Source organism: Neisseria sp. HMSC70E02 (assembly GCF_001838645.1).
Taxonomy (GTDB): Bacteria; Pseudomonadota; Gammaproteobacteria; order Burkholderiales; family Neisseriaceae; genus Neisseria; species Neisseria macacae.
The window spans coordinates 38,779-84,763 of the sequence record NZ_KV838072.1; the positions used below are offsets into that span (position 1 = coordinate 38,779).

Below are 45,985 nucleotides of genomic sequence, written 5' to 3' on the forward strand. Positions count from 1 at the left end.
CGGCTTCGTCGCCTTGTCCTGATTTAAAGTTAATTCACTATGAACAACTAACCCGGCCCTCAAAATACGAATCCCGGCTTCCCTATCAAAAAGGTCGTCTGAAACCGCACCAACGCAGTTTCAGACGACCTCTTAAGTTTCAAACGGACAAAAAATCAGTATTTCACCAACACCGCGCCCCACGCGAAGCCGCCACCTATGCCTTCGAGCAACAGGTTTTGTCCGCGCTTGATTTGACCGTTTTGAATACCGGCGTCCAGCGCGAGCGGGATGGAAGCGGCGGATGTGTTGCCGTGTTCCTGTACGGTCAGGATGACTTTTTCCATATCCAGACCCAAGTGTTTGGCGGTGGAGTCGATGATGCGTTTATTGGCTTGGTGCGGCACGAGCCAGTCGATTTGATCGGGGGTATAACCTGCTTCGCTGATGACTTCGTCGGCGATTTTTGCGAGCATTTTGACCGCGAATTTAAACACGCCCGGCCCGTCCATTTTGACGTAGGGCGAGCCGCAAACTTGCCCGTTGGCGATTTGACCGGGCACGTTGAGCAGGTCGAGATAGTTGCCGTCAGCTTTGAGTTTGCTGTGGATGATGCCCGCTTCGTCGGACGCGCCTAATACTACTGCGCCTGCGCCGTCGCCAAACAAAACGCAGGTCGTGCGGTCGTTCCAATCCACGATGCGGCTGAACGTTTCCGCGCCGATGACCAAAGCCTTTTTCGCCATGCCGCTTTTGATGTAGGCGTTGGCGGTGGACAGGGCGTACATAAAGCCCGCGCAGACCGCCTGCACGTCAAATGCGGGGCAACCGTTTTCTATGCCGAGCTTTTGTTGAACGATAGTCGCGGTGGACGGGAACTGCATATCGGGGGTAGCAGTCGCCACGATAATCAAATCGATTTCATCGGCAGCGACACCGGCAGCAACCAGCGCGCGGCGCGATGCTTCGGCGGCAAGGTCGCTGGTTTTTTCGCCTTCGTCTGCAATATGGCGAAACTTGATGCCGGTACGGGTGGTAATCCACTCGTCGGACGTATCGACTTTTTTCGCCAAATCGTCGTTGCTGACGCGGTTGGCGGGAAGATAGCTGCCGGTACCTAAAATTTTGGCGTATTGCATGTGAAGGCCTTTGAGCGTTGATTCGGATAATCGGCTATTGTAAGCGAAAACGGATGAATTGCCCAACGCCGCGAAGACGTAAAACAGGTAAAGCGGGCAATGGCTTGAAAAACAAATCTAAATCCATGATTTCAATAAAATTTACTTTTCAAACCATCTAGGGATTTACGCTTCCCATCCCGTTTTCAGACGACCTCGGTTACACAAAATCCCCCCAAAGCGTCTGCATCGCCGCAATCGCAGCCAGAGAAGCGGTTTCCGTCCGCAACACCCGCTTGCCCAGCGTTACCGACTGGAATCCCGCCTCAAACGCCAACCGCTCCTCCTCGTCCGTCCAGCCGCCTTCCGGCCCGACCATAAAAATCAGGTCGTCTGAAAACGGCTTGACGGTACGCAAACTCTGGGCGCGGTTCAAACTCATCAACAGCTTGGTCGTTTCAGACGACATCTGTTTCAAAGCCTCGCGGTAAGGCAGCAGCGGGCGCACCTCCGGCACGATATTCCTGCCGCTCTGTTCACAAGCGGACACCACAATTTCCTGCCAACGCGCCACCCGTTTATCCGCCCGCTCTCCGCTCAGGCGCACGACGCAGCGTTCGCTGATCACCGGCTGAATCGCGACTACACCCAGTTCCACGCTTTTCTGCAAAGTAAAATCCATACGTTCGCCACTCGATACCGACTGCACCAGCGTGATTTTCAGCGGCGACTCATTGTCCGTCTCCTCCTCGCGCAACACTTCCGCACAGGCGCGGCGTTTCTCCAAAACATCCAAGCGCGCAGGATACGCCCTGCCGTTGCCGTTAAACAAAACGACCTCCTCCCCGCAGCGCACGCGCAAAACATTTAAATGACGCACAACATTATCAGGCAGTTCAACGACTTGCCCCGCATATAAAGCATCAGGCAGATAAAATCTGGACATGGTTCTTCAAGTGAAAACGGATATAATAACGCGATTATACGATTTCGCACCCCAACCGCAAAAACAAGGACAAAAAGTGTTACACCGATTGCAAAAAGTCGTCCGGCACATCGCGCAAACCGAAGTCATGCCGCGCTTCCTGAATACCCCGTCGCACCGCAAAGAAGACGGCTCCATGCTCAGCGAAGCCGACCTTGCCGCCCAAACCGCCTTCGCCGCCGCCCTGCCCTTGTTGATCGACAGCCCCATGCTCGGCGAAGAAATGAGCGTACAAGAACAAACCACCCTTTGGAAACTGCACGCGTATACCGACGGGCTGTGGGTCGTCGACCCCATAGACGGCACCAACAACTTCGTCAACGGACTGCCCCATTTCGCCGTTTCCGTCGCCTTCGTCAAAAACGGCCGCGCCGAGCTCGGCATCATCTACAACCCCGTCAGCGGCGAATGCTTCTACGCCGAACGCGGCAAAGGCGCATACCTTAACGGCACACCACTGCCCCTGCGCACCGTCGATAAAAAACTCAGCGAAGCCATCGCAGGCGTCGAAATCAAATACCTGCGCTCCGGCAAACTCACCAGCCGCATGAGCACGCTCGCCCCATTCGGCACCATCCGCAGCATGGGCAGCAGCACACTCGACTGGTGCTACCTCGCCAGCGGACGCTACGACGTTTACGTCCACGGCGGGCAAAAACTGTGGGACTACGCCGCCGGTGCGCTGATTTTCGAAGAAGCAGGCGGCAACCTGTCCACTTTGGAAGGCGACGACTTCTGGAGCGGCGAACATGTTTTCAAACGCTCCGTCATCGCCGCCCTGCAACCCGCCCTGTTCGAGCGTTGGGAAAAATGGATACGGGAGAATCAATAAACCCGTTTTAACAAAGGCAGCACTAGATTGAACAAAACAACGATAGAAAATATGAAAAGGTTTTTCAGACGACCTTTTTGACATCAACCCACCCATTTTGAAGCAATCAACCTGATGAACAGACCTTCCGTTATTTTCATTGATGTGGACGACACCCTTGTCAGAAGCGTAGGCAGTACGCGCATTCCCATGCCCGAAGTCATCCGCCAAGTCCGCAGCCTGCATGAAAACGGACATATGCTTTACCTCTGGAGCAGCGGAGGAGCCGACTACGCCCGTCGCAGCGCAGAAGAATTGGGCATATCGGAATGTTTCCAAGCATTTTTACCCAAACCTAACGCCTATATCGATGATCAAGCGGTACACGAATGGCGGTTCTGCACCCACTTCCTTCCTACCAACAGCGGGCAAATCGACGGATAGCGGCAATAGTGGCATTTTGCCCGATGGGATTAAAATGCCATTGCTACGCATCTTGGTATGCCTCATATACAAAAAGGTCGTCTGAAAAATAGCTTTTCAGACGACCTTCTGAAATGGTTGTTGTAAAAATATGACATATGAAATTTAAAATACAACAAATTTAATACCGCTTATCTCAATAAATTAACGCCTATCGGAGTTTTCGCGCAATTTATTCAAAAGATTTCACTTCTTAACAGCATTTAATACTAATGCTGCTAGAATTCAAATCGCTGACACACACCGCTCTTTTATCCCTTTTGGGCGGTGCAGCAAGTAAGACGTTTTCCCGCAATGTATTGGCCATTCATACTTCTCCCTTGGTATGAATGGTTTTTTTTATCTACGGTTTTAATAACTCTGTCCTGACGCCTGATTAAGCAATATCCATATCCCAAACGCCATAAAAATCCCGTTGCAAGACAGGGTATATCTACCATCCCATTATCCGGCTTCAAAAACCGCCTTGAAAACTCGATAACAAAATAAGGCAGATATACGCCCAATCCACGCAACAGCACTTTATGCCAAAATTCAGTTAAAAACTGAAATATCAATCCACCCCGGAACCGACAATCCCATTAACACCGGCAGCCTGCGCCAACCGATATAAGATATGTTGCGGCATATCGTTGTGCCACAACCGCGTGATGTTCGCGATCACCGGCAGATGACAGGTTTGCCGCACCCTGACAATCGCATCCACATCCAAACGATAAGCATGTTCCGGCTCGAAACTCAAAGTCCCCGCCTCGCCCAAGATAATATGGTGATTGCCGCGCAAAGCGATGTGTTCGGCAGCCGCCAGCCAATCATCAACCCGATGATGCTTATCCTTACACAACACTACCGGCGTATTCAGACGACCCACTTCATCCAACAAGACCCGATTCCCCATCAGCTCTCCGCCCAGATACAAAACGTCTGCCTGCGCCTTCAAAGCCTCATCAATCTGACGCACATCGCGGATACGCACCAAAATCGGTTTTCCCTGTTCATGAAACCGCCGAATATCCTGCTGCATCAGTTGGATTCTCGCCTTTTCGCTCCCGTTGTCCATTTCCGCATAAGGCCGTGCCGACAGATAAAACGGATCGACAAATCCCGCATCCGCATCCTCAATCCGATTGATATCCGCCACAATATCCAAAACCTTCTCGCCGCCAAACAACACGCCCCGTATCGAAATCTTGCTGTCTTCAGGCTGCCCCTCCCGGCTGATGATTTTCCAATCGTTCAAAACCCGGAACACGCGTTCCACATCAGGCAGCCGCGCCAATTCATTGGAATGGAAGACCCGCTCGTCGCCCAGCGCGCCGATAATCGTCCTTTCTTCGCCACGCGAAATATGTTCCCGCAAGCCACGGCTGCGAATCGTATCCACCACCCGTTGAACAGATTCCTCACTCGACCATTTGCGCATTACGATAATCATCGATACCCTCCTCATACCAATAGAACTTGCATTATATAGCCACGTTTTATCCAAACGATACCTCAACACAAAGGGACAAGTGCAAACCACCCACATTCATATTTATAAGGCATAGCAAACCATCAGGTCGTCTGAAACCCGCAACCACCATTCATACCCATTTACAACCCTCTATCCTGCCGCACCAACCATCCCAAAGGCATGTGCTATACTCTTATACTTTAATTTTTATAAAAGCCCATGAACCTTCTGCCAAACTCCGGAAAATTCTGGCTGAAATTCCTCATCTTCAGCCTCATAGCGGTCATCGCCACCGCAGCCGGACTATACGCATCGGTTTACAACTTCTTCACACACAAACGCATCGAAACCCTTACCCAATCCGCCCTGCAATCAACCCAACGCACCATCCTCTTCAGTCCGGAAATCCGGCGCAGTTGGTTCCCCCGCCCTACCCTTACCCTCAAAAACGTCGTCATCTCCTACCCCAACAGCACGCAAGCCGCCATCCACATTAAAGAAACCAACATCGGAATCGGCTGGAGCAGTCTGTGGAACGACACACCCATTATCGAAAAATGGGTGCTTAAAGGCGCAGATGTCTCAATCGAACGCACCGAAAACGGCAAATGGAGCCTGCAAGACCTTTGGCAGCAGCCCCGCAACACAGCCACGCTCAACCGCCTCGTCGTAGAAAACAGCACCCTGCGTCTGAAACTCGACAACACACCGTACACCATCGAAGACTTCAGCCTCAACCTCCGTTCGGAAGATTCCGACGGCCGCCGTTTCAAAATCGGCGGCAATATCCGCAACCCGCAGTTCCCCCTCGAATGGAACGGCAACGGCCTGCTTCAAACCAACGCAGCAAACTGGAGCATTCCCGAGCTCCGCTTTGAAGCGCAGAGCCGCCGCGACCAAAACACGGTAAAAATCAATATCACCAGCGCCTTAGACTGGCAAACGCAAAACCACACCCTGCAAGTCAGCAACATCAACCTGCGCGCAGACAGCGTTCAACAAAACCTCCACTTGACCGCCCAAGCACCCCTGCTCATCTTCAAAGACAACCACCTCAGCCTCAATGCCGTCAGCGGAGCCTTTACCGCAGGCTCGCCCGACAGCCAATGGGACGGCTCATTCAAACTCGACAAAACCAATCTGCGTCCGAGCGTCATCACCCTGGACAGCTTCGATCTCAACGGCAGATACAAAAACCAACTGCGCCAAACCAGTTTTACCGTCAGTGGCCCCATGTTGTGGCAGAAAAAAACCGGATTGCAATCCGACAGCCTGCGCATTACCACCCTGCAGGACACCGTCAACCGACTGCCCCAACCGCGCTTTATCAGCATGCTCGACGGAAATTTCAGCCTGACCGATTCCGGCAACTGGCAAGGCAGCTTCAAAGGCACATTCGACCGCCAACCCGTTGCCTTGAGCTTAAAATACCAAACCCAAGCCGAGCAAAAACCCAGACTCGAAGCAGGCGTCGCCCTGCAAAAACTCAACCTCACCCCCTACTTGGAAGACTTTCAAGCCGGTTCAGACGACCCCTACCCGAAATTTCTCAATCACGCCAACACCCCCGATATCGAAGCCAGCATCAAGGTCAACAATATCCAAACGCCCGGCTTCCAATTGGACAACGTCGAAACCCGGCTGACCGCCAATAACGAACATATTACCCTGAGCAACTTCAAAGCCGGACTCTACGGAGGCCGTACCGAGGGCGGCATCAGCATAGCCAACACCACACCCCTCTCCTACCACCTCCAACAAAACGCAGAAAGCGTACAAATCCAACCCTTGCTGCAAGACCTGTTCGGTTTCCACAGCTTCAGCGGCAACGGCAATGCCGTCATCGACCTGACCACCAAAGGCAACAACCGCGAGCAAATGCTCAAAAACCTCAACGGGATGCTGACCCTCAACATCTCCGAAGGCGCATGGCACGGTATCGACATGGACAACATCCTCAAAAACGGCATCATCAGCAAAGACAACACCCAACAAACCCCGCCGCCCAAAACCCCTTTCCACCATTTCGTCCTCAACAGCGAAATCGACAAAGGCATCAGCCGCCATGTCAACACCGAACTCTTTTCCGACAGCCTGCACGTTGTCAGCAGCGGCTATACCGACCTCAGCACCCAAGAGCTATCGGAAGACCTGCTTATCCGCAATGCTCTGAACCCGCAAAACAAACCCATTCCGCTCAAAATCAGAGGCACAGTACAAAACCCGTCCATCACCATCGACTACAACCGCCTGACCGACGGTCTCAACAGCCCGCAGGAAAAACAAAAAGCCCTCGAAAACACCCTGCGCGAACAATGGCAATGGATCAACCCCAACCGCAAATAACCCAAAGGTCGTCTGAAAACCGTTTTCAGACGACCTTTAGCTTTATGAATCCACTGGATAGAGGATACACAAAAGATAATGATGCCAAACAGACGTTGACCGGTTTTCAGACGACCTGCCTAGTCACACGGCAATCCGCCTTTTCACGGTTCGTAAGAAAATGAAGCTATAGTGGATTAAATTTAAATCAGGACAAGGCGCCGAAGCCGCAGACAGTACAGATAGTACGGCACCGATTCACTTGGTGCTTCAGCACCTTAGAGAATCGTTTTCTTTGAGCTAAGGCGAGGTAACGCCGTACTGGTTTAAAGTTAATCCACTATAAAACTGACTGATACGCAGATACCCCCTCTTCCACCAAACAGAAGAAGGGGTATTTTATTGCCGGCCAGAATTTTGACTTATGGCAAGAGTATGTGAAAAAACGTGAGGTCGTCTGAAAAAACGGTTGCCATTTTTTACAGATAATTTATAGTTCTTTATAACTATTTTTCAGCTAGTTCCTTATATCTATCTTTGCAACCTTGGATAAGTAGTTGCCATTGGGTACTCCGCCCGGCGGCAACATTTTTTTATCCGCCGGGATTTGATAAAATCCGTCCGTTTTATCTGACGCAGGTCGTCTGAAAAACATAATACTTTGAATATTTATAGTTTTTATGGTTATAAATATCAAATAAAAATAAACATTTTACGACAACAGCTTTATCTGGAATCAATCAAATGAACAATACAAACAAAGAGAAACTTTTCAAACTCAGCACCTTGGCGTTCTGCCTTGCCGCTCTGCCGCAAGCCGTTCAAGCCGCTGAAGAAGTGCAGCAGGTGGAATTAAATCAGGTCAATGTGGTCGGCAAAAACCGCAGCCTGCGAACCGAAAATCAAAACAGCTACACCGTATCCGCGATGCGCTCGACTACGGGATTGGTACTTTCTCCGAGGGAAATTCCCCAATCCGTCAGCGTCATCACAAAAAAACAACTTGAAGACCAAGGCGTGACCAGCCTCGAAGGCGCGTTGCAAAACGCCACGGGCGTCAACGTCTTCAAAAGCGGTGGGCGCACGCATTTCATGTCGCGCGGCTATTTTATCGAGCAACTTGAGGAAGACGGCATTGCCACTCAAATCGGCTCACCCGGAGGATTCGGCTTAGGCGGTCCGTCCGGCGATCCGACCAGCGTAACCGATATAGCGATGTACGACCGCATCGAAGTGGTACGCGGCGCGGCCGGGCTGACGCAGGCAAACAACGAACCGGGCGGCACGATTAACGCCGTCCGTAAGAAACCAACCTCCAAACGCCAGCTTTCCGCCGATTTAACGGTCAACACATGGGGCAAAGTGGGCGGCACGTTTGACGCGTCAGGCGCTTTAAGTCCTGAACACGGCCTGCGCGGACGCTTTGTCGGCTCGGCTGGCAGCAACAAAACCTTCCAAGACCAATCCGGCGGCCGCGACATCCTGCTTTACGGCGTGATGGACAAAGACATCGGCGACAACAGCAAGCTCACTTGGGGCGCAAGCTATCTCAACCAAACCAAAACGCCCGACCCCGACGGCCTGCCCATGCGCACTGACGGCAAAGAATGGAAACGCAGCCGCTATCTCGGCGCAGATTGGAACGAAGCTCGTCTGAAAAAACACAACCTCTTTGCCGAGTTTGAACATTATTTCAACGACAACTGGAAACTGAGCAGCAAGCTGGACTGGCGCAAAAGCGACAGCTTAAAAGAATATTACACGCTGGGCGGCACGGGTAACGGCATCGGTACAGACGGTTTGGGCAAAACTTACAGCTTCGACCGCTACGACACGGACAGCCGCCAGTTTACTTTCCAAAACAACCTGACCGGCCGTATCTTCGCCTTCGGCCAAAGCCACGATCTCTTCTTCATGCACAGCTATTCCAAAGAGAAGGTGAACTCAAGCAACCGCTGGTTTGATGACAGCAGTACCTATAACGCAGATGCGTTCAACGGCAGCGAAAAAGCCAAACCCGATTGGAATGCCGATACCGCCAAGTCACGCGGCGGCAACGGCAGCTACCGCACTCACGCCTTCGGTTTGGGCGCGCGCATCAATCCTACCGACAAACTGCACGTCATCGTCGGCGGGCGCTACACAAGCTGGCACCGCGATTATTACTGGGACAGGAATCTGAAAGACGGCGTGGCAGGTTCGCACGACGCGCTCAAACGCAACCGCTTCATCCCCTATGCCGGCATCACTTACGACATCACGCCCAAACAAAGCGTTTACGCCGCCTATACGTCCATCTTCAAACAAACGATGAACCGCGACTATAACGACAACCTGCTGCCGCCGATTATGGGACGCAACTACGAACTCGGCTGGAAAGGCGAATGGAACGAAGGCCGTCTGAATACTTCTGTCGCCCTCTACCGCACCGACAAAGACAACAACAACCAACGCGTCAATGCCAAGCCACATCCTTATTGGGAACCGCTGGATCAAAGCAGCCGCGGTTTGGACGCCGAAATCTCCGGCAGCCTGACCGACCGTTGGCAGGTTTACGCAGGCTACACCTTCAACCGCAGCACCAACCGCAACAGCGTCGGCGATAATGTCGAATCGCGCCGAAAAGGCTACAACTTCAGCAGCCATACGCCGAAGCATATGTTCCGCCTCTACACCAGCTATATCCTGCCGGTGGATGACGGCAAATGGACGGTCGGACTGGGCTTAAAGAGCAGCAGTAAAACCGCCAACTCCTACGGCTCCATCAAGCAAGGCGGCTACACCATTTGGAATACCAACGTCCAATACCGCCCAAGCAAAAACCTGCAACTGGGGCTGGCGGTCAACAACCTGACCGACAAACGCTACTACGAAAACCAATACAGCCGTGCCGCCAACAGCGGCAGCTTCTACGGCGAACCGCGAAATGCCGTGTTCAGCCTGAAGTGGAAGATGTAGTCCGTCTGCGGTAGCAAAATTAAAAAAACAATAACCAAATCATATTCGGCAATCTATCCGACCTGCTTCTGACAGACAGGAAACGGTTGCCGTTGCTGTAAAAGAAAGGGGTCGTCTGAAAACCGCCGTTGGGTTTTCAGACGACCCCTTTCCCATAAAAACCTCTTCATCCCCACTTGAAGGAGCTGCGATGAACCATCCGATTCGTTATGCCTATCTGCTTGCCGCCGTCCCGCTGCAACTTTCCGCCCAAACCGCCGATCAGACGGAACATGTCGAACAGTCCGCCGTACCGTAACCGAGCAAAGCAGTATCGCTTCGCGCGACGGCTACACCGTACTTACCATGTCCACTGCTACCGGTCTGCCGCTTGCGCCCAAAGACACGCCGCAATCCGTCAGCGTTATCACACGCAAACAGATGGATGATTCGGGTGCGACCACGCTGGAAGACGCATTGAAAACCACCACAGGGCTGAATATTTACAAACAGGGTTTCCAAACCCGCTTTCAATCCAGGGGCTTCAGTATCGCTCAAATCAGCGAAGACGGCGTCAATTCGACCGTCTGCACCATGTGCGGCAACAATCCGCACGATACCAAACAGCTGACCGATACCGCACTTTACGACCGCATCGAAGTCGTGCGCGGTGCGACAGGTATGCATAAAGCACAAAGTTTTGGGCATTTTTACACTCAACGCACTTACGGCACAATTTTTAACTGATTAGCGGCGTTATTGATAACATAAATATCTTTACTCTGAGCGGCATGCGTGCAGGTATAGATTGAACCAGATGAACCAGTTGAACCAGTTGTGTACCATTTATCATCTTGAAAGTAATATTCATAAGTTTGCCAGCCTGTGTAAACTCCATATGTATTTTTAGCATTGACATTTACGCAAGCAAGATACACTGGAAAACCTACCCAGCCTCTACCCTTGTGTGAGCCTTTGAATACGGAATGAGGACCATCAAACGCTAACGCAGTTGTATAAAACACTGTATAAAACACTTTGACAGGTTTCATGTAAAATTCAATTTTTGCGCTGTCATAATCTAACAAATTTCTTTGCAAATGCTGCCTAACGCTAGATTGGTAATTGCTTGGATAAGCACCATAATTTGCGCTGTGAATTTGCTTCATAGATAAGGTATCTAACACAGGTTTGGTGGTGGCACAGCCTGATAATAATGCCAAAGTGGTCAATGAATAAATAATAAATTTTTTCACAAAAAAGCCTCTGATAAAATCAAAGGCTTATTCTAGCATTTTTTGCTAGCATTTTTTGCTAGCATTTTTTGTAAATTTATCAATATGTGGCGAGGCACACCCTTGAAAGATGGCAACTATCCTGTTTTTTCTTGGACGGGTGATGAAATCGCCAAACCCGATTGGAACAATTCACGCATGCTCGAAACGCGTCAAACCGTCCCGAATACTCACACGGCGACCATAGCCACCCGCCTGAACATTGCCGACAAATGGCACATCCTGCTCGGCACAAGTTACAGCCGCTGGCGGCAATCACAATATCTATCATGGATGAAAACCCCCGACAGCCACTATAAAAAAGGCCGTTTCATCCCCTACGCAGGCATTACCTACGACATCACCCCGCAACAAAACCTATATGCAAGTTACACCAGCATTTTCAAATAATCGGGCGATTATTACGACATCAATGACAAGCTCTTGCCGCCTGTAATGGGCAACAGCTACGAAATCGGCTGGAAAGGCGCGTGGAACAACAATAAATTGAACACCACCCTCGCCCTGTTTCAAACCGAAAAACACAACCAACCCACAGACACATGGTTGGGAAAAGACCTCGCAACGGGCAATATCCGTCCTTGGGTACGCGGCGACCGCGCCATCTACACGCCTGTACGCATGGAAAGCCGCGGTATTGATGCCGAAATTGCCGGCAACATCACCGACGACTGGCAGATTTTTGCGGGCTACACCTTCAACAAAAGACGTTATACCTCCACCGCTGCCGCCCAAACCGCAGAGCGCAACGGTCGCGGGGTCGATTTCAGCCAGCACACGCCCCGACATATCTTTCGCCTCAATACCCTGTACCGCCTGCCCGGCGCGGCGCACAAATGGACGGTGGGCGGCGGTGTCAATGTCCAAAGCAAATCCAGCCCGATTATGGTGGACGGAGAGAAACAATATTTGGGCGGTTACGCAGTCTGGCATGCAGCCGTACAATACGAACCCTCCAAACACGCCAAACTCAGCCTGAAAGTCGACAACCTGACCGACAAACGTTATTACGAAAGTTACGCCCACCGCGCTACCTACCAAGGACATTTCTACGGACAACCGCGCAATGTAACCTTGAACTTCAAGTGGAAGATGTAGCCATTTTATAAAGCGAGGTCGTCTGAAAATACAATCCGGCTTTCAGACGACCTCTTGCCCCTGCCGTCATGCCCGTTCATACCGACATGATGGCATCGGTATTTTCATTTGAACATCTGCAAACGGTCGTCTGAAACCCAGCAGGAAACAAAAGCGTCGGATAGCGTGTCTGATGCCGTTATCCCGCCGCTGCGGATTTTCAGACGACCTCCCGTTATTTGTACCAACACACCATCCATGAACATCCTCAAAAAATTCTTCCGACTCGCTCGCCCTTTCTGGACAGGGGCGCACGGGCGCATCCAATGGCTGATGCTCGCCGTCCTCATCGGCTTCACCCTTTGTTCCATCACCATCAGCGTTTGGATCGCCGCGTGGGACAAACGCTTCTACGACGCGCTCGCTGCGTTTGACGGCGCGTCCATGCCCGCGCTCATTGTCGAATACCTCGGCTACATGGCGATGATTATCGGCTGCATTGTCTGCGGCGACTGGCTGCAAAAACGCCTCATCTTCCGCTGGCGCACCCACCTGACCGAACAATTCCAGCAAAACTGGCTCGAAGGCCACAAACACTACCGCCTGCGCCTGACCGGTGAACCCGACAACCCCGACCAGCGCATCGCCGAAGACATCTATCTGCTCGCCGACAAAAGCATCGGGCTGTTCCGCTCCTTCATCAATAATATTGCCAAATTCAGCGCGTTCGTCGCCGTATTGTGGACGCTCTCCGGCGTGCAGACCTTCAACATCGGCGGGCGCGACATCACCATACACGGCTACCTCGTCTGGGTTGCCCTGATTTATTCCGTCATCAGCACCCTGATTGCCCACCTCGTCGGCCGCAAACTTAAAAACCTCAACATCGACCGCCAGCACCGCGAAGCCGACTACCGCGCCGCCCTCCTGCGTGTGCGCGACCACGCCGAACAAATCGCCTTCTACAACGGCGGCGAAGCCGAAACAGGCCGTCTGAAACAACGCTACCTCCGCATCCGCGACAACTGGCGGCGGCTCACCAACTGCGAATTCCGCCAAGAAACCTTCTGGGCGACCTACGTGCGCATCAGCATCTTCATTCCCATCCTCGCCACCCTGCCCATGTACCTCGCCAAAACCATGACCTTCGGCGACATGATGCAGACCCGCACATCGTTCGCCCGCGTCCAAGACAGCTTCGGCTGGTTTACCGACTCCTACCGCCGCCTCATCGAATGGGCGGCAGTCGTAGAACGCCTCTCCGGTTTTCAGACGGCCTTGGAACAAGTAGAACAAGAAGGCAGAAGCGCCGCCCGCCCAGCGTCCGCACCCGCCCTGACTTTAAACAAACACCGCCAAAGCGGTATCCTCGTCCTGCAAAACCTCACCGTCCACACCCAAACCGGCAGCCCCCTGCTCACCGACATCAACCTCGAAGCCCACGCCCCCGAATGGGTATTGCTCGAAGGCAGAAGCGGCATCGGCAAATCCACCCTGCTGCGCACCCTCGCAGGCTTGTGGCCGTATTATCAAGGCAGTTTCGCCCTCGACGGCAGCCTCCTCTTCCTGCCCCAACGCCCCTACCTCCCCGCCGACACCCTGCGCCACACCGTCAGCTATCCCCACACCGTCTGCCAAGACGACCAAATCATTCAGACGACCTTGGAACAAGTCGGGTTAGGCCGCCTGAAAAATAATTTAGACGAACCATACGAATGGCACGGCATCCTTTCCGGCGGCGAACAGCAACGCCTCAGCCTCGCCCGCGCGCTGCTGCACAAACCGCAAATCCTGTTCCTCGACGAAGCCACCAACCAGCTCGACGGCGAATCCGCATTGACGCTGATGCAAACCCTCAAACGTGCTTTACCCGACACCCTCGTCATCGGTATCAGCCACCAACCCGAAATCCAAACATTGTTCGGACGTAAAGTTAATTTAAAACCACTCGACGAACTTGCAAACCGTTCAGATTAGTAATATAGTTCTTTCTGACTAGTTTCATAGTTCTTTAGGGTTACTTTTAAAACTCCTTGGATAGCCTCCGCCAGCTCCCGGCAGGAGGCGTTTTTTTTGCCCGCAGTTTTTTGCCTGCGCTTAAGACATTGAATTTCAAAGCACCCGGCCAATATCAACCGCACTAAAAAAGGTCGTCTGAAAAACATTTCTGCTTTTCAGACGACCTCTTGCCATATCCAAATTCAAATAGAGAAATCTTCGACCACCGGCGTATAAAGAATACGGTCCACCACATCCCGCGTCAGCTTCGGCGAGAACATTTCGATAAAATCGTAGGTATAACCGCGAAGATAAGTATCCGAGCGTACTGCAATCCAAATGGGCGAAGGCTCAAACAGATGCGCCGCATCGACCAATTCCAAATCCGCATCCTTCTCCGGATCAAATGCCATCTTCGCCATCAACCCGACCCCAAGCCCCAGTCGGACATAAGTCTTCAAAACATCCGTATCCGCTGCCGACAACACCACATCCGGATTATCCAAATGCGCCTTATTAAAAGCACGCGCAATACTGCTGCCCTGATTAAATGCAAATTCGTAAGTAATCAGGGGAAACGAAGCCAAATCCTCAATACTTAAAGGATTCATACATTCCAACAAAGGATGCTCTTTCGGCACGATGACCGCATGGTTCCATTCATCACACGTCAACTTGCTCAGTTCGGGATGATCGTCAATCCGCTCCGTCACAATCGCAATATCCGCCTCACCATTGCTGACCATTTGCGCAATAGCAGCAGGACTCCCCTGCTTGATCGTCAGATTGACCCTCGGATAACGCTTCACAAAATCCGCCACAATCAAAGGCAGCGCATAGCGTGCCTGCGTATGCGTCGTCGCAATCGTCAGAGCACCGCTGTCGTGATCGGTAAACTCGCTGCCGATATTCTTAATATTTTGGACATCGCGCAAAATCCGTTCCGAAATTTCCAACACCGCCTTACCCGGCTGGGAAACAGACACCACACGCTTGCCGCTGCGTATAAAAATCTGCACCCCCAGTTCTTCTTCCAAAAGGCGGATTTGCTTGGAAATACCCGGTTGCGAAGTAAATAGCGCATCCGCAGCCTCAGATACATTCAAATTATGGCGGTACACCTCCAACGCATACCGCAATTGCTGTAATTTCATAGGTAGTCCGGTTGTATTGTGTTTGTATGTTTTATACGACAAGCGGCACATAATTTAACATATTTTGCCGGATTTGTCGGACATCCAAAAAACGCACAAGGAAGTTTTTGTTTTCAATAAAACTATACATATAAACTATGAAAACCGTCTTTACAGCACGCAAACTCTTGTTGCGTTTCCGCAACTGCAAATAGAAACAGACCCGAATTTCCTGATAAATAAATGACACAAGCTTGATTTTTAGGCATGATTCACTATTAGGAGGCAAGCAGTTTCATGTTTTTATCAAGGCATCGAGTATTGACAGTCTGTGCCATGCTTCTTTATAGTGCAAACTGATATATCCGATTTGCCGCTGTTTTATGCTGCGGCCTGTATATTGGTAATTTGCTGCGGCTGCTTCCTGTATCCGCCGCATAACAATTTTGATGAGGGAATAAAATGACCAAACAGCTGAAATTAAGCGCATTGTTCGTTGCATTGGTTGCTTCAGGCACTGCAATGGCAAGTGAAGCGCACACCAAACACGGCTACACCGTAAGCAGCCAATCTCAAGAAGTCGTCCGTAACAACTACGGCGAGTGCTGGAAAAACAGCTACTTCGACAAAGAAACCCAAGGTCGTGTCGAATGTGGTGACCGCGAAGCGGTAGCCGCAGTTCAACAAGCTCCCGAATACGTTGACGAAACTGTTTCCCTGTCTGCGAAAACCCTGTTCGGCTTCGACAAAGACATCCTGCGTCCTGAAGCTCAAGAAAACCTGAACAGCCTGGCTCAACGCCTGAGCAACGAAAACGTACAAACCGTACGTATCGAAGGTCATACCGACTTCATGGGTTCTGAAGAGTACAACCAAAACCTGTCTGAGCGTCGTGCCAACGTAGTGGCCAACTACTTGGTAGGTCGTGGCGTTCCTTCCAGCAAAGTTTCCGCTACAGGTCTTGGCGAGTCTCAAGCTCAAATGACTGCTACTTGTGAAGCAGAAGTAGCAAAACTGGGCAAAAAAGTATCCAAAGCCAAAAAACGCGCTGCTTTGATCGCATGTATCGAGCCTGACCGTCGCGTTGATGTGAAAATCCACAGCACTGTTACCAAACAAGTTGCCCCGGGTCAAACAATTGAAGGTCAAGGCGAACGTCCTGCAGTGGATGAAGGCTGGATTCCTTCTCCATACAACGGCGTACACGGCTACGCTAAGCCTTAATCGAAACATCCCAGAAACCCCGCTTCCCTGCGGGGTTTTTATTTTGTCGGATTAACGTTGATACAAAGGTCGTCTGAAAAATCGAGATTTGGCTTCTTTTCACTTTGCCACAACTCCCCCTTCAGACGACCTAGATTTTCCTCATGAATCCTTTTCTACCTCTTCTCTTCTCGATCAATCTATCTGATAGAAGCTGAGAATTTCGGTATCAACCTGCCATATATCGCCGTCACCATTTGACACAGATAATAGCCAAATACAAAAAATTAAAAAGCGTACAAAAGCAAAAGGTCGTCTGAAACCAGAAAACCTGTTTTCAGACGACCTTTATTTGCAATACCGTTTACCGGAAGATTATTTCTTCGAGCCGACGAATGCGCCTACCGTATTGCCGCTAGAGAATCCGCCTGCAACTTCCGCTGCATTTTTGCCAAAGAAACCGCCTTTGACTTGGGTCGCACCGGATTGTTCAAACTTGTTGCCGCTAATTTGGGCATTAACAGCAATGTTGTCGCCAAATTTAGCATCACGAGAGATAGTGCCTGTTAATTTTTTACTGTCAAAATTGGCAGTCAACTCTGTGCGGGTAATATCGTAATTTGCGCCGCTATGCATAGAGGCAACGCTGGTGCTGTAATGAACTTGTCCTTTAGGCAGCTCGGCTGCGGGCGTAAAGTGTCCGCTGAAGAAAGCTTGTTTTTTGCCGTTAACTTCCAACACGCCGGCAGTAGCGTTTGCTGAAGCGGTATTGACCAAGAATTTCTGTACGGATTTCGGCTCGCCGGATGCAATTCCTGAAATAAAACCAGGGACTTTGCCTTTCCAATTATTCAAAGAAACACCGCCGCTTTGGGTCAAGTCGAAATCCACACCGTCAACGCGGATGTGTTTGATATTGCTATTATCGATGGCAATGCTGTTACCGCCAACTGTTTGCTGTGCAGCGGTAGGAACCGCCGGAGTAGCAGGAGTTTTAGGAGCAGTAGGCGTTTTACCCGTCTCAGGTTTTGCAGGAGTTGTCGTTGATGGGGGAGTTGCAGGCTTCTGCGACGTTGATGGGTTGCTTGGACCTGCGTTAGGCGTAGATTGTGAAGAAGGAGTGGAATTTCCACCACCGCCCCCGCCTCCGCAGGCAGCCAAAGTTGCTGTACAAATCAATGCAAGTACTTTTTTCATGTCGTATCATCCTTTTTTAAATTGAATCTCGAAGTTTCTGTATTCGGGAACAAGTCTTGATTGTGCTTGCGATGCACCTGAATCAATGACTTAGACATTTTATACTAAAAAGATAAGCCGACCTATATGTAATAGTTAATTCAAGTAAATTTACAAACAAAATATAACTAAATTATGACTAAGTTAACAATTTATTGGCAGGAACCGCATCAAATCAACTCACTTTTTCAGACGACCTGCATTTTCCTCATGAATCCTTTATAATCTCTTCCTTTATAAATCAATATCTTTCGAAAGAAGCAAAATGTCCGATTTCCGTCAAGATTTCCTCAAGTTTGCGCTGGCGCAGAATGTATTGAAATTCGGTGAATTCACGACCAAGGCAGGCCGTCAGTCGCCTTATTTTTTCAACGCCGGACTGTTTAACGACGGCGCATCGACGCTGCAACTGGCGAAGTTTTATGCGCAGGCGATTATCGAGAGCGGCGTAAAATTCGACATGCTGTTCGGCCCGGCTTACAAAGGCATTATTTTGGCGGCGGCAACTGCGATGATGCTGGCGGAAAAGGGCGTGAACGTGCCGTTTGCCTACAACCGCAAGGAAGCCAAAGACCACGGCGAAGGCGGCGTATTGGTCGGTGCGCCGCTCAAAGGCCGCGTATTGATTATCGACGACGTGATTTCTGCGGGAACATCTGTGCGCGAATCGGTCAAACTGATTGAGGCGGAAGGCGCAACGCCCGCCGCCGTCGCCATCGCGCTCGACCGCATGGAAAAAGGCACGGGCGAATTGTCCGCCGTTCAGGAAGTGGAAAAACAATACGGCTTGCCCGTCGTCGCCATTGCCAATCTGAACGACCTGTTCACGCTCCTGCAAAACAATGCGGAATTCGGCGGCTTCCTCGAGCCGGTCAGAGCCTACCGCGAACGCTACGGCGTTGCCTAAAATACGATATACAAAAGGTCGTCTGAAGACGGACAATCCCTTTTCAGACGACCCACCCAAATCAAACACACATTAAAACAACACATCCCACACTTTACACGGAAAACCCCTATGCCCGCCTGTATCTGCCCACACTGCAAAACCTCACTTTGGGTCAAAGACACCCAGCTCAACGTTGCACAAGGCTTTGTCGTTTGCAATAAATGCGAAGGCCTGTTCAAAGCCAAAGACAGCCTGGCGCCGTCTTCCGCCCCCGCCAATCCCGACACGCTGCCCAATGCCGTTACCGATGTCCGCCTCGTACACGACATGGGCGGCAACATCCGCAACCGCAAACAACTCTCCCGCCACGAAATCGCCAGCCTGCTCGACAGCGCCGAACGCGCCAAAAAAGCCAAAGAAGAGGCGGCACGGCGTACCGAAGAGGAAAAGCGTCGGGCAGAAGAAGAAAAACGGCGGACTGAAGAGTTCCAAGCCCTGATGGCGGCAGCCGCTGCCAAACCCGCCAAATCCGAAGAAGGCTTCAACTGGACGCTGGCGGTACTGGTTGCGCTGACCGTCCTCATTATGCAGCTTTTCTATCTGGTCTTGCTATGAACACATCTCCGGGTTTTGTCGCCGATTTTCGCGAAGCCGCGCCCTATATCCACTACCTGCGCGGCAAAACACTGGTTATCGGCATCACCGACAGCCTGCTCGAAGGCGACACCCTGAACCGGCTCGCCGCCGATTTCCATCTGCTCGCCGGCTTGGGCGTGCGGCTCGTGTTGGTACACGGCACGCGCCATTTCCTCAACCGCCTCGCCGCCGACAGACAATTCGTTCCGCAATACCACCGCAACCGCCGCATTACTGACGACGCCACCCTGCGCGACGCCAAGCAGGCGGTCGGCATGATACGCAGCGACATCGAAGCCGCCCTGTGCAGCAGCGCATCCGCCCCCTTGCGCAACAAACCGATTCCCACCGCTTCGGGCAATTTCCTCACCGCCCGCCCGCTCGGCGTCATTGACGGCATAGACATGGGCTACACCGGCATCGTCCGCAAAACCGACACCGACTCCATCAACCGCCGCCTCGACGACGGCGCCATCGTCCTCATCAGCCCGCTCGGACACTCCTACGGCGGCAAAACCTTCAACCTCAGCATGAGTGAAGCCGCCGAAGCCGTCGCCGTCGCCCTTCAAGCCGAAAAACTCGTGTACCTGACCGAAGAAGCCGGCATTTGCAACGCCGACGGCGTCCTCATGTCCACCCTGTCCTCAGGCGAAGTCTGCCACCTGATAGAAACCGCAAACAACGTTCCCGTGCGCCTGCTCCAAGCCGCCGTCAACGCCGTCGAAAACGGCGTCAGCCGCGTTCAAATCCTCAGCGGACGCGAAGACGGCGGACTGTTGCGCGAACTCTTCACCCGAGAAGGCTGCGGCACCGCCATCGCCCGCGATTCCTTCGTCTCCATCCGCCAAGCCCACAGCCGCGACATCCCCCGCATCATCGCCCTGATACGCCCGCTGGAAGAACAAGGCATCCTGCTGCACCGCAGCCGCGAATATCTCGAAAACCACATCTCCGGCTTCTCCGTTCTCGAACACGACCGCAACATCTACGGTTGCGTCGCCCTCAAAACTTTCGACGCCCCCGAAATCGGCGAACTCGCCTGCCTCGTCGTCTCCCCCGAAGCCCGCGACGGCGGCTACGGCGAAATGCTGCTCGACCACCTCTTCCAAAAAGCCCGCGCCATGGGCATCCGCCGCCTGTTCGCCCTCTCCACCCACACAGGCGAATGGTTTGCCGAACGCGGTTTTCAGACGACCTCTCCCGACGCATTACCCGAAGAACGCCGCCGCGACTACCTCGCCAACGGCCGCAATTCGCAAGTATTCGTCCGAGAGTTGGCTTAAGCGGGATTCAAACCCAAGGTCGTCTGAAACTGCCGACGACCTTGTTTAACGCACCCAAACATCAAACATGACTGAAAAAATAAGCCTGACGGTTTGCCGCCCTCTTTCATGAAGAGAAGACGACAAACCGTCAGGCTTACGTTTTGAAAAACTAAAAAGAAAACGCTGTTGCAGCAGGTTTTCAGGCGGCTTGATGTTCACAAAAAATCGATATTCCTAAACGGCCATTCCTCACTCAAAGACGCGACAATTTCAAACGTCTGACCTTGATAGTCGAATTTGATTTTCCACGCATGAAGGAACATCCTCGATGCAGGCTTCCCGCCGTAGAGCGTATCGCCCAAAATCGGACTGCCTAAGCTTTTCATGGCGACACGGAGTTGATGGGTTTTACCCGTATGCGGATGCAGGACGAACAGGCGCAGGCCGGGTTCTAAACTGTGGCTGCAAAATTCGGTCACGGCGGGATTTTCCATGCTGCGCGTCAGTTTCCATGCGCCGCGCCGCGATTTTTCCATATCGCCTTTGATCCAACCTTGCTTCTTAGACGGCTTGTCCGTTGCCAGCGCCAAATAAGTTTTACGCATGGTTTTGGCAGCAAATTGCTGCGCCAACTCCGACGCGCTTTGCGGGTTCAGGGCAAACAGCAGCACGCCGCTGGTCAGCTTGTCCAAGCGGTGCAGCAGCCAAACCTGCTCAAGACCGAGCTGCGCCGCCAGCGTCTGCGTCAGGCTGACTGCGCCCTCTTCCTGATGCACGGATACGCCGCAAGGTTTGTTGACGGCAACAAAATCCGGATGTCTGAATAAGATTTCCCACATTTCAGACGACCTATTTCAACATAATGCCGCCGCCCGCCAAAGTGATGACGCCTAATACGCAAAACAGTACGCAGGCGGAAATCCGCACGGCTTTGGCGGGGATTTTTTTCATCAGCATATCGCCCAGATAAACCACTGGGACAGTTGCCAACATCAATCCGGCAACGCTGCCGAGTACGACCATGGATAAGGATTGGTATTTTGCCGCCAGCAAGACCGTGGCAATTTGGGTTTTGTCGCCGATTTCCGCCATGAAAAACAGGAAAACCGTCGCTCCAAACGCACCGTATTTGAGCCAACGGCTGTCGGGGTTTTCATCTTTATCAGGCAGGAGCAGCCACAAGCCGACCGCGATGAAGCTGATGCCGACCGCCCATTTGACGGTATCGGGGGAAACGGTTTCCGCCAGCCATACGCCGACAAATGCGGAGACCAAATGATTCAGTAAAGTGGCAATGAAGATGCCGGAGACTACCGCGTTTTTCTGGGCGAAACGTGCGGCAAGGAAAAGAGCGAGCAGTTGCGTTTTATCGCCGATTTCGGCAATGGCAACGCCCAGTATTGAAGAGAAAAATGCTTCCATAAGATACTCAACCGAAGCGGGCAAAAACAAAAAGCGTTGCACATACCGCCCGCAAGGGTATGGACAACGCTTACGTCTTGCCTGTCTTCCTGTTGTCAGGAAGATGCCGCCACCATGACCGATCTTTGTCGAACTCGGTCAATTATGTTGATAACGGCTCTGATTGTCAGTGAAAATCAGATGGCTACTCCCGTAAGAGTGTGCGCATTATAAAGAGGTTGGCACGTAAAGACAATCATAAAGGTCGTCTGAAACGGCTTTCATTTTCCAGAAGCTATTTTTACCTGCTTCGCAAAAATGCGTTTCAGACGACCTTTGGTGTCAGACTCAGCCAGCATCAATACAATAATTTGCTGGGTTTGTGTTCGGCTTCGGACAGCTCGACCGCGTTGAGCAGGCTTAAATCCAAAGATGTTTCGGAGATACAGGTTTCGCCGAACACATTGCAATACGTCATGACGAGCTTCATGATGCCGCCGAATTTTTTCTCCGGCAGACTTGCCGACAGCTCGCGGATATCGCCAAAGACGCTGCCGTACACTTCTCCCGAAGCCAGCATATCCAAGCCGTCGCCAACGATGACCAATTTGCTGACTGCTTCAACAATAGCGCGTTCCGCCGCTTTATCAGACACGGACGACACTTGCAGGCGGATGTTTTTCGCCATGCCTTTGCCGTGGTTGCGGATAGTCAATGCCAGCATCTCCGGCTGTTCTTCCACGCTTTGCAGGGAAGCATGCAAGACGGGATGGACTTTTTCCTGCTGTATCAATTTTTCCCTGCGCAGCCATTCGTTCTTTTTCCGCGCAATGACCGAGACCGCCGTCCATGCCAACCACACCAGCGCAACGGCGCAAACCGCGGCAACAACGGGCGCCAAATCAGCAAGATAGTCTTTGGGGTTAAACCAAAGGCAGGCGGTCAGAAAGCCCGCAAAAAATATTACGACGTATAAAATCGGCGCGAAACGGCTTTGAATCGTAGCATGCATAGATTTTCCTGTTTGTGGCACAAAGGTCGTCTGAAACCGGACTGCCGCGTTTATCGCCATACAGCCGGAATTTCGGATGGCATTCTAACGTAAACCGTATTTTTCGGCGCAATTGAATAACAAGCGGTAACAGTTGGGAAATATACGGCACTTTGCACCCGGTTCCGAGACAGGCCCAACCCGTTTTCAGACGACCTCTTTCAGGTATTTGTCGTTTCGCACAGGAAAGCGAATCCGGCCTCACCCGCACCTAATCAAGGATTTTAATCATTGAATATCAACCAATTAGATACATTATTTCACACCGATATAAAACTTTTTCAATTTGTTGACAGTCTGTTACAATGCACTACTTCCGAACGGCGGCAAACCGTCCGTCATTCAAACTCAGAAAGGTTTTTATGGATAACAACTTTACCGAATCGCTGCACCAATTGGTTCAGAAAATCAATGATCCGATGTGGACAGGGCTGGTGTATGTCCTGTTGGGTGCAGGGCTGTTTTTCACAGTTGCCACCGGTTTCGTACAATTCCGCCTGCTCGGACGCAGTATCAAAGAGATGCTCGGCGGCCGCCAACAAGGCGATAATCCGCATGGTATTACGCCGTTTCAGGCTTTCGTTACCGGACTTGCCAGCCGCGTGGGCGTGGGCAACATCGCGGGCGTAGCGATTGCCATCAGCAGCGGCGGTCCGGGCGCGGTATTTTGGATGTGGATCACCGCATTGATCGGTATGAGTTCGGCTTTTGTCGAATCTTCACTGGCGCAGTTGTTCAAAATCCGCGATTACGACAACCATCATTTTCGCGGCGGTCCAGCTTACTATATTACCCAAGGCTTGGGTCAAAAATGGTTGGGCATCGTATTTGCATTGAGCCTGATTTTCTGCTTCGGATTCGTTTATGAAGCCGTTCAAACCAACACCATCGCCGTAACCGCCAAAGCCGCGTGGGGCTGGGACGAACATGCGGTCGGCGTCGCCTTGGTCATCATGACTGCGCCGATTATTTTCGGCGGTATCCGCCGCGTTTCCCGCTTTGCCGAAATGCTTGTTCCGCTGATGGCGACTTTATATCTGCTGATGGCACTCTACATCATCATCACCAACATCAGCCTGATTCCCCACGTCTTCGGTCAGATTTTTGACAGCGCGTTCAACTTTGAAGCAGCCGGCGGCGGCCTGCTCGGCGGCTTGATTTCGCAAACCATGATGATCGGTATCAAACGCGGCCTGTATTCCAATGAAGCAGGTCAAGGTTCTGCACCTAACGCCGCCGCGGCAGCCGAAGTCAAACACCCTGTTTCCCAAGGTATGATTCAAATGCTGGGCGTATTCGTCGATACGATTATCGTATGTTCCTGCACGGCGTTTATCGTTTTGGTTTACCAACAACCTTACGGCGATTTGAACGGCGCAGAGCTGACCCAAGCAGCGATTATCAGCCAAGTCGGTGCATGGGGCGCAGATTTCTTGGCAATCATTCTGTTTATGTTTGCCTTCTCTACCGTCATCGGCAACTATGCCTACGCCGAATCCAATGTGCAGTTCATCAAAAACCATTGGCTGCTGACCGCTTTGTTCCGTATGCTCGTTTTGGGCTGGGTGTATTTCGGCGCAGTCGCCAACGTGCCGCTGGTTTGGGATATGGCGGATATGGCAATGGGTACGATGGCATGGATCAACCTGGTCGCCATCCTACTCCTCTCTCCGCTTGCCTTCCTACTGTTGAGGGACTACACGGCGAAACTGAAAATGGGCAAAGACCCCGTCTTCAAACTTTCCGAACATCCGGGCTTGAAACGCAAAATCAAATCCGATATTTGGTAAACCCATAGCCCGGTTAAAAAGGTCGTCTGAAACACCATACAGCGTTTCAGACGACCTTTTGCCTTTTACCGAAAATATTTAATGCAATGACGGCTCGACCTTAGCTTTATCTCCCCAAACCAATCCGTTTCAGCCCTGCTGAAAATCCTTTATTCAGAAACCTGTATCTCCCTATCGATTCCCGTTACAATACCGCCCGATAAACCCAAAAATCTCAACAAGATAGCCCCAATCATGAACGCCTCACAACGCGAACGCTTCGTCAAACGCTGGCTCAACTCCTACGAACGCTACCGCTACCGCCGCCACATACACGCCGTCCGGCTCGGACTTGCCGTACTGTTTTCTACCCTGCTCGCCAAACTCCTCCACCTCCAACACGGCGAATGGATAGGCATGACCGTATTCGTCGTCCTCGGCATGCTCCAATTTCAAGGCGCGATTTACTCCAAAGCCGTCGAACGTATGCTCGGCACCGTCATCGGTTTGGGCGCAGGTCTGACCCTGTTGTGGCTCAACCAACACTACTTCCACGGCGGCATCCTCTTTTACCTGACCGTCGGCACCGCCAGCGCGGCCGCAGGCTGGGGTGCGGTCGGCAAAAACGGTTACGTCCCCATGCTTGCCGGACTGACCATGTGCATGCTTATCGGCGACAACAGCAACAACTGGCTAGACAGCGGCCTCATGCGCGCCATGAACGTCCTCATCGGCGCCGCCATCGCCATCGTCGCCGCCAAACTATTGCCCTTGCGTTCCACCCTCATGTGGCGGTTTATGCTTGCCGACAACCTGACCGAATGCGGCAAAATGATTGCCGAAATCAGCAACGGCAAACGCATGACCCGCGAGCGGCTGGAGCAAAACATGGTCAAAATGCGCCAAATCAACGCCCGCATGGTCAAAAGCCGCAGCCACCTCGCCGCCACCTCGGGCGAAAGCCACATCAGCTCCGCCATGATGGAAGCCATGCAGCACGCCCACCGCAAAATCGTTAACACCCCCGAGCTGCTCCTCACCACCGCCGCCAAGCTGCAAGCCCCCACCCTCAACGAACACGAAATCCGCCTCCTCGACCGCCATTTCAACCGCCTCCAACGCGACCTGCGCCTGACCGTCCGCCTCATCAAAGGCCACTACGCCCGCCGCATCCGCATCGACACCTCCATCAATCCCGAGCTGGGCAAACTCGCCGCCCGCCTCCATTACGAATGGCAGGGCTTCCTCTGGCTCAGCACCAATATGCGCAACGAAATCTCCGCACTCGTCATCCTCCTGCAACGCAGCCGCCGCAAGTGGCTGGACAAACACGAACTCCAACGCCTGCGCGAACACCTGCGCGAAACCCGCGAAGGCGATTTGGAAGAAGAGGTCGTCTGAAAACAAATCCTTTCAAAGAACCCGCCATATCAAAGAAAAACAGAAAACAGATTCAGCCAGACAACCCGCCAAGATTTTTCGAGAAGCGCTGCACCCACATTTAGGATGAAAATGTTTCCGCAAAAAAACCAGCGCGGCGAAAGAGAAGCAGAACAAAGACCAAGATTTCAGACGACCCCAAACCCTGCCATCTCCTGCAAAAAGGAAAAACGTATGGACTACCCCGCCCTGCTCGCCGTCCTGCAACAACACGCCAACCCCGAACGCGCCGTGCCGATGCAGGCATACATGAAACACCGCTTTACCTATTTCGGCATCGGCAAACCCCAGCTTGCCCGCCTGTGCAGCCCGTTTTTCAAAGGCGCCGCCAAACAGCCGGTCGATTGGGATTTCGTGCGCCGCTGCTGGGACGACCCGAACCGCGAATTGCAATACGCCGCGCTCGAATACCTGAAAAAAATGCAGAAGCACCTGACCCCGCAGGACATCCCGCGTTTGCAAACGCTGATTACCGAAAAATCATGGTGGGACAGCGCCGACGTACTCGATCGTATTGTCGGCGACATTGCCCTGCGCCACCCCGAAGTCAACACCGTCCTATTAGCATGGAGCACGGACGACAACATCTGGCTGCGCCGCGTCGCCATCGACCACCAACTGCTCCGCAAACAACGCACCGACACCGCGCTACTGGAAAAAATCATCTGCAACAATCTGGGGCAAAAAGAATTTTTCATCAACAAATCCATAGGCTGGGCATTGCGCGATTACAGCAAAACCAACCCCGAATGGGTACAAGGCTTTATCAACCGACACCGGCACAAAATGGCCAAACTGAGCTTGCGCGAAGCAAGTAAATACCTGCCGCCAAAGGTCGTCTGAAAACGTGAGCTTCAACGAAGTTAAACAAAGTTCCTACATAACTAAAATGTAAATAGCATCCTGCACTTACCTCTATCAAAGTGCAGGATGTTTTGTTTCAGGCTGCCTGAAACGCCCAAAAAACAGTATGATTCATTTGTTTTCTGTTTGGAGGAGTCATCCATGATTGCAGCTACCATCACCATCCAAGACCAAAACCTCGCCGGCAAAGTGCTGCACGAGCTGTTTTTGAAGTTCCGAACCAACCACATCAGCGCGGCGGAGCTGATTGCCGAACGCGTACGGCAGGAAGTCGCCGCCTATAACGACCGCGCCGCTGATGCCTTGCTGCGCCACAGCCTCGTTATCCCCACAGATCGCGGCGACATCGTGATTCGGGAAACGCACGGCAAAAAAGGCGCGCACCCGCAGCCTGTGGACGCGGAAAAGCAAATCGCCGTCGCCCTGAAAGCTTTTGAGCAGAACGCGTTTTTCATCCTTGCCGACAACCGCCAACTGGAAACGCTGGACGACATGGTGTACCTGCATGACGGACTGGTCGTCAATTTCATCAAACTCACGCCGCTGGTGGGCGGATAGGCAGCCTGAAAACCGCCGCGCAACGCTACCGTGCCTTTGCCGAAACCACCCGATACAGCCTGAATAGTGCGGACAAGAAAACCCTTACCGACGTTGTTCGTCTTTACCGCAAAATAACCAACACATTGATACGCAAGGAAAGTCCCATGACCCAAAACCAAACCGTGCAGATTTCCGACAGTCGCCGTGCCGAGTTCAATCAGCTTCTCGACGTACTGCAAAAGGAATGGCGCCAAAAATGTTTGAACGAATACGACACGATAAATCTGAAACTCTGCCCCAGCTTTGCCGAAGTGGAGAAAGCCGCGCCCGAATACCGTGTCGATTTCCTTATCCACTGCATTGATTTGATACGCGGCTGGGGGCGAAATAAAGTTTTTAACAACAAAGGCAGTGACAGGATACACAATTACGGCACCACCCGTGCGGCGGTGGCGATGGCTCTAGCGCGCAAAACGCTGCCGATGACAGAGCAGGATGTGCAGCGCATTTTTGCCGCCATGCTGGACGACAACGGGCTGTCCGAACGACAGGCAGATGACTATCCGCTCAAATATCTGATCAACCAAATCAAAAAACAGTTTCCCAATCCGAGCGAAACGCTTTCGGAATGCCTGAAAAACGCCTGCGACCGTTACCGCATCTTTGCGGAACACCTGTGGGACAAGAAAGCCGCTACCGCCAACCTTGCCGCTCTGGCGGAACTGGCAGGCGGTTCTGCTGAAGCCTGCTTCCCCGCCCAAGACGACGAGCTTGCCCAGTACGCCAATCCGCAGCTTGCCGCGCTGCCACCGGAACAGCAGGACGTATGGAGCAAGATCATTGCGCTTGCCCTATCCGCCAATGCGGGCAAGCCAAGCGAAAAATACCTGAAAGAAGCCAAAACGCTGATTGACACTCTGGGGGCGGACAGGTTCAAAAAGATGCTGCACGGCTGGATAGAATTTGTCTACGGTAATGAAGAAGTACGTATTGAAACCTTTACCCACGAATACAGAGGCGGCTCATACAACTACGACACCCATGTCCTGCCCGTTTGCAGCATCAACCAGACCGTGCTCAAAGGGCTGGTGTGGATGTGCAGCCATTTCCACGACAGCGCCACCCTGTCCGCTCTTACCCAGCTTGCGCTGCATTCATACGACAAAATCCCCAATCTCGGCGCGCGCTATGCTGCTATGGGCAACGCCTGCTTCTACGCGCTGTTCCGCTCCAAAGGGCTGGACGGCATCGCCTGCCTTTCACGCCTGCGCCTGCGGATTAAGTTCAGCAACGTGCAAAGCGCGATTGCCAAATATTTGGACGAAGCCGCTGCGCAGCGGGGCGTATCCCGCAACGAAATCGAAGACATGGCGGTGGACAGCTTCGGCTTGCAGGAAGGCTGCCGTGACTACGACTTCGGCGGCTACACCTGCCGTCTGGCGGTAACGGGCGTAGGCAAGTCCGAACTGCGCTGGTTCAAACCCGACGGCTCGCCGCAGAAAACCGTACCCGCCTTCGTGAAAACCGACCATGCCGACAAACTGAAAAAGCTCAAAGCCACACAAAAAAACCTCAACACCACGCTCACCGCCCAACGCGACCGCTTGGACCAAATGATGCGCTCCGAACACCGCGTACCGCTGGAACACGCCGAACAGTATTACTGGCAACACGGACTGATGTCCTGCCTCACGCGCCCGCTAATATGGCAGTTTTTCCGCGACGAAAACGATACGCAGGGTCGCGCTGCATTGTGGTTGGATGGAACATGGGTGGACGAAACGGGCGCGCAAACCGATGTTTCAGACTGCCTGCAAATCAGCTTGTGGCATCCCGCGCTTGCCACGCAGCAAAGCATCGCCCAGTGGCGTCAACTGCTGTTGGACAAAGAAATCCGCCAGCCGCTGAAACAGGCATATCGTGAAATCTATCTGCTCACAGAAGCCGAAATCAACACCAAAACATACAGCAACCGTTTTGCCGCCCACATCCTGAAACAACACCAATACATGACACTTGCCAAAGGACGCGGCTGGAGAGGCTCGCTGGCCGGCGCGTGGGACGGAGGCGACGATGCAACCGTATCGTTGGATTTACCCGAATACAACCTGCTCGCCCAATTTTGGACAAACGCGGTGGACAGCGAAGAAGCATGGACGGAAAGCTACATCTGGAAGTATGTCAGCACCGACCAAGTGCGCTTTTACCGGTTGGACGACGATTACAATGCTACCGCACTGGACTTAATTGATATTCCGCCGCGCGTGTTTTCCGAAGTGTTGCGCGACGTGGATTTGTTTGTGGGCGTGGCGAGCGTGGGCAACGACCCGACTTGGGAAGACAACGGCGGAGAGGCGCGTTTTTACAGCTACTGGCAGAGCTATTCCTTCGGCGATTTGGGCGAAGTCGCCAAAACCCGCAAAGCCGTACTGGAAACCCTGCTGCCGCGCCTGAAAATCGCCAAGGTTGCCCACATAGACGGTAACTTCCTCGTGGTACAGGGCAAACTGCGCACCTACAAAATCCACATCGGCAGCAGCAACATCCTGATGCTGCCGGACGACCAATACCTCTGCATCGTACCCGACAGCCGCAAAAAAGACGCATCCGACAAGCTGTTTATCCCGTTTGAGGGCGACAACACACTCTCGGTCGTCCTCTCCAAAGCCATGCTGCTGGCGGAAGACGACAAGATTACCGACAGCACGATTACCTCACAAATTCAGCGGTAAATTGGGACAGCCTGAAAAACGCAAATGCCTCCATCCTTGCGGTTTCAGGCTATTTTGGAACACAGGACGCGTAGGCAGCACATGCCCGCCCTACGACGAGAACACAAGGCATAGGTTGGGTTCAAACCCAACATTTTGGGAATATTTGACCGTTTTGTTGCGGTTTGAGCCGACCTGCGCTTGTTAAATATCTGCTGCCGAAGGTTGTCTGAAAAAGGCAGCCTGTCCTTCGAGTTATCAAATTTCAGACGACCCGAAACCTTCAACAACAAGGAAAAAACCATGCTTACCACCCAAGCAAAGCAACTGATGCAACAATATAAAACACAATTTATGCAGGACTGCGCCGAACTCACTCCAAAACTGACCGCCTTTATCCAAGAAATATTGCAGGGCAGGCATTGGTTTTTTTCGGATGAAAACAAAGCATTTGATCAGGCCGTGGCACTGATTATGGAATACGATTATCAGGATTTCTCTGTTTGCGGCTGGTTGCGCAACCAAAATGGCAGCTATTTAGGCGACCGCATCATAGACTTCCCCGAAGAATGCCTGCCTAAATTTGATGCAGATGTGGAAGACGAGATATACGGCTTGGTACAGGACGAGGACGAGAACGAAGAAGACGAAGAAGACGAAGAAGACGAAGAAGACGAAGAAGACGAAGTATGGGATGCTGTAGACGATTTTTACAGCGGGCTACACGAATATTTCAGCCATTGGTTTGCGAACTGCTTCCGAACAGCCGCGCAAAACACCGCCTCCACCCTGCCCGCCTATTTTTCTGTACACGACACCAACAGCTACACCAATCTTGCCACCATGCAGGAGGAACTTTGCGACGATATTGCCGAAAAATTCGGTTGGACATCGTTTTGGCAGGATGAGGCAACGTGAAATAGTCCGAAGGTCGTCTGAAAACTCAGCTTCAATACAATAAAACAGATTTTCCGAAGAAAACATAGTTTACTTTCCCATCCAACCCAACGACGAACCCCATGAAGTTTCTCAAAAAACTATGCGAACGAATTCTTGACTGGCTCGTCACCAGCAACATGGTGGGCTATGTGATATTGCTGGCCGGCTCCATTATTCTCGGACTGTTATTCGACGGGAAAATAATTCTGGATAAAGTCCTTGGCCGTGTGGATACGCCCTGGCGCCTTATTATCGGCTCATTTTTAGCGTTGGTTTCGCTCTTTGCAACTTGGCTTATTGAAGAAGGTTTAGCCGAGCAGACGTTTAAATTCAAACGGCGCGACAAATATCTGTGCGGCGCAATCGGCGGTTTGGTCAGCGCGCTACTGATCAAATGGACGTGGCAGGCAGCCTTGATGGGATTGTCGATCGGCATACTGCTGGCGGCGTTGATGAGATGGTTAAAATACTTTTTTCGAAATATGAATTGAACAGAGAATCCCTTTTCAGACGACCCTTTACCCCAATCCTTTGAAATATTCTCAAGAAACTGCATAACCGATTTTAGGATTGGTTCACTATCCTTGCCGCAGGCATACCGCTGCCGAACAATCGTCATGATAGGGAACCCTTTTTACTGCTCGGCGTAAGGCTTCCAACTTATCTAGCAAAGACGGGGAAGCGTTCCATAATGCTTCCAAGCGTTCATGAGGTAGCGCGTCGTGCAGACCGTCAGAACAAACCAAAACTGCCTCGCCTCTTTGCAGAGCAAATGAATCGGTAAAAATTTTAAAATGGGTTTCTTCGTCATCCGCTATCAGGCAGTGCGCCAAAGCATAGTACATATCGGCGTATTCCGTATCTGCCCGCGCTTCCCCCTGCTCGATTAAATCAGCCAACACCGTGTGGTCATGGCTTACCTGCCGCCAACGCCCCTCTGCCGATATATGGTAAACACGGCTGTCGCCGACATTGCAGATGCGGCACAAACCGTCCGACTCGACGACTGCCGAAGCGAAAGTCGAGGATGAGCCGACATATTCCTCGGCAAGCGTGTCGCAGAATCTGCCGTGCAACCTTCGCAGGAAACGCCCTTCCGCATCGCCCTCGCGCACGAAGGCGTCCAACCAAAACCGGCTGGCAAGATGCGCGGCAGGGCTGCTGGATACGCCGTCGGCCACTGCCAGCCGCACGGCATCATCCGCCTCGGACACGCGGGTTTTGTGCAGCCTGACCTGACGCACCGCCGTGCCGTCAAACAAGGCATCCTGATTGCGTGCTTTACCGGCACCGACCATTTGAAAATAGGCAAGCTGAAACATGGTAATCCTGACAATCCAATCCTGATTTAAATAAACCTACTTCGGCGCTTTTCGCAAAAACGGATTTCAACGCAAAGCCCCTTGTTCATTGGCGACAGTATATATCAATAATGCCGATGCGCTTCTCCCTAACGCCATTTCCCCAACCGGCCCAAACGTCTGGCAACAGGTCGTCTGAAAATACAGAAACCCATTTTTCAGACGACCTGACTTTGCCAAAGCAATCGATTTTATGTAAACTGGAAACTTCTTGTCGGAGTGCTGCTTGTTCCCGCAAACAGCTGAGACCGCATCAGCGGAATCCGTAGAACCTGTCGGGGTAATGCCTGCGTAGGAAACAAGCTGTCAAACGCCTTTTCAGGCTTCCGTTCCCTTTCCCGCATTTCCTGCCATTCGGTGGATTCCGCTCCCGTCTTATCTTTCGACTTCCCGATTGCACCATACTGCAAAGGAATCCACCATGCCCCGTATCGCCATTCTCGGCGGCGGCCTCTGCGGCCGTCTGACTGCTTTACAACTTGCAGAACAAGGTTTATCCATTGCCCTCTTTGACAAGGGCGGGCGCAAAGGCGAACACGCCGCCGCTTATGTTGCCGCCGCCATGCTCGCGCCTGCTGCGGAAGCGGTCGAGGCTACGCCCGAAGTCATCAAACTGGGCAGGCAGAGCATTCCGCTGTGGCGCAACATACGAGGTCGTCTGAAAACGCCGACCATGATGCAAGAAAACGGCAGCCTGATTGTGTGGCACGGGCAGGACAAGCCATTATCCAGCGAGTTCGTCCGCCATCTCAAACGCGGCGGCGTAGCGGATGATGAAATCGTCCGTTGGCGCGCCGATGAAATCGCCGAACGCGAACCGCAACTCGGCGGACGTTTTTCAGACGGCATCTACCTGCCGACCGAAGGCCAGCTCGACGGACGGCAAATCTTGTCTGCACTTGCCGACGCTTTGGACGGGCTGAACGTCCCTTGCCATTGGGAACACGAATGCGCCCCCGAAGACCTGCAAGCCCAATACGACTGGCTGATCGACTGCCGCGGTTACGGTGCAAAAACCGCGTGGAACCAATCCCCCGAACACACCAGCACCTTGCGCGGCATACGCGGCGAAGTGGCGCGGGTTTATACGCCCGAAATCACGCTCAACCGCCCCGTGCGCCTGCTCCATCCGCGCTATCCGCTCTACATTGCCCCAAAAGAAAACCACGTCTTCGTCATCGGCGCGACCCAAATCGAAAGCGAAAGCCAAGCCCCCGCCAGCGTACGTTCCGGGCTGGAACTCTTGTCTGCACTCTATGCCGTCCACCCTGCCTTCGGCGAAGCCGACATCCTCGAAATCGCCACCGGCCTGCGCCCAACGCTCAACCACCACAACCCCGAAATTCGTTACAGCCGCGCCCGACGCCTGATTGAAATCAACGGCCTTTTCCGCCACGGCTTCATGATTTCTCCCGCCGTAACCGCCGCCGCCGTCAGATTGGCAGTGGCACTGTTTGACGGAAAAGACGCGCCCGAACGTGATGAAGAAAGCGGTTTGGCGTATATTGAAAAATAAGTTTGAGGTCGTCTGAAAACGCCGCGGCATAGGTTTCAGAGCAAATCGGCACACCCCGACACCAGCCTGTATGAATATAATACGGCAAGGCGCGTCAACGCCAATCGTCATCAATCTACTTAATATCAGCAAGGTTTCCAATGAATCTGAAATCCCTGTATTTACTGCCTGCGCTCTTACTCGCCCACTCCGCCGCCCTTGCCGCGCCCAAGATTTCAGACGACCCCAAACCGCGTTCTGCCGAGAAAATCATTTATTTCAAACAAAACGGCAAATTCGGTGCGAAAACCACAAGCGGCAAAATCATCGTCCCTGCGCAATACCACTGCGAATTTATGTGCGAACACGTCAAACACGGCGAAACCGCCGACGGCGAGTTGCTGTTTACCGACAACAGCCGAGAAGTCCGGGGCAAAGTTGCCTATTCGCCCTTCTTCCTGCATTCGCGGCAAGGCAAGTTTTTATATCAGCCGATGATGTACGACTTGGCCGCAGACTATTTTTCGGAAGGCAAACGCCGCTATGTTTCAAAAGACGGCAAGGTCGGTTTTGCCGACCGCGCGGGCAACTTGGTCACGCCCGCCCAACACGATTGGGCAGGACCGTTTGAATACGGCTATGCCGTATTTTGCGACGGCTGCCGAGAAGTGCGCGTGGACGAAGAACACACCGCCGTACAGGGCGGCACTTGGGGCATGATGGACGCACGCGGCAATACCGTTGCCCCCAGCAACACTCGCCGCGCCGCTTCCGACATCGAACGAAACGGCAAATTTTATCCGCACCCGTTTGCCTACACCGCTGCCGAACGCGATATTTTGCAACGCATCAAGCGCTACAAAAACCTGATTGTCGGGCTGGAAGCAGTTCGCCATTCGCCATACAAAACTACCGAAGAACGCGCTGCCTACCGCTTTGAAATCGTGTCGCCACCAGTTCAAGGCTATCCGTATTACGAAATCGTCCTGTTTGACGGCAAAGGCAACACCGTTGAAGGTGAACGTTTTCTCGCCGGCGCGGACGGCAAACGGCTCTACGCCCTGCCGGTCGGAGAAGAAACACCGCAGCTACTGGAAACCCACCTGCGCCACGATATCCGCAGCACACTTGCCGAACAGCCCGAAAGACAGAAAAGCGGTCAGAACGACAATCCGTTTCGCTTGAAAGATTATCCCGAAGCAGAAGCCTTGTTGAAACGCAGGAAATGAGTTTCAGACGACCCCTATTGCTCCGTAAGAAATGAAAAAGGACACCCCATGACCTTCCCGCCCCTAAAATCCCCGCTCAAATTCTACGCTGTCGTTCCCACCGCCGATTGGGTGGAGCGCATGGTCAAAGCAGGTGCCGACACGGTGCAACTGCGCTGTAAAACCTTGTACGGCGATGAATTAAAACGCGAAATCGCCCGCTGCGTCGCCGCCTGTCGGGGCAGCCGCACGCAGCTTTTCATCAACGACCACTGGCGCGAGTCGATAGAAGTGGGCGCATACGGCGTACATCTCGGACAGGAAGACATGGACACCGCCGACCTTGCCGCCATCGCCGCCGCTGGTTTGCGTTTGGGTTTGAGTACGCACTCCGTCGCCGAACTCGACCGCGCCCTGTCCGTACATCCCAGCTACGTCGCCAGCGGCGCGATTTTCCCGACCACAACCAAGCAAATGCCCACCGCCCCGCAAGGCTTGGACAAACTGCGCGAATATGTGAAACAGGCAGGCAGCACGCCCGTCGTCGCCATCGGCGGCATCGATTTAAACAACGCCCAAGCCGTCCTTGCCACCGGCGTTTCCTCACTCGCCGTCGTCCGCGCCGTTACCGAAGCGGAAAATCCCGAAGCGGTGGTTAAAGCTTTTCAGGCTTTGTGGGATGAATAAGGTCGTCTGAAAGCCAAATTTCAGACGACCTGCTCAATTAGGATATTCGATTGCCGTCATTTCGGATGCCATACAGGCAGAAGCGGGCATAACGGCGTAAAAATAATCGGCGGATTCAGTTGTCCCAGCCTTCCACCACCAGTTTGCCGACCATATCCCCGCGTTCCAGCATCTCATGTGCGCGGCGCAGGTTAGCAGCATTGATGCCGTGCAGGACTTGGGTGGCGGTCGGGCGGATGATGCCTTCATCCACCAGCCGCGCGGTTTCGGCCAGGATTTCGCCCTGCCGTTCGATGTCTGCCGTTTCGCGTAGCGGGCGGGTAAACATAAATTCCCAATGCAGCGACAGGCTTTTGCCTTTGAGCGGGTTCACGTCCAACGTTTCGGGGTCGTCAATCAGCGCGATTCTGCCTTGCGGGGCGATGAGTTCCACGATTTGCGGCAGATGGCGGTCGGTATGGTTGGTGGAAAAAACAAACGATGGCGCGCCGATATTTAACGCGGCAACCTGTTCCGCCATGTTTTCATGATGGTTGATGACGAAATCCGCCCCCAATTCCTTCACCCACGCGCGGCTTTCGGGGCGGGAGGCGGTGGCGATGACTTGAATGTCAGTCAGCTTTTTCAGAAACTGGATGGCAAGCGAGCCGACCCCACCTGCGCCGCCGATTAAAAGCAGCACATTTGCGCCGCCTGCCACGGGTTTGTTGACGTCCAAGCGGTCGAACAGCGTTTCCCATGCGGTAATCGCCGTCAGTGGCAGCGCGGCGACTTGGGCAAAATCCAGCGAACGCGGCTTTTTGGCGGCAATGCGCGCGTCCACCGCTTGTAATTGAGCGTTCGAACCTTGGCGGTTGATGGCGCCCGCGTAATACACTTCGTCGCCGACTTTGAAATTCCGCACTTCGCTGCCGACCGCCTGAACAATGCCTGCCGCGTCGTAACCCAATACGCGGTACTGCCCTGCCGCAGGCGTATGTGCCGCCCGAACTTTCACATCGACAGGATTAACCGAAACCGCCTGCACGGCAACCAAAATATCGTGCGGCCGCAGCTCGGGTTCTGGCATTTCGATGTCGAGCAGGGCTTCAGGGTTGGAAACGGTCAAAGGACGGTTGAAACCGATGGCTTTCATAAGGTTCTCCTGTTAGGTCGTCTGAAAGTGTGTATCATGCGCCTGAAGCATATCATTAACAAGAACGCACTTGTTTTTCAGATAGTTACATAAAGGATACTGCCATGCCCCGCACACCGCACCCAAGCTACGACTGCGCCGAAGGCTGCTCGGTGGAAGCCGCGCTTTCCGTTATCGGCGGCAAATGGAAAGGCACGATACTCTACCGCCTGCACACGGACGGCACGCTGCGCTTCAACCAAATCCGCCGCATCCTGCCCGATGTGTCGCAACGCACGCTGACCGCGCAACTGCGCGCATTGGAGGCCGACGGCATCATTTTGCGCACCGTGTATCCCGAAGTCCCGCCACGAGTGGAATACCGCCTGACCGACTACGGCAAAACGCTTGCCCCCGTGCTGACGGCATTGAAGGAATGGGGCGACGGGTTCAAGCAAGGGCAGGCGCATCGCGAATAAAGAAACTTACCTACGAAATATCGAGAAACCATGAACATCATCTTAAACGGCGAACCCGCCGAACTTCACGGCACAACCGTTGCCGACCTCATCGCTCAAACCGCGCCGCAAAAGCCTTTTGCCGTCGCGGTAAATACCGGATTCGTCGCCAAAGGCGCATATGCGGAAACGGTTTTGAACGAAAACGACAAAGTCGATATTGTGCGGCCCGTAGTTGGCGGATAAGCGGTTTTACCTTTTCAGACGACCCCTGTCCCCAAAAACAACCTTACAAAGGAACCCATCATGCTCACCCTATACGGAGAAACTTTCCCTTCACGGCTGCTGCTCGGTACTGCGGCCTACCCGACCCCTGAAATCCTCAAACAATCCGTCCAAACCGCCCGTCCCGCGATGATTACCGTCTCGCTGCGCCGTGCGGGAAGCGGCAGCGAGGCACACGGTCAGGGGTTTTGGTCGCTTTTGGAAGAAATCGGCGTACCCGTACTGCCGAACACCGCAGGTTGCCAAAGCGTGCAGGAAGCGGTAACGACGGCGCAGATGGCGCGGGAAGTATTTGAAACCGATTGGATCAAACTCGAACTTATCGGCGATGACGACACGTTGCAGCCCGACGTCTTCCAGCTCGTCGAAGCGGCGGAAATCCTGATTAAAGACGGCTTCAAAGTGCTGCCTTATTGCACCGAAGACCTGATTGCCGGCCGCCGCCTGCTTGACGCAGGCTGTCAGGCGTTGATGCCGTGGGCGGCGCCGATCGGCACGGGTTTGGGCGCGGTTCACGCCTATGCACTGAACGTCCTGCGCGAACGCCTGCCCGACACGCCGCTGATTATCGATGCGGGCTTGGGCCTGCCCTCGCAGGCGGCGCAAGTGATGGAATGGGGTTTTGACGGCGTATTGCTGAACACCGCCGTTTCCCGCAGCGGCGACCCCATCAACATGGCGCGCGCCTTCGCACTCGCCGTCGAATCCGGACGGCTGGCATTTGAAGCCGAACCGGTCGAAGCGCGTACCAAAGCGCAAGCCAGTACGCCGACCGTAGGGCAGCCGTTTTGGCATTCGGCGGAATATTGACAAATAGCATATTGAGGGCATGTGAAAAGGTCGTCTGAAATTTCAGACGACCTTGTTTGAGGCAAGGACGGCTTTGTGTCCTTGTTGTGTTCCGCGCGGTAAGTTTAGAAGTTCGGGTAAAAACAAATTTTAAGAATACGGACAGAGGTTGTCTGAAAAAAGAAATCAGGCAAACGTTTACTCAAAGAGCTTTCCCTGCGCCAGCAACGCCTTCACGGGCGCAAAATCGCGGCGGTGTTCGGGCAATACGCCGTATCGCTGCAAGGCTTCGAGGTGTTGCGCCGTGCCGTAGCCTTTGTGTTTGTCGAAACCGTATTGCGGATAACGTTCCGCCAACGCATACATCTCGGCATCGCGCGCGGTCTTCGCCAAAACGGAAGCCGCCGAAATTTCCATGATTTTGCTGTCGCCTTTGACCACCGCTTCGGCATCCACGCCAAGGGCCTTCGGCACTCTATTGCCATCGATAAACACCTTATCGGGCTTGATCGCCAACCCGTGTACGGCGCGGCTCATTGCCAACATCGTGGCATGAAGGATATTCAGCTCGAAAATTTCTTGCGGATCGGCTTGCGCGACACACCATGCCAGCGCCTGTTCTTTAATCATAACCGCCAATGTATCGCGCTTTTTTTCGCTGAGTTTTTTAGAGTCGGTCAAACCGGGCAAATGGTAAGACGGCGGCAGGATAACGGCGGCGGCAAACACGCTGCCGACCAAAGGCCCCCGCCCTGCCTCGTCAACGCCGGCAATCAGGAAAGAATTTGTCATCGTTGTTTGAAAATAGAAAAATGGACATTATTTAAACTAAGGAGCAGCCGAAACGGAACACCTATCCCGCCAGCCGCCTAACCAATATATTTAACACAATAATCGCCGCAGCCTGTTTAGGTTTGCGCCTACGATATCCCCGTGCAGCGTTTCACAATGATAGGCGGCATCGGAAAATTTTACCTTGTTTGAAATAAGTTGATTCGTTATAACTGGCTGCATAGTATAATCAAAACCTTTGCCATATACCGAAATAAAGATGAAACCGATTTTTTACCGACTGATTTTGGCTTTCGGGCTGGGAAGCGCCGCCCTCTCCGCACAAGCCGGCTATATCTGCAAAGTGGACGGCAACGCAGTATTTACCGAGAAAAAAATCGGCAACGATTGCACCGAATCCCATACGGACGGCACTGCAAACGTCAGCCCTGAAGAAGCCGGCAGGGCCGTACCCGAGCGTGTCGACTTGAAAGAAGCCCTCGGGGAAGCCGCTCCCGAGCCGGGCGACATCAAAGTCTTGCCGCGCACGACGGGTGGCAGCGTAACCAACACGGCAGAAGCCGCCAATCCCCGTTTGGACATCAAATTGCGCAACGGCAAGCTTGGCGAAGCGACTTCCGTCGGCGACCTGAAAGCAGCCAAAGCCCGCGCCGCCGAGTTGAACCGCAAAGCCAAAATCCTGCCCGCACCCATCCTGCCGGCATCCAAACCCAAGCCGCAACTGACCCGCAAGCAAATCTTGGAAAACGAAGTCCGCAACGAACAAGTGGCTTTGGTCAGGGCGCAGGCGCAACTGAATGTCGCCAAGAAAAAAGGCGATCAGGCAAAAATCAGCCGTCTGACCCAAGCCGTCAACGACCGTCAGGCCAATATCCGCGCCATTGAAAGCGAAATGAAACGCTAAACGGACAACGGTTCGGAAAGTTTTTAATCCAAGCTTTTCGAACCATTTTCAATTGAAATCCATCATGCAGCCCATCCCCGACGACATCATCAAATTCCTACACGCCAACCATGTGATCAGCATTGCGGCAGCCGCAGACGGCGAAATTTGGAGCGCCTGCTGCTTTTATGTGCCCGATGAAGCGCAAGCAAGGCTGATTGTCCTGACTTCGGCACGTTCCAAACACGGCAGCCTGATGCTGAAAAATCCGAACATCGCCGGAACCATCGCAGGCCAGCCGGAAAATATCGCCAAAATCAACGGCATACAGCTGACAGCCAGTGCGCAACTGCTGACCGACGAAACAGAGAAAAAAGCAGCGCTCGCCCTCTATTACAAAGCCCATCCGCTTGCCCGCGCGATGAAAAGCGATGTTTGGTCGTTGCGTCTGGAAAACGTGAAATTTACGGACAACAAACTGGTTTTCGCCCAAAAAACCCTTTGGCAGCGCGAAGCCCAAAACGCCTGAATCATTAAACCCTTGGCGATTGGTTTCAACGTTGATGGGTTAAACCCAATACCCAAGGATAAAGGTTTTCAGACGACCCCTGCATACAAGGTCGTCTGAAAAACAGTGCCCAATCAAAAATCCTGAAACCGGCAAACGGATTTCAGGATTTTTGATATTCGGATCATCCGCACGTAAAAAAAGCGGCAGCCATGCCCTACCGCCCTTTCCTATCCGAAATCTCAATATCTCGCCATCGTCCCATCCACCTGCAAAGCCCAAGCATCAATCCCGCCTTGCAGGTTAAACAGATTTTCAAAACCCGCGTCCGCCAGATACATCGCCGTATGCAGGCTACGGATGCCGTGGTGGCAGTAAACGACAATCGGCAAATCGTCGTCGGGCAGCTCGTTTTGGCGCAGCGGAATCAGGTTCATCGGGATATGGATGGCGTCAGGCAGGGCGCAGACGGCAGTTTCCTCATCGGTGCGCACGTCCAGCAGATGGAACGCGCGACCTTCTTGCTGCCATTGTTGCAGTTGCAGCGGGGTGAGTTGTGGAATCGTCATGATGTTGTGTGTGTGAAATGATGGAAACGATGAAAGGTCGTCTGAAAACGTTTAGCCATGTCCGGCTGGTTTTCAGACGACCTTTGAGTTCAGAAAAGATTAAAAATCGAAATCGCCGAAAGGACGGTTTTCTTTGTCGTCCAAATGCGCGACCAGCGTGTCGAACAGGACTTTTTCTTCAAATTCGTTGCCCTTGCGCGTAATCAGCAGCGCGCGCTGTACCGGCTGACGGCCGACGATGACTGCCATGCGGCCGCCGTCTTTCAACTGTTCTTTCAATACGTCAGGCACGCGGTCCACCGCGCCGCCGACGTAAACCGCATCAAACGGCGCGCCCGCGGAAGGCTCGGTCAGCCCGTTGTTTTGCACATAATCGATATTGTCCAAAGCTAAGCCGTCCAACACTGCTTTGGCGCGGTTTTGCTGCTCGGCATCGAGGTCGTCTGAAACCACTTTACCCGCCAGTTTCGCCAAAAGCGCGGTCGCATAGCCCGAACCCGTGCCGATTTCCAAAACCGTATCGGTTTTAGTCAGCTTCAAGCCCTGCGCCAACCGCGCCACGATTTTCGGCTCGAGCATCTTATGACCGTTGGCAAGCGGCAGCTCCATGTCGGCATACGCCAAACCCTGCAAAGACTCGTTCACGAAACGCTCGCGCGGAATCTCCTCCAACGCGTCCAAAACGTCAAAATCCAATACATCCCACGGACGGATTTGCTGTTCGACCATATTGAACCGCGCTTTTTCAAAATCCATTTTGTGCTCCGTTAAATAATTGTTTTAGCAATGGCAGACATTATAAAACCACACTCCCGCCACGCCAACTTCAGCGCGCGCCGCCCGCCTGTTTTTCAGTCTCAAGCCGCCTGACGCGAAGCCTTAAACCGTTTCGCCAAAATCTTCGCCAGTTCGCCCAAATACAAAGCATCCGTTTCATCAAACTGCGCCAAATGCTCGCTGTCCACGTCCAACACGCCGATACAGCGGTCGTCTGAAAACAGCGGAACCACAATTTCCGAACGCGACAAAGACGAACAGGCAATATGGTCGGGATGCGCGTTCACATCCTCGACGACCATCGTCTCGCCCTTCGCCCAAGCCTGACCGCACACCCCGCGTCCGAACGGAATCCGCGTACACGCCAAAGGTCCCTGAAACGGCGCCAAAACCAATTCGTCCGTACGCGTATCGACCAAATAAAAGCCCACCCAAAACCAGCCGAACGCCTCCTTCAAAACCGCCGCCGTGTTCGCCAAATTCGCCACCCAATCCGTCTCGTCCGCCACCACAGACTCAATCTGCGGCAATACCTCCCGATAAAGCGCGGCCTTGTCCGAAGCCGAAAAATGAAGCGCGTGCATAGCCAGGTCCTATATATGTGTATATCAAGCAGTTATTATAAAACAGGTCGTCTGAAACAGCATTTCAGACAACCCCGGGCATCCCGTTTCAAGTTGCTAACCCGTCGCATATCCACTAAACTTCACGTTACATCACGCTACACGCAGCGTACAGCCAAAGAAACACAACACGGAGCAAAAAAGATGTATCACCAAATCGGAATGTGGGATCAAAAATGGGTCATCGGCAACTGGAAAATGAACGGCCGACTCCAAAACAACAACGCACTTATGCACCGCTTCCGCATCATGCCCACCGCCGAACGCGTCCTCATCGGCCTCGCCGCCCCGACCGTTTACCTGTTGCAACTGCACAACGCCATGCAGATTGTCCTCAACAACCGCATCCTCACCTGCGCCCAAGACGTCAGCCGCTTTCCCAACAACGGTGCCTACACAGGCGAAGTTTCCGCAGAAATGCTCGCCGATATCGGCACAGACATCGTCCTCATCGGACACTCCGAACGAAGCCTCTATTTCGGCGAGAAAAACGAAATCCAACGCCGCAAAATGGAAAACGTCCTCAACGTAGGCCTCATTCCCCTATTGTGCGTCGGCGAAAGCCTCGAAGAGCGCGAAGCCGGCAAAGAACACGAAGTCATCGCCCACCAACTCTCCGTATTGCATGGACTGAACACCAAAAACATCGCCGTCGCCTACGAACCGGTATGGGCAATCGGCACCGGCAAAGTCGCTACCGTAGAACAAATTGCCGACATGCACGCATTCATCTACAAAGAAATCTTGTCTTTGTGCGGAAGCGATGTTAAAATCCGCGTTCTTTACGGCGGAAGTGTGAAAGCAGACAATGCAGCCGACATCTTCGCAGTACCTCATGTAGACGGCGCATTGGTTGGCGGCGCGTCATTATCGTATGACTCATTTACCGCCATCATCAACGCAGCACAAGCCTCGTAGAAAACATATGGAAGCCTTTAAAACCCTTATTTGGATTATTAATATTATTTCCGCTTTGTCGGTGGTTGTGTTAGTATTGCTGCAACACGGCAAAGGCGCAGACGCAGGCGCAACCTTCGGGTCAGGCAGCGGCAGCGCGCAGGGCGTATTCGGTTCCGCAGGCAACGCAAACTTCCTGAGCCGCGCAACCGCCATCGCAGCGACTTTCTTCTTCGCAACCTGCATGGCAATGGTTTATATCCATACCCATACAAACAAACACGGTTTGGACTTCAGCAACGTACAACAAACCCAGCAGGCTCCGAAACCTGCCGCTCCCGCTGAAAACCAACCCGCACCTGCTGCACCCGCTCCTCAGCAGCAGAAATAAAAGTTTTCAAAATGCCGACATGGTGAAATTGGTAGACACGCTATCTTGAGGGGGTAGTGGCCGTAGGCTGTGCGAGTTCAAATCTCGCTGTCGGCACCAACACAAGAAACCGCTTAGAAAAAAATCTAAGCGGTTTCTCTTTTCTGTCCAACGCATCGGATAAAAAGAAAAACCGCTTACTATAGTGGATTAAATTTATAGTGGATTAAATTTAAATCAGGACAAGGCGCCGAAGCCGCAGACAGTACAGTAGTACGGAACCGATTCACTTGGTGCTTCAGCACCTTAGAGAATCGTTTTCTTTGAGCTAAGGCGAGGTAACGCCGTACTGGTTTAAAGTTAATCCACTATAATGCCCCTATCCGATATATCCCAAGTATTGCATCCAATGCATCTCCACAATAAAAACCAAACTCAATAAAGGCGAGGTTTGCAGACTATCTCTTGCTATCCCCCAAATTTCCGTTTGACCATACGGCATCGCCTTATTAAATCTCGTGAAATCAACCCCTCTCAAATAGGAAATCTTTGAAGCAAAAAGGATTGGCTTTACACCAGCGTACAGCCTTATCCCATCCACTCAAATTTTAAAAGCACCATTTTCCAGAACACTGAAAACAAGGCGAGAATTTCTTTCACGCCAAACCCATTCATTTTCCCCTGCCCTTTTCACTGTCTTCGGCTTCATCGCCCTCACCAGATTCAAAGTTCGTCCGTCATTATTTCCTTAGCATCATCCCCACCTTGCAGCACCAAACACTAATCCCCCGCCCCTCAAAATCGACATTTTGTTGATTCGTGATATATCTTTACTTAATTTCAATTAGCTTTGCGTAAATCAAATCCACTGTTTTCAAAAGAACAAATAGCACTTTATTGATAATGAGTATCGTGTTTTCATATACAGACGAGACAAGCCTTCTTTTCTCTGTTAAGGTAGGGCTTTCTGTCAGTTTATGCTGACCCCGATAGACTAAATCCGGAGTAACTTGATGAAATCCAATCTGAAATTAATCGTTCCCGCCGTCCTTATCGCTACCGCGCTGTCTGCATGCGGCAGCTCCGGCTCTAAATCTAAACCGGAAACTGCTCCGACTCCTACTGCGCAACAATCTGCTCCCGCGCCTGAAACGCCTAAAACCATGGAAGTCAATAATATTGAACGCACCAAGGAAGTGGCTTACAAATGCGGACCAAACGGTACTGATCCTTTGAATGTCATGTACGGCTTCCAAGGTGATGAGCCTGTGATTGCCCAAGTGAAATACCAAGGCCAGCTGACTCCGGGTCTTTCCCGCATCGTCGGCACCGGCAATGATGTCAATGGCTTCTGGGGTGAAGGCGTGGCATGGATTGCCAACCGCGCCAACTATGCCAACATCGACAAAGTGGACGGCAATATGCTGACTATCCGTCAACAAACTGTCGTCAACGGTCAAAACCAAGTCGTGGACAACATCATCACCAAGTCCTGCGTATTGGACCAAACCGCTACGGCCCAATTGAACAAAGCACCTGCCAAACCTGCTAAGGGCAAAGGCAAAGCGAAGAAATAAAGACGTTGTATAAAGCGAAAGGTCGTCTGAAAACTGAACTGGCCCCCAAAT

The 45,985-nt window shown here is 52.6% G+C and carries 45 protein-coding genes, 1 tRNA gene, 1 pseudogene and 1 riboswitch; of the genes and pseudogenes, 30 read left to right on the plus strand and 17 right to left on the minus strand.

Annotation, left to right across the window (positions count from 1 at the left end; translation table 11 throughout):
- Positions 1–155: 155 nt before the first annotated feature.
- Both HMPREF3277_RS02265 and HMPREF3277_RS02270 read right to left on the minus strand, forming a co-directional pair.
- The gene (locus HMPREF3277_RS02265; RefSeq protein WP_070869913.1) at positions 156–1,118 is read right to left on the minus strand and encodes a beta-ketoacyl-ACP synthase III; all 963 of its coding nucleotides are present in this window, start codon (positions 1,116–1,118) and stop codon (positions 156–158) included.
- A gap of 199 nt (positions 1,119–1,317) precedes the next feature.
- Entirely contained in the window at positions 1,318–2,043 is a 726-nt protein-coding gene (locus tag HMPREF3277_RS02270; protein WP_070869914.1) for a 16S rRNA (uracil(1498)-N(3))-methyltransferase, read from the minus strand.
- A 76-nt stretch (positions 2,044–2,119) separates the two neighbouring features.
- On the opposite strand from HMPREF3277_RS02270, the gene HMPREF3277_RS02275 reads away from it, so the two are divergent.
- Both HMPREF3277_RS02275 and HMPREF3277_RS02280 read left to right on the plus strand, forming a co-directional pair.
- Complete coding sequence (locus HMPREF3277_RS02275) at positions 2,120–2,914, plus strand: inositol monophosphatase family protein (protein WP_070869938.1); 795 nt, start codon at positions 2,120–2,122, stop codon at positions 2,912–2,914.
- Positions 2,915–3,028: 114 nt separating this feature from the next.
- Positions 3,029–3,337 (plus strand): DUF705 domain-containing protein, encoded by a 309-nt coding sequence (locus HMPREF3277_RS02280; RefSeq protein WP_003756612.1) that lies wholly within the window; start codon positions 3,029–3,031, stop codon positions 3,335–3,337.
- Between the two features lie 592 nt (positions 3,338–3,929).
- Here the strand turns inward: HMPREF3277_RS02280 and HMPREF3277_RS02285 are convergent.
- Entirely contained in the window at positions 3,930–4,811 is an 882-nt protein-coding gene (locus tag HMPREF3277_RS02285; RefSeq protein ID WP_070869915.1) for a chorismate mutase, read from the minus strand.
- A gap of 240 nt (positions 4,812–5,051) precedes the next feature.
- Here HMPREF3277_RS02285 and HMPREF3277_RS02290 point away from each other — a divergent pair, with 240 nt between their 5' ends.
- The 3 genes from HMPREF3277_RS02290 to HMPREF3277_RS02300 all read left to right on the plus strand — a co-directional run bounded on the left by HMPREF3277_RS02290 (position 5,052) and on the right by HMPREF3277_RS02300 (position 10,841).
- Positions 5,052–7,178 (plus strand): AsmA family protein, encoded by a 2,127-nt coding sequence (locus HMPREF3277_RS02290; protein WP_070869916.1) that lies wholly within the window; start codon positions 5,052–5,054, stop codon positions 7,176–7,178.
- 723 nt (positions 7,179–7,901) lie between these two features.
- Positions 7,902–10,115: a TonB-dependent siderophore receptor gene (locus tag HMPREF3277_RS02295; RefSeq protein ID WP_070869917.1), complete on the plus strand. Its 2,214-nt coding sequence runs from the start codon at positions 7,902–7,904 to the stop codon at positions 10,113–10,115.
- 345 nt (positions 10,116–10,460) lie between these two features.
- A complete protein-coding gene (locus HMPREF3277_RS02300) occupies positions 10,461–10,841 on the plus strand; it encodes a TonB-dependent receptor plug domain-containing protein (protein WP_070869918.1) in 381 nt (126 codons plus the stop codon).
- On the opposite strand, the gene HMPREF3277_RS14380 is transcribed toward HMPREF3277_RS02300, so the two are convergent.
- On the minus strand, positions 10,820–11,350 hold the full coding sequence (locus HMPREF3277_RS14380; protein ID WP_141765167.1) for a hypothetical protein: 531 nt from the start codon (positions 11,348–11,350) through the stop codon (positions 10,820–10,822). The two genes, HMPREF3277_RS02300 and HMPREF3277_RS14380, sit on opposite strands and share 22 nt — an antisense overlap.
- Before the next feature lie 177 nt (positions 11,351–11,527).
- Between HMPREF3277_RS14380 and HMPREF3277_RS02310 the strand changes: the two are divergent.
- A pseudogene (locus HMPREF3277_RS02310) lies at positions 11,528–12,487 on the plus strand (TonB-dependent receptor).
- A gap of 104 nt (positions 12,488–12,591) precedes the next feature.
- Here the strand turns inward: HMPREF3277_RS02310 and HMPREF3277_RS15700 are convergent.
- Entirely contained in the window at positions 12,592–12,726 is a 135-nt protein-coding gene (locus HMPREF3277_RS15700; protein WP_283127066.1) for a hypothetical protein, read from the minus strand.
- On the opposite strand from HMPREF3277_RS15700, the gene HMPREF3277_RS02315 reads away from it, so the two are divergent.
- Positions 12,725–14,443: an ABC transporter ATP-binding protein/permease gene (locus tag HMPREF3277_RS02315; RefSeq protein WP_070869919.1), complete on the plus strand. Its 1,719-nt coding sequence runs from the start codon at positions 12,725–12,727 to the stop codon at positions 14,441–14,443. The genes HMPREF3277_RS15700 and HMPREF3277_RS02315 overlap by 2 nt on opposite strands.
- Positions 14,444–14,667: 224 nt before the next feature.
- Here HMPREF3277_RS02315 and HMPREF3277_RS02325 read toward each other — a convergent pair whose 3' ends face one another.
- Positions 14,668–15,618 carry a CysB family HTH-type transcriptional regulator gene (locus tag HMPREF3277_RS02325; RefSeq protein ID WP_003759222.1) on the minus strand — a complete coding sequence of 317 codons (951 nt, stop codon included), beginning with the start codon at positions 15,616–15,618 and terminating at the stop codon, positions 14,668–14,670.
- Positions 15,619–16,059: 441 nt separating this feature from the next.
- Here HMPREF3277_RS02325 and HMPREF3277_RS02330 point away from each other — a divergent pair, with 441 nt between their 5' ends.
- Positions 16,060–16,821: an OmpA family protein gene (locus HMPREF3277_RS02330; protein ID WP_070869921.1), complete on the plus strand. Its 762-nt coding sequence runs from the start codon at positions 16,060–16,062 to the stop codon at positions 16,819–16,821.
- 354 nt (positions 16,822–17,175) lie between these two features.
- On the opposite strand, the gene HMPREF3277_RS15565 is transcribed toward HMPREF3277_RS02330, so the two are convergent.
- A complete protein-coding gene (locus HMPREF3277_RS15565; protein ID WP_246830749.1) occupies positions 17,176–17,997 on the minus strand; it encodes a transferrin-binding protein-like solute binding protein in 822 nt (273 codons plus the stop codon).
- 304 nt (positions 17,998–18,301) lie between these two features.
- Between HMPREF3277_RS15565 and pyrE the strand changes: the two genes are divergently transcribed.
- The 3 genes from pyrE (at position 18,302) to argA (ending at position 20,844) form a co-directional block, all read left to right on the plus strand.
- Complete coding sequence (pyrE, locus tag HMPREF3277_RS02340; protein WP_003741470.1) at positions 18,302–18,943, plus strand: orotate phosphoribosyltransferase; 642 nt, start codon at positions 18,302–18,304, stop codon at positions 18,941–18,943.
- A gap of 111 nt (positions 18,944–19,054) precedes the next feature.
- Entirely contained in the window at positions 19,055–19,540 is a 486-nt protein-coding gene (locus tag HMPREF3277_RS02345) for an MJ0042-type zinc finger domain-containing protein (protein WP_003759233.1), read from the plus strand.
- A complete protein-coding gene (gene argA, locus HMPREF3277_RS02350; RefSeq protein ID WP_070869923.1) occupies positions 19,537–20,844 on the plus strand; it encodes an amino-acid N-acetyltransferase in 1,308 nt (435 codons plus the stop codon). Before HMPREF3277_RS02345 ends, argA begins: the two co-directional genes overlap by 4 nt.
- Positions 20,845–20,889: 45 nt before the next feature.
- Here argA and HMPREF3277_RS13395 read toward each other — a convergent pair whose 3' ends face one another.
- From HMPREF3277_RS13395 to HMPREF3277_RS02365, 4 genes are all read right to left on the minus strand, one after another.
- Positions 20,890–21,045, minus strand: coding sequence for a pyrazinamidase/nicotinamidase (locus tag HMPREF3277_RS13395; RefSeq protein WP_246830750.1), 156 nt, complete (start codon positions 21,043–21,045; stop codon positions 20,890–20,892).
- Positions 21,042–21,665 (minus strand): TIGR01621 family pseudouridine synthase, encoded by a 624-nt coding sequence (locus tag HMPREF3277_RS02355; RefSeq protein WP_070869924.1) that lies wholly within the window; start codon positions 21,663–21,665, stop codon positions 21,042–21,044. The genes HMPREF3277_RS13395 and HMPREF3277_RS02355 overlap by 4 nt, the downstream gene beginning before the upstream one ends.
- Positions 21,666–21,675: 10 nt before the next feature.
- Positions 21,676–22,248 carry a TMEM165/GDT1 family protein gene (locus HMPREF3277_RS02360; protein ID WP_009310986.1) on the minus strand — a complete coding sequence of 191 codons (573 nt, stop codon included), beginning with the start codon at positions 22,246–22,248 and terminating at the stop codon, positions 21,676–21,678.
- 337 nt (positions 22,249–22,585) lie between these two features.
- On the minus strand, positions 22,586–23,239 hold the full coding sequence (locus tag HMPREF3277_RS02365; RefSeq protein WP_009310985.1) for a hypothetical protein: 654 nt from the start codon (positions 23,237–23,239) through the stop codon (positions 22,586–22,588).
- Between the two features lie 401 nt (positions 23,240–23,640).
- Here HMPREF3277_RS02365 and HMPREF3277_RS02370 point away from each other — a divergent pair, with 401 nt between their 5' ends.
- The 7 genes from HMPREF3277_RS02370 to HMPREF3277_RS02400 all read left to right on the plus strand — a co-directional run bounded on the left by HMPREF3277_RS02370 (position 23,641) and on the right by HMPREF3277_RS02400 (position 32,032).
- Positions 23,641–25,068, plus strand: a complete 1,428-nt coding sequence (locus HMPREF3277_RS02370) for an alanine/glycine:cation symporter family protein (RefSeq protein WP_070869925.1) — start codon at positions 23,641–23,643, stop codon at positions 25,066–25,068.
- Between the two features lie 234 nt (positions 25,069–25,302).
- Positions 25,303–26,448 (plus strand): FUSC family protein, encoded by a 1,146-nt coding sequence (locus tag HMPREF3277_RS02375; protein WP_070869926.1) that lies wholly within the window; start codon positions 25,303–25,305, stop codon positions 26,446–26,448.
- Between the two features lie 213 nt (positions 26,449–26,661).
- Entirely contained in the window at positions 26,662–27,330 is a 669-nt protein-coding gene (locus HMPREF3277_RS02380) for a DNA alkylation repair protein (RefSeq protein ID WP_070869927.1), read from the plus strand.
- Positions 27,331–27,492: 162 nt separating this feature from the next.
- Positions 27,493–27,909, plus strand: coding sequence for a hypothetical protein (locus HMPREF3277_RS02385; protein ID WP_241429733.1), 417 nt, complete (start codon positions 27,493–27,495; stop codon positions 27,907–27,909).
- Between the two features lie 146 nt (positions 27,910–28,055).
- On the plus strand, positions 28,056–30,623 hold the full coding sequence (locus tag HMPREF3277_RS02390) for a DUF4132 domain-containing protein (protein WP_070869928.1): 2,568 nt from the start codon (positions 28,056–28,058) through the stop codon (positions 30,621–30,623).
- 282 nt (positions 30,624–30,905) lie between these two features.
- The gene (locus HMPREF3277_RS02395) at positions 30,906–31,520 is read left to right on the plus strand and encodes a hypothetical protein (RefSeq protein ID WP_070869939.1); all 615 of its coding nucleotides are present in this window, start codon (positions 30,906–30,908) and stop codon (positions 31,518–31,520) included.
- A gap of 101 nt (positions 31,521–31,621) precedes the next feature.
- Positions 31,622–32,032 (plus strand): hypothetical protein, encoded by a 411-nt coding sequence (locus HMPREF3277_RS02400; protein ID WP_070869929.1) that lies wholly within the window; start codon positions 31,622–31,624, stop codon positions 32,030–32,032.
- Between the two features lie 87 nt (positions 32,033–32,119).
- Here HMPREF3277_RS02400 and HMPREF3277_RS02405 read toward each other — a convergent pair whose 3' ends face one another.
- Complete coding sequence (locus HMPREF3277_RS02405; protein WP_070869930.1) at positions 32,120–32,863, minus strand: PP2C family protein-serine/threonine phosphatase; 744 nt, start codon at positions 32,861–32,863, stop codon at positions 32,120–32,122.
- A 244-nt stretch (positions 32,864–33,107) separates the two neighbouring features.
- Positions 33,108–33,217: riboswitch (TPP riboswitch) on the plus strand.
- A gap of 106 nt (positions 33,218–33,323) precedes the next feature.
- On the opposite strand from HMPREF3277_RS02405, the gene HMPREF3277_RS02410 reads away from it, so the two are divergent.
- The 3 genes from HMPREF3277_RS02410 (at position 33,324) to thiE (ending at position 36,292) form a co-directional block, all read left to right on the plus strand.
- Positions 33,324–34,418 carry an FAD-dependent oxidoreductase gene (locus HMPREF3277_RS02410; protein ID WP_070869931.1) on the plus strand — a complete coding sequence of 365 codons (1,095 nt, stop codon included), beginning with the start codon at positions 33,324–33,326 and terminating at the stop codon, positions 34,416–34,418.
- 140 nt (positions 34,419–34,558) lie between these two features.
- Positions 34,559–35,626: a WG repeat-containing protein gene (locus tag HMPREF3277_RS02415; protein WP_070869932.1), complete on the plus strand. Its 1,068-nt coding sequence runs from the start codon at positions 34,559–34,561 to the stop codon at positions 35,624–35,626.
- 48 nt (positions 35,627–35,674) lie between these two features.
- The gene (gene thiE, locus HMPREF3277_RS02420; RefSeq protein ID WP_070869933.1) at positions 35,675–36,292 is read left to right on the plus strand and encodes a thiamine phosphate synthase; all 618 of its coding nucleotides are present in this window, start codon (positions 35,675–35,677) and stop codon (positions 36,290–36,292) included.
- 115 nt (positions 36,293–36,407) lie between these two features.
- Here the strand turns inward: thiE and HMPREF3277_RS02425 are convergent, their stop codons facing one another.
- Positions 36,408–37,427, minus strand: coding sequence for a zinc-binding alcohol dehydrogenase family protein (locus HMPREF3277_RS02425; protein ID WP_070869934.1), 1,020 nt, complete (start codon positions 37,425–37,427; stop codon positions 36,408–36,410).
- 104 nt (positions 37,428–37,531) lie between these two features.
- Here HMPREF3277_RS02425 and HMPREF3277_RS02430 point away from each other — a divergent pair, with 104 nt between their 5' ends.
- From HMPREF3277_RS02430 to HMPREF3277_RS02440, 3 genes are read left to right on the plus strand one after another with little or no spacing between them, the layout of a single operon-like run.
- Positions 37,532–37,885, plus strand: coding sequence for a winged helix-turn-helix transcriptional regulator (locus tag HMPREF3277_RS02430; protein WP_070682595.1), 354 nt, complete (start codon positions 37,532–37,534; stop codon positions 37,883–37,885).
- Positions 37,886–37,915: 30 nt separating this feature from the next.
- Entirely contained in the window at positions 37,916–38,110 is a 195-nt protein-coding gene (gene thiS, locus HMPREF3277_RS02435; RefSeq protein ID WP_003684673.1) for a sulfur carrier protein ThiS, read from the plus strand.
- A 60-nt stretch (positions 38,111–38,170) separates the two neighbouring features.
- Complete coding sequence (locus HMPREF3277_RS02440) at positions 38,171–38,959, plus strand: thiazole synthase (RefSeq protein WP_003776313.1); 789 nt, start codon at positions 38,171–38,173, stop codon at positions 38,957–38,959.
- A gap of 177 nt (positions 38,960–39,136) precedes the next feature.
- Here the strand turns inward: HMPREF3277_RS02440 and rnhB are convergent, their stop codons facing one another.
- Positions 39,137–39,730, minus strand: a complete 594-nt coding sequence (gene rnhB, locus HMPREF3277_RS02445; RefSeq protein WP_070869935.1) for a ribonuclease HII — start codon at positions 39,728–39,730, stop codon at positions 39,137–39,139.
- A 259-nt stretch (positions 39,731–39,989) separates the two neighbouring features.
- Here rnhB and HMPREF3277_RS02450 point away from each other — a divergent pair, with 259 nt between their 5' ends.
- Positions 39,990–40,634 (plus strand): hypothetical protein, encoded by a 645-nt coding sequence (locus HMPREF3277_RS02450; protein WP_003759290.1) that lies wholly within the window; start codon positions 39,990–39,992, stop codon positions 40,632–40,634.
- 64 nt (positions 40,635–40,698) lie between these two features.
- Positions 40,699–41,142 (plus strand): PNPOx family protein, encoded by a 444-nt coding sequence (locus tag HMPREF3277_RS02455; protein WP_070869940.1) that lies wholly within the window; start codon positions 40,699–40,701, stop codon positions 41,140–41,142.
- Between the two features lie 221 nt (positions 41,143–41,363).
- On the opposite strand, the gene HMPREF3277_RS02460 is transcribed toward HMPREF3277_RS02455, so the two are convergent.
- The 3 genes from HMPREF3277_RS02460 to HMPREF3277_RS02470 form a co-directional block, all read right to left on the minus strand.
- Entirely contained in the window at positions 41,364–41,690 is a 327-nt protein-coding gene (locus HMPREF3277_RS02460; RefSeq protein ID WP_003768427.1) for a rhodanese-like domain-containing protein, read from the minus strand.
- A 99-nt stretch (positions 41,691–41,789) separates the two neighbouring features.
- Complete coding sequence (locus HMPREF3277_RS02465) at positions 41,790–42,446, minus strand: protein-L-isoaspartate O-methyltransferase family protein (protein ID WP_070869936.1); 657 nt, start codon at positions 42,444–42,446, stop codon at positions 41,790–41,792.
- A 101-nt stretch (positions 42,447–42,547) separates the two neighbouring features.
- Positions 42,548–43,051 carry a GAF domain-containing protein gene (locus tag HMPREF3277_RS02470; protein WP_070869937.1) on the minus strand — a complete coding sequence of 168 codons (504 nt, stop codon included), beginning with the start codon at positions 43,049–43,051 and terminating at the stop codon, positions 42,548–42,550.
- A 183-nt stretch (positions 43,052–43,234) separates the two neighbouring features.
- Here HMPREF3277_RS02470 and tpiA point away from each other — a divergent pair, with 183 nt between their 5' ends.
- From tpiA to HMPREF3277_RS02490, 4 genes are all read left to right on the plus strand, one after another.
- Positions 43,235–44,008 (plus strand): triose-phosphate isomerase, encoded by a 774-nt coding sequence (tpiA, locus tag HMPREF3277_RS02475; RefSeq protein ID WP_003759302.1) that lies wholly within the window; start codon positions 43,235–43,237, stop codon positions 44,006–44,008.
- A 7-nt stretch (positions 44,009–44,015) separates the two neighbouring features.
- On the plus strand, positions 44,016–44,378 hold the full coding sequence (gene secG, locus HMPREF3277_RS02480) for a preprotein translocase subunit SecG (protein WP_045072839.1): 363 nt from the start codon (positions 44,016–44,018) through the stop codon (positions 44,376–44,378).
- 13 nt (positions 44,379–44,391) lie between these two features.
- A tRNA-Leu gene (locus tag HMPREF3277_RS02485) sits at positions 44,392–44,477 on the plus strand.
- Between the two features lie 893 nt (positions 44,478–45,370).
- Positions 45,371–45,934 (plus strand): hypothetical protein, encoded by a 564-nt coding sequence (locus tag HMPREF3277_RS02490; RefSeq protein WP_003759309.1) that lies wholly within the window; start codon positions 45,371–45,373, stop codon positions 45,932–45,934.
- Positions 45,935–45,985: the final 51 nt, after the last annotated feature.

Excerpts from the sequence above, each read along its gene's own strand:
- HMPREF3277_RS02265 (WP_070869913.1), bottom strand. The coding sequence starts at position 1,118 with ATGCAATACGCCAAAATTTTAGGTACCGGCAGCTATCTTCCCGCCAAC.
- HMPREF3277_RS02270 (WP_070869914.1), bottom strand. The coding sequence starts at position 2,043 with ATGTCCAGATTTTATCTGCCTGATGCTTTATATGCGGGGCAAGTCGTT.
- HMPREF3277_RS02280 (WP_003756612.1), top strand. The coding sequence starts at position 3,029 with ATGAACAGACCTTCCGTTATTTTCATTGATGTGGACGACACCCTTGTC.
- HMPREF3277_RS02285 (WP_070869915.1), bottom strand. The coding sequence starts at position 4,811 with ATGATTATCGTAATGCGCAAATGGTCGAGTGAGGAATCTGTTCAACGG.
- HMPREF3277_RS02290 (WP_070869916.1), top strand. The coding sequence starts at position 5,052 with ATGAACCTTCTGCCAAACTCCGGAAAATTCTGGCTGAAATTCCTCATC.
- HMPREF3277_RS02295 (WP_070869917.1), top strand. The coding sequence starts at position 7,902 with ATGAACAATACAAACAAAGAGAAACTTTTCAAACTCAGCACCTTGGCG.
- HMPREF3277_RS02300 (WP_070869918.1), top strand. The coding sequence starts at position 10,461 with ATGTCCACTGCTACCGGTCTGCCGCTTGCGCCCAAAGACACGCCGCAA.
- HMPREF3277_RS02315 (WP_070869919.1), top strand. The coding sequence starts at position 12,725 with ATGAACATCCTCAAAAAATTCTTCCGACTCGCTCGCCCTTTCTGGACA.
- HMPREF3277_RS15700 (WP_283127066.1), bottom strand. The coding sequence starts at position 12,726 with ATGGATGGTGTGTTGGTACAAATAACGGGAGGTCGTCTGAAAATCCGC.
- HMPREF3277_RS02325 (WP_003759222.1), bottom strand. The coding sequence starts at position 15,618 with ATGAAATTACAGCAATTGCGGTATGCGTTGGAGGTGTACCGCCATAAT.
- HMPREF3277_RS02330 (WP_070869921.1), top strand. The coding sequence starts at position 16,060 with ATGACCAAACAGCTGAAATTAAGCGCATTGTTCGTTGCATTGGTTGCT.
- HMPREF3277_RS15565 (WP_246830749.1), bottom strand. The coding sequence starts at position 17,997 with ATGAAAAAAGTACTTGCATTGATTTGTACAGCAACTTTGGCTGCCTGC.
- pyrE (WP_003741470.1), top strand. The coding sequence starts at position 18,302 with ATGTCCGATTTCCGTCAAGATTTCCTCAAGTTTGCGCTGGCGCAGAAT.
- HMPREF3277_RS02345 (WP_003759233.1), top strand. The coding sequence starts at position 19,055 with ATGCCCGCCTGTATCTGCCCACACTGCAAAACCTCACTTTGGGTCAAA.
- argA (WP_070869923.1), top strand. The coding sequence starts at position 19,537 with ATGAACACATCTCCGGGTTTTGTCGCCGATTTTCGCGAAGCCGCGCCC.
- HMPREF3277_RS02355 (WP_070869924.1), bottom strand. The coding sequence starts at position 21,665 with ATGTGGGAAATCTTATTCAGACATCCGGATTTTGTTGCCGTCAACAAA.
- HMPREF3277_RS02360 (WP_009310986.1), bottom strand. The coding sequence starts at position 22,248 with ATGGAAGCATTTTTCTCTTCAATACTGGGCGTTGCCATTGCCGAAATC.
- HMPREF3277_RS02365 (WP_009310985.1), bottom strand. The coding sequence starts at position 23,239 with ATGCATGCTACGATTCAAAGCCGTTTCGCGCCGATTTTATACGTCGTA.
- HMPREF3277_RS02370 (WP_070869925.1), top strand. The coding sequence starts at position 23,641 with ATGGATAACAACTTTACCGAATCGCTGCACCAATTGGTTCAGAAAATC.
- HMPREF3277_RS02375 (WP_070869926.1), top strand. The coding sequence starts at position 25,303 with ATGAACGCCTCACAACGCGAACGCTTCGTCAAACGCTGGCTCAACTCC.
- HMPREF3277_RS02380 (WP_070869927.1), top strand. The coding sequence starts at position 26,662 with ATGGACTACCCCGCCCTGCTCGCCGTCCTGCAACAACACGCCAACCCC.
- HMPREF3277_RS02385 (WP_241429733.1), top strand. The coding sequence starts at position 27,493 with ATGATTGCAGCTACCATCACCATCCAAGACCAAAACCTCGCCGGCAAA.
- HMPREF3277_RS02390 (WP_070869928.1), top strand. The coding sequence starts at position 28,056 with ATGACCCAAAACCAAACCGTGCAGATTTCCGACAGTCGCCGTGCCGAG.
- HMPREF3277_RS02395 (WP_070869939.1), top strand. The coding sequence starts at position 30,906 with ATGCTTACCACCCAAGCAAAGCAACTGATGCAACAATATAAAACACAA.
- HMPREF3277_RS02400 (WP_070869929.1), top strand. The coding sequence starts at position 31,622 with ATGAAGTTTCTCAAAAAACTATGCGAACGAATTCTTGACTGGCTCGTC.
- HMPREF3277_RS02405 (WP_070869930.1), bottom strand. The coding sequence starts at position 32,863 with ATGTTTCAGCTTGCCTATTTTCAAATGGTCGGTGCCGGTAAAGCACGC.
- HMPREF3277_RS02410 (WP_070869931.1), top strand. The coding sequence starts at position 33,324 with ATGCCCCGTATCGCCATTCTCGGCGGCGGCCTCTGCGGCCGTCTGACT.
- HMPREF3277_RS02415 (WP_070869932.1), top strand. The coding sequence starts at position 34,559 with ATGAATCTGAAATCCCTGTATTTACTGCCTGCGCTCTTACTCGCCCAC.
- thiE (WP_070869933.1), top strand. The coding sequence starts at position 35,675 with ATGACCTTCCCGCCCCTAAAATCCCCGCTCAAATTCTACGCTGTCGTT.
- HMPREF3277_RS02425 (WP_070869934.1), bottom strand. The coding sequence starts at position 37,427 with ATGAAAGCCATCGGTTTCAACCGTCCTTTGACCGTTTCCAACCCTGAA.
- HMPREF3277_RS02430 (WP_070682595.1), top strand. The coding sequence starts at position 37,532 with ATGCCCCGCACACCGCACCCAAGCTACGACTGCGCCGAAGGCTGCTCG.
- thiS (WP_003684673.1), top strand. The coding sequence starts at position 37,916 with ATGAACATCATCTTAAACGGCGAACCCGCCGAACTTCACGGCACAACC.
- HMPREF3277_RS02440 (WP_003776313.1), top strand. The coding sequence starts at position 38,171 with ATGCTCACCCTATACGGAGAAACTTTCCCTTCACGGCTGCTGCTCGGT.
- rnhB (WP_070869935.1), bottom strand. The coding sequence starts at position 39,730 with ATGACAAATTCTTTCCTGATTGCCGGCGTTGACGAGGCAGGGCGGGGG.
- HMPREF3277_RS02450 (WP_003759290.1), top strand. The coding sequence starts at position 39,990 with ATGAAACCGATTTTTTACCGACTGATTTTGGCTTTCGGGCTGGGAAGC.
- HMPREF3277_RS02455 (WP_070869940.1), top strand. The coding sequence starts at position 40,699 with ATGCAGCCCATCCCCGACGACATCATCAAATTCCTACACGCCAACCAT.
- HMPREF3277_RS02460 (WP_003768427.1), bottom strand. The coding sequence starts at position 41,690 with ATGACGATTCCACAACTCACCCCGCTGCAACTGCAACAATGGCAGCAA.
- HMPREF3277_RS02465 (WP_070869936.1), bottom strand. The coding sequence starts at position 42,446 with ATGGATTTTGAAAAAGCGCGGTTCAATATGGTCGAACAGCAAATCCGT.
- HMPREF3277_RS02470 (WP_070869937.1), bottom strand. The coding sequence starts at position 43,051 with ATGCACGCGCTTCATTTTTCGGCTTCGGACAAGGCCGCGCTTTATCGG.
- tpiA (WP_003759302.1), top strand. The coding sequence starts at position 43,235 with ATGTATCACCAAATCGGAATGTGGGATCAAAAATGGGTCATCGGCAAC.
- secG (WP_045072839.1), top strand. The coding sequence starts at position 44,016 with ATGGAAGCCTTTAAAACCCTTATTTGGATTATTAATATTATTTCCGCT.
- HMPREF3277_RS02490 (WP_003759309.1), top strand. The coding sequence starts at position 45,371 with ATGAAATCCAATCTGAAATTAATCGTTCCCGCCGTCCTTATCGCTACC.